This is a genomic window from Legionella clemsonensis (genome assembly GCF_002240035.1).
Classification (GTDB): domain Bacteria; phylum Pseudomonadota; class Gammaproteobacteria; order Legionellales; family Legionellaceae; genus Tatlockia; species Tatlockia clemsonensis.
The window spans coordinates 1-57,671 of the sequence record NZ_CP016397.1; the positions used below are offsets into that span (position 1 = coordinate 1).

A 57,671-nucleotide genomic window follows, 5' to 3' on the forward strand; every position below is an offset into this window, starting at 1 on the left:
AATGGAGTGAGTAATTGATCTTTAGTGAGAGTCAAATCAAACATAGCTTATCCAAAATTAAGAAGTTAAAGTGCGCATTAAATTTTTGTAATCTTCAGCAAAATCATTCTCATCCTGAACTAATTCTTTTACTTTGCGACAGGCATGAATGACAGTTGTATGATCACGCCCTCCAAAATGGTCCCCTATTTCGGGTAAACTGTGATTGGTTAATTCCTTAGCCAATGCCATTGCCATTTGACGGGGGCGAGCTATTGAGCGACTACGCCGCTTCGATAACAAATCGGCAACCTTAACCTTGTAGTATTCAGCAACGGTTTTTTGAATATTTTCTATAGTTACTAATTTATCTTGTAAAGCCAGAAGATCACGCAAAGCTTCATGTACAAAATCAACGGTAATGGATTTACCGGTGAAATGTGCGTTAGCAATCACTCGTCGCAGAGCTCCCTCTAACTCACGCACGTTTGAGCGAATCCGTTTGGCAATAAAAAACGCCACCTCATAAGGAAGTTCAATATTGGACTGCTCAGCTTTGCTCATTAAAATTGCAACACGCGTTTCAAGTTCAGGAGGTTCAACAGCTACCGTTAATCCCCAGCCAAAACGCGACTTAAGACGCTCCTCCATGCCTTCAATTTCTTTAGGATAGCGGTCACTTGTAAGAATAATTTGCTGCTGACCTTCTAGTAATGCATTGAAAGTATGAAAAAATTCTTCCTGAGAACGATCCTTACCAGCAAAAAACTGAATATCATCAATAAGTAAAGCATTTAAAGAACGATAAAATCTTTTAAACTCATTGATAGAATTGGTTTGTAATGCCTTAACCATATCAGCAACAAATCGTTCGGAATGAAGATAGAGTACTTTTGCTTCGGGATTATTTTTTAAGATGGTATTGCCAATAGCATGCATTAAATGGGTTTTACCCAAGCCCACACCACCATAGATAAACAAAGGGTTGTAAGCTTCTCCAGGACGTTCGGCAACTTGTAACGAAGCAGCTCTTGCAAGCTGATTCGAATTTCCTTCCACGAAACTGTCAAACAAAAATTTCTTGTTAAGATAACTGTTTTTATAATCAGCAGCTTTTTTGGCTATTATTTTGCTAGTTGGTTGTTCTTTAACAGGTTGCTCAACGGAGACAGGGGAAACAGCTTTCGAACCAATTTCAATACTAACCGAAGAAATAATCCCACCGCCAAATTGACTCACCAACTCCTTTATCCTGGAATAAAAATTTTTTTTAACCCAATCCACAACAAATCGATTTGGTGCAAGCAAAATTAAATTAGCATCATGAAACTCAGCCTGTAAAGGACGCAACCATGTATTAAATTGTTGAGGAGGATATTCCTCTTTTAAAAAACCCAAACATTTCTGCCAGAGATTCGCAGACACAGATACTCCTCATGATTTTATAAGGCTAAACTCAGACAATTCACTGTAAATATTGCCATTGAATCAACTCAAGCAGCAAGAAAAATCATTGTCTCAGGAAAATTCTGTAATACTTTGCTTTATCCTGTTTAACTGTCTTTTCCTCAAACAGGAAGTTAGTAGCCTACAATATTTTAGTTGAATAAGAGATTATACTAAGCCCTGTGGAAAAAAACAGAGTTATCCACAGTTAAAATAGAATTTAGTCACTTCTGTGATGATTCTATTCCATCTTAACCAGGCAAATCACTAAAAATTAAGTTTTCATGGTCATACAAAGGAACTTGTAGTAGGAATTCACGAACATTATGCTTCACTACATCTTCAAAGGAAGAACGAAGATTAAATACTTTGCGTTGACGCTCAGAGCTAGTACCTGATTTCATCATTGCTTTTAATGTGGTGAAGTAACCATGATAATTAAGACTTTCAATATAGGGTACCAACTTTTCAAGCCATTCCTCAATGTCTTCTCGCATTAATTTTGTTTTACCTTCCGTGTTCATTACCAATTCAGCATCCAAACCATAGCGAATAGCTCGCCATTTATTTTCTCGTGAAAGCCAAAAAGGAGGATAAGCAACGGACTCCAACCAACCACCATTATCTTTAAACCAATTAGCAAGCGTGTGTATAAAAGCAACTAAGGCCATGGTTTCCGACAGTGTCGCAGTACCATCACAAACGCGAATTTCCAAAGTACCAAATTGAGGACTTGGCCGTAAGTCCCACCATAAATCTTTAAGTGATTTAATTGAACCACAGGTTTTTAATGTTTTATATAACTGCTCAAAATCCTGCCAGTTACGCACATTATAGGGTTGACCCGCGGTGGGTAAAGCTTCATAAGTAGTAGGACGACAAGCAGCAAGTCCCGTATCAATTCCCTGCCAAAACGGTGAACTGGAAGATAAAGCCAGTAAGTGAGGCAAAAAATACATAAAAAAATTGTTATAACGAATACATTCCTCACCACTAGACATCCCCAGGTGGACATGTAAACCATAGACACTCATGCGGCGAGTCAGCCATTGATTTCTGTCAATTAAATCCAGATATCGAGCAGTAGGTGAAATTACCCAATCAGAATATTTGGAGAAAGGATGAGTCCCTGTAGTTGAAAATAAAACACCGGAATTTTTTGTCGCAGATTGCAACTCTGATAATGTGAGAAACAGATCTTTTTCAGCTTGCTGCGCATCATCGCATTTATCAGTATTCACTTCTATTGTACTTAAATAAAATTCTGGCTTTACTTTTTTTAAATGAGCGGTGGCTCCAAGAATTTCCTCAGCACGGGAACATAAATTATAAGTTTCTGCATCAATTAACTGGAGTTCTAGCTCGACACCCAAAGTTAATAAACCGTTACTATGGAAAGTCGTCTCACTATTTTCTATTGATGCAGAAATTGAAGTATTGGGCATCTCAATTCTCCTACGTTTTGATTATCTAGGAATTGCTTGCTGTTCCCAGCCCTAGGTATATTTTATTCCTTCCCCCTGTCAACAGATTAAACAGTTACATACAATTTAATACAGGAATACTTTTTTTTAACCAACTGGATTGAGTGAAAATGTTTTTGATACTAACTTATTTCAAAAAGTCATTTCAACTCTTAACTTTAATAACTATCACACCAAAATCAAAATGTCCCTTTGCTCTCCAATTTAAAAAATATATATTTATTATTGCGCTTGTGGGTATGTGGGCGAGAAGCTTGCGAGTATGTGCAAACTATGGCTAACTCTGGTTTTTCAGTTGTTCATAGTTTGTGCAAACGCTGGTCCCAAAGATTCATCCACATATCCACAAGCTTTACCTTGAAGCGTTTACAATAAAGTAGTTGCCAGCAAATTGTCTTTCGTTTGCTTTAACCATCCTGGATTAAACTGACTCCAGGGTGATTTTTTCTTGCTTTCGCGCCCGTTTTGACTGTGTTTGTCAGCACTGTATGGTTGTGCTGCTTTTGTCTCTTCTTTTACCTGATGCTCAGTAAACAATAGGGAATTTTTGTCCTTTACTCCATAACGTTATTTTGCCATTAAAATGTCTTTTTATATAATTTTTGTTTTGGCTTTACTCGAGTAGCGCTTATTTATTGTATTTGTAGTCATTGGTTTTCAAATCGTATAATCCAACCGTTATAAATAATCCTCATACATTCCCAACACATGATGTCATCCAAATTTTACTCATAATAATCTGTCTCCCATCGACCGGCTCCTTTCTATCTGGCGATATAAGGGTATTGGCTCTTATAGGAGACATTTTTATTTTGGAATTAGAGGAACATATCATTTTGGCCCGACACTAAATTTAACCTGACAGGCACCTCTAAAAAACCCGCAACTGTCAAATCAACTTTGAACTAGGGGTGTGACAATCCTTGGAACGAAAAGGTACTCTAAGCTTAATTCTCCATTGCCATATATTTTAATATATCCCCAAAGACACTCAAGAATGCTTATTGTGCGAATTTAGTCCATTTAAAATGTTTTATCTGGTAACTTAGCGCCGTAGATCTGTGTGATTATTCATATTGAGGTAAGATAATAGCATTCGAAACTAATTTTATCATGGCTAGTATTCTATTCGAGCGCTCCTCTGCGATTTCCTTGGAAACTTCATCTTCTACAAGAAAGGATTTGCTCACCCAAACACCAAATTCTTGATTGGTATCAACAAAGGAGCGTAGTAGTGCATTATAACGAGAAAACGCCTGCATATAGTTTGCATTGGCAGTTTTTAATTCTCCCGCTAGGATATATGCTCCAACGAATGCCAAATTATTTCCTTGGCCGGATAACGGAGAAGGGCAGTAACCTGCATCACCAATAAGCGCTATTCGACCTTTGGTCCAACTATTCATTCTTACTTGCGTAATAGCATCAAAATAAAAATCATCGCTTTCTGGCATTCGATTTAAAATATTTTGTGTTTCCCAGCCAAAATCGCGAAAAGTATCACACAGGAATTGTTTTTGCTCATGTTCATCACGAATGTCTTTCAAGATATGCTGAGAGCGGAACATAAATCCAGCTCTTGCTATTTCAGGATTATTATCGCTATTGATGGATACTAATTTATGATTCGCTTCACATTCCAGGTCTGTATGACTCAAGCCAAGATAATTTGGAATGGTAAATGTACTAAGATAGGAACCAAGATGAATTAACTGATATTCATTTTTATCAAAAATCATGCGCCTTGTAGCAGAGTGAATGCCATCGGCACCGATCACTATGTCATAATTTTCAATCTTACCATCCTTGAATTTGACTATAACCTTATCAGCATTCTGTTGCATGCTAATGATGGATTTATTGAAATAACAAGGTACATCCGCAATTGTTTTCATCAGGATTTCAACCAGATCACCACGGAGAATCTCGACTTCGTCATCTTGCCTGAACCCGAATTTCTCACCATGCTCCTCATGTAACACTTTACCCGCTGAATCTACAAAACGACCGCATTCTATTCGCGTGCGCCTATCACATATTTGATCATAAATACCCATTACTCTAGCAAGATGCGTTGCTATGCCACGGATATCAAGTGCCTGGCCACCTTTTCTAATAGAAGCGTATTTCTCAATCAAGACAGGAGAAAAACCAAATCTTTTTAGCCAATAACAAATTGCAGGACCAGCTATACCAGCACCAACGACAAGAATTTTGATATTTTTAGACATTAATAATCACCTTAAAAGATTTATTTTTTTACATAACCCACATTTAATGATAAATTGGGAAAATAAAATTTGTTTCCTAAGATGGATAGATAATACACTTGCGTCCCTTTTTATTCAGTTAATTTTTCACTCTTAACAAACGAACGTTATGAGACATTCATGCCTGTTGATTTTTTAACCGATGAGCAATATCAGTCCTATGCAAAATATCCTGAACTCTGACACAAGATCAACTTGATAAATATTTTTATTTGGATGAATAAGGATAAAGAATTAATCAAGGCATGTCGCCGTGATTACAATAAACTGGGGATATGCAATACAATTAACTACGGTTAGATTCCTTGGAACTTTTCTTGCGAACCCAATCGATGTGCCCAATCAAGTTGTCCACCACATGTGCTTATCTCGAGGTGAAGGCCCCCATACTCACTATTTTAGATGAAGACAAGGACCTCAACTTGTAGCATAAACTTGACCACAAGATTATAAAATTAGAAAAAATTCTATTCAATTTTAAATTTTAATAATAGGTCTGATTATTATCATACGATTAATCAGACTTAATGTATCTGATGGAGAATCTCACGCGAAGTGCAACAAACCCTTTCTGACTATGTAGATTACTAGTGTTACAACCACCTCTATCTGTTAATAACTATAAAAAATTAGCAAGTAACTGTCATTAATTTTAAGTTAGCAAGGCCCTGCGCTTCAAATTCATTAGCATATTGCTCTTTAATTTCTTCCATTCTTTTTATTCGCTCGATAGCATCCATTTTACTGTATTGTTCCATTCCTAATGCTTTAACCATGTCTCGTTCACTCAGTCTATGAATTAGCTCATCCCAGAAAAGTTCGTTTTCATAGGGTTGAATAATTTTCTCATTAAGGTAATCTTCAAAATCTGCTTTTTCAAAGTAATCATTGAGCTCTGGGGAAAACTCTATTTTGTCTTCTGCATCCATTTCCTTGAAATAAGACAATAGCTTTTTCTTTAAAGCTTCGTACTCATCCTGTTCATTTTCCTTTATGGTATAGGCATGAAGAACCCAGTCAGCTAGGTATAACATATCAAGCAATGCTCGATATTCTTTTTTAGTTAGATTAATTTTCATGGGGCTATCCTATTATTCGACTTACCTTGTCCATCAATTGATGTCTTGTAAATATTCTGCAAATCGCTCTGCGGGAGTTTGATAGTCTAAACATTTTAATGGCCTATTGTTTATCTCTTCAGCAATGCGCCTCACCTCTTTTTCCTTTAATACATCAATATTAACATGTCGTGGTAATTCAACACGAATAATCCCATTACCATTTTCAATTGCGCCCTTTTCATAAGGAGAGGCTGGATGACAAAAATAAATGTCAGTCTCCAAACAATCTTTAATCCATTCAAATTTTTGAAATTCCATGCCTTGATCAAAAGTAATAGACCGTATTGCTTTCTTTAAGTTCTTAATAGTAAATAATCGTTGACCGGTGAATCTTCAATATCTGCGCTATCTTAACTTTTGAATAGCCTTTCTCTAGCATTATCTGAAGAAATACACGATCCAATTCGCTCAGATGTTTATACCTTACTCCCATTTTACCGCTCCTCATGCAACTGATGATATTTTATTCATCTGTCGCACTTGGCGCGAGATTCTGCCAATTAAAAAAGCTATATAGAGCCAGTATTATCAACGCAAACCGGCCCTAGCATAACTAGCATAAAAAGTAAATTATGCGATGAGTTGATGGAAATTTCATCGCATAAGGATTAATCATACGATTGGTTTAAAAAAACTTACCTGTAAGAAATTCAGGTTTAAATCCACAATAGGTATTTTCTTGCTTATCTTTTCTTGCTTCTTTTTCTAATGGCGCATTTAAATTCAAAATACTTGGTGCGGCCAGCATTAAAAGTGCATTTGTGCTTTTAGATTTAAACGGATTATTTAAATCCATCTTTCCGCCATAACCATTAGGATAGTTGGTTGCTATCTCTTGTGCAAAATCTTGACTTATGAACCCATCTCTAGCTAATACTTCTAAAGTCTTTTTGATATTTGCAGTTTCTTGGAGAGGAGTTCGGATTGATATACTAGTGAATCCAACTGATTTTAAAGGTATTTCAGCTTCAGATAATGATTTAACTATGTCGGTTTTTTTGCCCAATGGAAAATTAAGCGTCATTGTTGTTCCGTAAATGCTAGCAGTAATATCAACCGAACCAATGCCGGATACTTGATTACCAGAATATTGAAATTTTTTTATATCGCAATGCATATTTACATCCTCGTTTTGTTAAAGAGTACGCATTTATCATATTTGATCATAAATTGATCTTTATTTCCAGTTCACGTTTGCCCTGTTTCTGTAATTCAACCCAATTATTGAGATTCATTCTTATCCTTATTCTGTGATTGTCCCTAATGTTTAGAACTAACTTAAGATGTCGCTCTCTTTTAACGGTAATTAAGGCATCTCATTTATAATTGCCATTGTCTCATCATAGCGTTGAGCATTCCTTTTCGTTCTTCAAAATCCCAGGAATACAACTCCATACCCTCTTTAAGCGTTTCTGAAATGAGTTTATGACAGTCCTTCAATAAAAATTGAAATTGTTGTAAGGAAGTCTTTTATGGCTTAAATAGAATATTTAGAAACATAGCGGTGAGATTCATTTTTTACTGATTAATCTAGATAGCTCTCTTACAAACTCCCCATCATTAAACAAAATTTCTAGAAGTACTGCGGCCTGCCACCCAGGATAACAAGGGGATAAGTTAAAGAAAATTTTGGGATAATTAGTAAGAAAGTCTTCATGAGCTTAAAATAGCGCTTCTTATTAGCAGTTATTTCACCCGTGGAACAAAGTTTATAAACATTAATTAAAATAAGTAAGCTATTCTATTTAATCACATTCCTATAATTAACCACAGTTATCTGATTACTTATAATAAGAATAAGAAAAATTTCTATTTATTTTATTTTTATTAGGCAACAGTTCTAAGTCTGTTATTCCCTAGTCTTTTCTCCCCATCACGATGCAAATTCCGAAAAAGAGAGAGTCAGACAAAAGTCAAAATTTAGCTTATTCCCCAGATATTCGATTAAGTTTTACCTTCATGACTGATTCATTAAGGAGACTTTGTGGAAAACCTTTCATTTAAGTGGGAATAAATAGAAGATTAAACAGTAATATAGCAAGTTCAGAGAAGGCTACTCAAAATTCATACCAATAGATCTAACGAACTAATAACAGAGATATAAATAACATAACCACCTGAATATTAAATATTTAATTAAAATACTCACAACTATCTGCAAACTAATAACAAACATAAAATACTAAATTTTGTTTTATAATTATTAGGCCCACCCCCTTTAAAACAAGTTGAACTTTAACTTGACTGTTTGACAGTCGGTGTAAAGTTTTCTATCATTGCCAACCTTAAAATTTTAATTAACAACAGGTTTATCATGAAACGCACATTCCAACCCAGTAATCTAAAGCGCAAACGCGATCATGGTTTTCGTCAACGTATGTCTACTCGTGGTGGTCGTTTGGTGTTAAAACGTCGTCGTGCTAAAGGACGTAAGCGTTTATCTGCTTAAGTGAATGGTTTTGATAAAACACGGCGATTACTTAAAAAAAGTGATTACGATTATGTGTTTGCTCAGGCAAAAAAAGTCGTGACCTCAGAGTTCATTTTTTTATATCGCAATAATTCTCTGGGGTACGCCAGGCTAGGATTAGCATTATCAAAAAAAATAATTCCTAAAGCACATGATCGCAATCGCTTGAAACGCTTATTGCGCGAAACATTTCGGGTAAACCCATTGCCTGCAATAGATGTGATTGTACTAGCAAGACCCGGTGTTGCAAACGTAGAAAATAAAGTTATGAATACCAAATTAGGTAAAACATGGGCCAAATTAATCGCTTTATCCGCTACTTGATTTGCTTACCTATAATACTGTACCAGTTGCTGTTGCGTCCTGTTATGAAGCCTTGTTGTCGCTATTACCCAAGTTGTTCCCAGTATGCTCTTATGGCTATTAAACACTTTGGTGTTTTTAAGGGTGTATGGTTGGCGAGTCGTCGATTATTGCGCTGCCATCCCTGGGCTGCTGGAGGTTATGACCCTATATTACCTAACAAAGAGAAACCCTGATGGATATACGACGTGTAGTTTTGTATGCCGCCTTAGCGCTGGTTGTTTACTCACTGTGGATAAATTGGCAAAAAGATTATCCTCCTCCAACTCCTGCGCAACAAACTGCTGAAGTTGCGCCTGCACCTGCTCAGAGTGATAGTTTATTGCCTACCATGAAACCTGATTCAGCGACTCAACCAGCTGCAGCTAAAGAAGATACTTCTGGTAAAACGTCATCAGAAACAATTCAGGTAAAAACAGATGTTTTAAATCTGCGTATTGATTTAACGCATGGCGATATTGTTAGAGCGCAATTATTGGATTATCCAGTAAGTATTGAGGAAAAGGATAAGCCCATAACCATCTTGCACGATCAAGCCAATCAACGTTATGTCGCCAACAGCAGCCTGTTTGTAACAAGTGGGCAAGAAGTAAAAAATATTAATTTTGATTTTTCCAGTACCCAGCAGAAATACGAGCTGACTGAAGGAGAAAATACACTGACTGTTACTCTAAATGGTAGAACAGCAGATGGTCTTAATGTAAAGAAACAATTTATTTTTACACGTGGTAGCTACCTTATTGAGGTTAACTATGTCATTGATAATCAAGGGAATACTCCTTGGCAGGGTTATCTGAACACGCAGTTACTGCGTACGTCACCTCAGGAAGATAAATCCAGTATCTTTCATATTGGTTCATACACTGGTGCTTCCTATTCGAATCCTGGACAACATCGCTATCAGAAAGTCCCTTTCTCGAATATGGTTAAATCCAATCTGGATGTAAATGCCAAAGGTGGGTGGATTGCCATGCAACAACATTATTTCCTAAGTGCATGGGTACCTAATCGTGATAGCAGTAATATGTTTTACACACGTGCAGTAAATAATGATTATACAATTGGTGCAGTCAGCCAGCCTATTAATGTTGCACCAGGCATGCAAAAGGAAATTGGTGCAAAACTTTATGTGGGACCTGAACGTACGGATGTATTAAAAGAGATTGCTCCAGGATTGGATTTAACGGTTGATTATGGCTGGCTATGGTTCCTATCCTCTCTTCTTTTTTCAGTAATGAAAGCCATCTATTCTTTAGTTGGTAATTGGGGATGGTCAATTGTTTTAGTGACTGTACTCATTAAGCTTGCTTTTTATCGATTGTCTGCCAGCAGTTATAAATCAATGGCGGGTATGCGTAAATTACAGCCCAAGCTTCAAGCATTGCGTGAGCGTTATGGCGATGACAAGGCTAAAATGAGCCAGGCAACGATGGAGCTGTATCGCCAGGAAAAAGTAAATCCTTTAGGTGGTTGCTTGCCCATTCTAATTCAAATTCCCGTTTTTATTGCGCTTTATTGGGTGTTACTGGAAAGTGTGGAATTACGACAGGCACCTTTTATCTTTTGGATAAAAGATTTGGCTGCAGCTGATCCCTACCATGTACTGCCTATCATCATGGGAGCTACCATGTTAATTCAGCAAAAATTAAATCCAGCTCCTCCTGATCCCATGCAAGCGAAGCTAATGATGTTTTTGCCTATACTCTTTACGGCTTTATTCTGGAATTTCCCGGCAGGTTTGGTGCTATACTGGATAGTAAATAATACCTTATCAATTTTGCAACAATGGTACATTACGCGTAAATATGATGATAAACCGAATAAACAAACTGTTATACCTGCCAAATAATGCACACTGATACTATTGTAGCGATCGCTACTCCACCTGGTCGTGGTGGAGTAGGGATTGCCCGTCTTTCTGGTCCTTTATCTTATAATATTGCTTTAAAATTGAGTGGTTATCGCTCATTAACTCCTCGCATAGTTAATTATTGCTCATTGAGAAGAGACAATAATGAAATTATTGATACAGGTTTACTTCTCTATTTTAAAGCGCCTCATTCTTTCACTGGTGATGACGTTGTGGAGTTTCAGGTTCATGGTTCTCCGCTAGTATTGGATAATTTACTTACCGAGTGTGTTGCGTTGGGGGCGAGACTTGCTCGTCCTGGTGAATTTTCCGAACGTGCATTTTTGAATGATAAAATCGATTTAACACAAGCAGAGGCTATCGCCGATTTAATTCAGGCTAGTTCTCAAACAGCTGCCCGTCTTGCTATTCGCTCCTTACAGGGTGATTTTTCTAAAAAGATTCATGAACTCAATGAAGAAATTATTCATTTACGTCTATTTGTCGAAGCAGCAATAGATTTTCCTGAGGAAGAGATTGATTTTCTCAGCGATGGTAAAGTGGCTAACAGCTTAACTGCTATTTTAGAAAGATTGACTGCAATTCGTGCCAATGCCTGCCAGGGAGCTATGCTGCGAGAAGGTTTGGCAATTGTTATAGCAGGTCGACCTAACGCGGGAAAATCTACACTCATTAACAGTTTAGCGGGTCGTGATGTGGCTATTGTTACTGATGTAGCAGGTACCACGCGTGATGTTATGCGTGAAAATATTTTACTCGATGATATACCGCTTCATCTTGTTGATACTGCAGGTCTTCGAGAGAGTAATGATTTAGTAGAACAGGAAGGTATCAAAAGAGCATGGCAGGAAGTCAGCCGGGCTGACTGTGTGTTGATGGTTATTGATATCGAGCAGCAGAAAGCAAGTTTGGAGCTAAGTGATGCTATACGTGCAGCCTTGCCTGAGGGTGTGCCTGTTATTCAAGTAGTTAATAAAATTGACGCGTTGAGCTTGTCACCCAAAACGGAGCAGAATGCTGTTTATTTATCCGCCAAGACGGGTGAGGGAGTTGAGTTACTTAAACAAAAAATTAAAGAAATAGTTGGTTATCAACCCAATGAAGGGCAATTTTTGGCAAGACGTCGTCATCTACAAGCACTTGATAATGCCATGGAATTACTATTGGCGGGACAAAAGCAACTTTTTAATCACAGAGCAGGTGAACTTTTAGCCGAAGATTTGCGACTTGCTCATCAAGCTTTGTGTGAGATTACTGGTGAGTTTACCTCTGATGATTTATTGGGCAGAATTTTTTCCAGTTTTTGTATTGGCAAATAAGCAATACTTATCCGATTACCTGCACTAGAAAATAAGAGGCTTGGATTCTAAAACTAACACTTGATCTCTATTCTTTTTCTTTGAATCATCCAAGGGTGTACCCTGAGAGGAGGCTGAACCAGATTCTGGATGTTCAATTACAGTCAATCCATCAGAAGCATCATTTTCTTGCTCCATTACCATTTTAACTTCATCTTCCTTTGCAAGATTTTTGGAAGAGGCAGAGTTTATTCCCTTTTCCTCAAATAAAGTGATTACATTACTACCGGAAGATAATTTCTTCTCGGAGGTAAGAATAGGCGCTGACATAGCAGGTGACGCTGCAATCGTACCAGAAGTGTTTTTAGTTGCGTGCAGATTATTTTTTGCCTGTAATAGTTCCAGCGTAACCAGGGGAGAGGTAAATGTTCGCAAGACTAAGTAGAAGGTTTTAAATATTCCTTGAAAAGCAGCATTTAACAGTAGCAAGCTGCTGCGCAAATATTGAGTAAATAAATAGGTTGGTGCCCAGTTAATTAAACTATTTTTTAAAAAATTGGCAGTTTCAGACAGAAGATTAAACATTAATTCAATAGGCCGCCTTATTAAATTAATCGTTGGCTGGAAGATAAAGCGAAGACTTAAAAAATAAATAACCTTCTGTGAGGTCGTTCCCTCATAAGGCCATCCCAAAAAATAATGCTGGAATTTAAGTGAGTTGCGCTGCTCCTTACTTGCAAGAGGCATCATCGTGTCTTGCCATGCTTTTTTTACAAAACTTGCAAACTTATTATCAATCTTTGGGGGCGCATTTTTTTTAAGAAGCTTTGCAACTTCACTGACAGGATTCTTTGTTTTTTCGATTAATTTTTTTCGAGTAATGGCTGAGTTCTCTTCAAGCAGTTCTTTGCAGGCCAATATATTGGCGACATTATGATAGCCACAGGAAACATCATCAAAAAATGATTGAGTACCGAGTGTATAATAATTTGCTGTAGTTTCTGCAAGAGAAAGATGGGTTTTGGGGAAGGGACTCAAGGCACGTAATACTCCTAAAAGAAGAGTAGCTATTCCTCCTTCTCCGGAAAAGAATCGCTTGGCATTGCTTGCTTTGGGATCAAAAATTTCAATCGTTTGCTGATCTGCACTGACATAAGTAGTCACAATGTGTTGTTCTGTTGCGCCCTGACCATCCAGTCCTAACAAGAGTTGTTTCCCTGGAAAAAGCGTACCTAAATGAGGTAATAAATAGGCAAAATTATTAGCAGCAATGGGAGTGGTAATGATTATTAAATTTATTGTGGGGTGCGTATAGTATTTAAAGGGGTTAATATACACATCCTCTCTTTCCACAGCTGTATTAAACTCTTCCTGAGTAACTGTTTTAATAGGTGTTTCTGGTGAATACTGAGCAAGCTGGTTAATAGATGATTCAAGCAGTTTCTCAGTTAACGTATAATTAAGCCTTTTATATCCAGGCATGGTTAATTCCAATGAGCACTTTATAATAATTTTAATGGTTATATATTAACTAAAGCTTAATTAGAGCCAATCCCGGTAAGAAATTACTATAAAACGCTTGTTTGCAGGGTACGAGAATGGTAAGTTTACATTTTTACCGCTCTGCTCAATTTTTTTATGGACTAATCATGGTGGAATCTGTTTACAAAAAGCAACATGGGGATTTTTTAACAGATAAATATGCTAAGCTTGCTTTATTTGCAAGAGCAAATGCTAAGCCCTCAGCAATGGTTAGTCCATCTTCTGTAGTACAACCGCTTCCTCAAACCGCAGAAGAAATACTCCGCTTAGTTCAAGAAGAAGCAATAAAACATGATTTTGGTTTTTTAGCAACCAATAAGCTACTGATTGAGCAAGAGTTCGAACAACTTTTTGCGACGCTGAAACATCGTGGTTTGTATAGTGACGAGTTTCGCTTTTATTGTTACTACTGTTGCACAATGCTAAAGCAATATTATCAAGTTTATGATCAAGAATCTAAAATTAAACAATATGAAAAATTGCTAGCAGATCTGAATGAAGTATGCCTTGAAGGAAAACTTCCTATAGCTGCAGTTAATAGGGAGGGTTTTTTTACTGCATTAGGTAAGCAAATTGCTGCGGATTTGACAGATTTAATCAATACCCCCAGAAAGTTATCAAAATTACGGGATAAGGTTGCCGTTTCTAATTTAAATCGAATTTACTGGTTTTTTTGCCGCACCACGATTAAGGATACCTTAATTCTGGCCAAAGATCTTAAATGGCTGGAAAAATTAGGAAGCATTTTAGGCAAGGAAGTCAATGTTGATGATATCGTTCACATCCTGGAAACGCCTAATGGTATTCTACGCTTCTTAAGTGTGGGGTTTTTTGCGGTGCGTTTTATTATGAATGCAGGTATGCTATTAAAACATGTTTTAGCACCAACACCTCAAGAAAAACAATTAAATTGGAAAAAGCGTTTTGCGAATGAAATTTATAAGCGACACGCCACTTTTTTAAATGACATCGTTTGGGGAACTGTTAATTGTTTGACCAATTACAATGAGGCCTTTGGTATTTCAGCACCTGTTGCCGGTTGGGTTGTTGCTGGATTTATGTTTTTTGATATCTGTCTTATTTTATGGCGTCGCCATTTAGAGGAAAAAGAGTACCTCATCAAGCGTTCTCAGTATCTAACCGAATTAGAAATGTTAACCGGTAAGCTCTCTGGGGAACTTAGCCTGGAAGAACGCAGGCAGCTCGATAAACACTACCTTGTTACTAAAGAACAATTAGATCAGCTTGAATTAAGTTGGAAGGCTAACAATGCCACCTATTTGTTTAATGCGACGGCAGCCTTCCTCTTAATGGCAGGTTTTTCCGCCTCTATGTTGTTTACGCCAGCTGTTACTGTTCTTGGATGTTACATGCTTTGTACTTTTGCAGTAGCCATGTATTTATCGGATGGTGCTTATAGAGAGTATAAAGAAAAAAGTCTTTTACTTGAGCATGCGCAACTCGTTAATCAGGGTGAAAAAGCGGCATTTAAAGCTTATCAGACGGCTCGAAATGATTTTGCGTTTACTCTGGCTAAAAATGCCATTCTGCCTGCCTTATTAATTGCTACATTCGCCGTTTGTTGGCAAGCTGCTCTTGTATTGGCGGTGGCTTATGCCGGTGTTGAGCTCTATCGTGCTTACAATAAGCATACGGAAGCCCAAAAAAATGCGATTCAAGATACTTCCATAGCGTTAGTTCCAGGCTTATAAACAAGCGAAGCTATATTTATCCACAGCATGGTTTCGCGCACGAGGTTGGTTTAACACGAATAATCAACAGACCCTGATCGTCATAAATTTGTTAACAGCTCTCCTAGAAAAATGCCTTATTGCTGCGAATACAGCGGATAATTTGCTATATATCTTGTATGGTCCATGACTATTGGCGAATTACTACATGGATTGTTTTGATGCAGTTATCATTGGTGCAGGTCCAGCCGGGGCAACGACTGCATTACTACTGGCACGTTTGGGGTGGTCTGTTGCTCTTGTCGAAAAGAAAATTTTTCCAAGACCAAAAGTCTGTGGAGAGTTTATCTCAGCCACCAGTTTTCCCTTATTAATGCATCTAGGTCTTATTGATTTTTATCAACATCAGGCAGGTCCCAGTATTAAGCGTGTTGGCTGGTTTGGTGGCGAAAAAATAGTAACTGCAATGATGCCACCTGCTGATCAAACCTTCAATCAATGGGGAAAAGCGCTGGGTCGTGAATCCCTTGATACAGCTCTTCTTAATCAAGCAAGGAAAGCTGGTGTTATCATTTGGCAACCTTGGATTGCTCGACAAATTATGGATAAAAAAAACTATTTTACCTGTTTGATTGAAACAAAGGGAAATAGAGCAGAGTTAACTGCCCGTGTTATTGTTCTCGCACAAGGATCATGGGAAAAGTCGATGATAAAAAAACCAAAGATCCCGCATAAAAATTTGGATCTGTTGGCTTTTAAAACTCACTTTCGAGAAACAACGCTGGATGAAGATTTAATGCCTCTTATTTCTTTTCCAGGTGGTTATGGAGGAATGGTGCACAGTGATAATCATCGAGTATCATTTTCCTGTTGCATTCGTCGAGATGTGCTGCAAAACATCAGAAAAAAGCATCCTGGTAAGTCAGCGGGTGAAGCTTTACTTCATCACATTTTCTTGACGTGTAATGGTGTTCAGCAAGTGTTGACCTCTGCAAGGCAAGTGAACAGTTGGCTTTCCGTAGGCCCGCTTCATCCTGGAATTAGAGCATGCCATGAGAATGGCTTATTTTATGTGGGTAATGCTGCCGGGGAAGCCCATCCTATAATTGCTGAAGGCATTAGTATGGCAATGCAGTCAGCCTGGCTGTTAGCAACCTCTTTAAAAGGGGGGCCAAAGTTAAGCAGAAGGGACTTAATCAATATTGGGCATAGCTACAGCAAAAAATGGCATAAACAATTTTCCCGCCGTATTCATGCTGCAGCCTTTTTTGCCCAGTTAACCTCTAATCCTCATAGTATGAAGCTCCTGCTACCTTTGGTTACTTATTTTCCGGAATTGCTAACGTTTGGAGCTACTTTAAGCGGAAAGAAAAAGCAGTTGCAATTATTTTGTTAAAATGAGTTGCCAACGAAAAGGCCAACGCCATTTGAGTTGATAATGAGAAATGTTTGCTTTTGCTAAAAGCACCTCCCAGTCACTCCGTGTAAAACTGCGTTTGATAGAAATTAATCCATCATGAGTGATCAGGCGATTACGAAATAGCCAGGGGCTTACTAAGGCATAAAGCCCATAGGCCAGCCAATGTCGATGTAGATCATTGATAACAACAGCCTGTTCTGCATGACAATAGCTGTGACGTAAAAAGTCTACTAACTCCTCATCATTTAAATGATGACAGAATAATGTAGCCAGAAGGATATCAAAGTTACTATTGCTAACAACTGATTTAAAATCGTTTAGGTTAAAATTCAGAGGTTGCTGTGGGTTTTTCTTTTTCCAATGTTGACACTTTGCTTCAGCTTCCGCAATGGCTTCCTCATTGATATCAATGCCAACCATCTGCATTTGTGGGAAATAATCACTTAAATGTAATAAAAATAATCCATTACCGCAGCCGATATCCAATAATGTGGCTTGTTGGGAATAAGTCTTTAGTAGTTTTTTAGTGTTACGAAAAATTCCCAAAAATTTATTGATGCGAAATAATTTTTTTAGACAATCTGCATATTCTTCCGGCGTATAAAAGCTGGGGCCTAAATCAATCAGTTCTTTTTCATTCGAGCGCATGGTCATTCTAATTAGCCTAAAATTATTTTGTGTAACATAAGCTTGGAATCAGGCTTCTGGATACATGGTATTAATGGCTGCAATGTCTTTTTCACTTAATTGTTTACGTTGACCAATTTCCACACCATCGACTAGAGGAATAATTGTTTTCTGGCCATTCTTGGAGAAAGCATAGGGGCCATAGTGCATGATGGATTGATAATCATAAGCACCGAAATCTTTACCATCAGTCAAATGCTGATCAAAATTATATTGATGTTCTTCTTCAACATTTTCCCACAATATGCGAATAAAATTTGCTCGATCCGCTCGTGATTGCTCATGCCATAGACCCAACGCATGGCCGATTTCATGAACAGTATTCATTGTAGTGCATCGTGGCGATAAATTAATTTCTTGTCGTCCCCCCTCCTTGCCAACAAAAGAAGAACAAGTTGTTCCTTCGGCAGGTACGAAAGAAATATAGTCAGCATATTGAGAGCGGTTTTTGCTCGTCAATTCAATAAATTTAACGTTAGTTTTTTCTTGCCAGTGATTAATAGCTTGCAGCACTGCAAGTTTGTTTTTAAAAGGTAAATCTTCGGCTATTTCGAAAGGTACTAGCCCTTCAGGCCAACGGATTCCCCCCATTTGAAGGGTAATTACAGCCCCTTTTCGCTTTAAGTCAGCCATACGGGCGAGAATAATGTCTCCTTCACTCACAGCAAAGCCATTGTTTTCTTCATAAATAACCGCTCTACTTCCCTGTACAGGATCATCAATCATTAGTTTCCCATAGGTTGCAGCCAGACAATTTGTAACAACAAGGCTTAAAAAAGAAAAACAAACGATGCGGTGCATATTTTACCTCCTTTGGGAGATGAAGTTTTAAAAATATTCTATCTGAATAAAAATTACTTTTAAAAGAGGGAGGAAAAAATTTTTAATTTTATAGGGTACAGCACCGGGATTTAACGCTGTATTTTAAAAAAACTAACATCAACACAAAGTATCCGGTATGATAAAAACATTAAGGGAAGAAACAGTCAGGAGCAAGGATGAAAGAACCACATTCCTATCAAGAAGCCAGAGCCTCTTTTTCCAGTTGGCAAAATCAATTGCGTGATAATATTTTGTTGGCAAACTCCAGTTTAATGCATACCTATCAAATTTATTTTTCAGCAGAGCCGGAATTCTTGCAGGATTTAAGGGATTTCTCGCAGAAGATAGCTACTGAATTAGAACCGGTGGTTATGGAAAATAATATCGATGCCAATCTACCTAAGGTTGAGCATTATAATGCGATAGGACAACGTAATGATCGTGTGATTCATCATCCATCTTATATACAGGCAGGTAATATAATCTATGGCTCAGGTTTAATGCACTATTTACTTAAACCGGGGCAAATGCGAAAAACACTCAGTCTGTTTTTATTGTCTTCCCATGCCGGGGAGGCTGGCCATAATTGTCCAATTGCTTGTTCGGCAGGGGTTATCCGCCTGCTAAATAATCATGCTAACCTTAAGCAAGCAGCCCATTATCTGGAAAAACTGACAGAGCCTTCCTTCAGCCAGAACTATACAGGAGCACAGTTTTTAACAGAAATCCAAGGTGGCTCCGATGTAGGTGCCAATATAACTACCGCTTATCAGGATGAGCATCAGCAATGGCGAATAACCGGTGAAAAATGGTTCTGCTCGAATGCTAATGCGGAGTTAATTTTATTAACAGCCCGTTATGATGCCCAAATATCGGGTACGAAAGGCTTGGGTTTATTTTTAGTTCCTAGTCGCCTTGCTGATGGTCAGTTGAATAGTTATAAGATCCGCCGTCTAAAACAAAAAATTGGTACTCGCTCCATGGCGACTGGTGAAATTGACTTTGATGGTGCCCTTGCTTATCCCATGGGAGAGTTGGCGGAAGGTATTCATCTGGTCATGGAAAATGTTTTACATCTTTCAAGAATTTTTAATGCCTTTTCCGTCCTGGGAATGGCTAGACGTGCCTATCAAATTGCTTACTATTATGCTTGCAATCGCCAAGCATTTGCGCATCCCATTATTCATTATCCGCTGGTTAAAGAAACATTGGCTCTTATTAAAGCGGAAAATATTGCCATGGTGGCAAGCATTTTTAATATGGTTTACCAGCAAGATGAACTTGACAGAAAGCCCGCTTCAGAACAGAAAAAAGAACAACAATTGCTGCTTAGAACCTTGGCAAATTTAAATAAATATTTTACTGCGAAGCGTTCTGTAGAAAACATTCATCATTGTATTGATATTTTGGCAGGAAATGGAACTATCGAAAGTTTTTCTTCTTTACCACGGTTACTGCGCGATTGCATTGTTTGCGAAAATTGGGAGGGAACCCATTTTACTCTATGGATGCAAACACTAAGAGACATGCATAAATTCAACGTTGACGAAATTTTTATTAATTATTTATGGCGATTGCTGGAAGAAGTGCCTCAGGATTTTAACTATAGGGTGTTGTTCAACAATAATATTGATAATTTAGCGAAAAAAATTAAGGCAATGAAAGCGTCTAATGCGGATGAACAAAGCCTGCAAATAAAGAAAATTATTGAGCATATGGCGAGTTTAAATGCGGCACTTACCTTAAGTATTGAATTGCAATGGGGTAATCCACCCGAAGAAAAGAAAGCGGCCTTAAGGCTGTTTATACAACTTTATTTACTTCCTAAAGAGCCTAATGAGCACTACATGGCGCTAATAGAGCAAGTGTTGGGAAAAACACCTATGGAGTAATGACCAAGGTCCTGATTCGTTTTTGCCTCAGTTCCGAGCATCAAAAAGCAGCGATAATCACCAACTCGCTTAATATAATTAACTTTTACAATTAATTTTAGGATTGGACGTTAGCCAGTGTTGCAATTTTTTTAAGGAGTTTTGCTTTCCGGTAGGGCCGCAACTGTATATTTCAACAGCACGAAATCTGCCCGGATTCGAATAATGATAAGCAAAACCCCAAGGATCATTGGGGATCTTCTTTAGATATTGCACCCAATGCTGAGGAATGGGCTCTATAACTGGTTTTTTAATTAAAGCACTTAGCCCCTGCGCACTTGAGGGATAAAATCCATTATCCAGCTTATAGAATCTCATCGCATTCTCCAGACGTAAAATATCCTTTTTTTCCTTAATAGCTTCGGGAGATTCTTTCCAGTCAAGATGAAAATAGATGGATAAACTAATTGCGACCAAAAGCACTAGGAGCATTATAATCAATATGATTTCAATTACTGTCGCTCCTTTGCTTTCTCCTATCCAATTTTTTACTTGAGATTTTTGCATTTTAAATCGACTAATTTTATGGAATTTGGATAATAATTTTTTATTTATTACCAACTAATCAATCATAGGTATAAAAATTAAAATTAATCAAGTAAGATGAGCTTTAACGTCCAAAAATAAATAGCATTATATTTAATCACTGGCAGACTAAATTTTTTATTTCATTTTATAAAGGTAATTCCAGGATAACTGCATGCTATTACGAATTTTGCTATATGTAACTTTTTCTCTCATTTTAGCCGAGAGTTATCCTTCTTTTTCACGTAGTTCAGAGGCACCCTCAGCAATACCAGACGAAGGGCTACAAGCAGAAATGAAGGGTGATTGGGAAAAAGCGATTTCGATTTATACTAAATTATTACTAGAGAAACCGCACAATCTTAATTTATGGCTAAGAGTTGCACAAATAGAGCTGCATATCAAAAATTACCCTCTTGCAATTAATGCCTATAAACACGCTATTCGAATAAAACCTAATGATCCTAAATTACATAAAGCTCTTTCTGAAGTTTATGCTGAGGCAAACCAACCCAAAGAAGCCCTTACTGAAATTAATAAGGCAGTAGAGTTAAGTCCTGACAATGTGAGTTATTTGCTTGCCAGGGCAAAAATTGCAAACTGGAATAAAGAGTCTGCGGTGGCTTTAGACAGTCAACAAAGAATTTTACAGCTAAGCAAAACCAGGAAACTCAATATTAAGACCGAAGACATTTTAATAGAGATTGCACGTTTGCACGCTCAATTGCAAAACTATCCGGAAGCTATAGAAAATTATCATCGAGCTATTTTTTTAAATCCTGATAATCCTAAATTATACCAAGAGTTAGCTCAGGTGTATGCTGCTGAAAAAGAATTTGATAAAGCCTTAAATGCCATAAATAAAGCGTTGAAGTTAGATCCAAATAACATAGAGCTTTTACAGTCGAAGGCCAGCCTGGCAAGTATACTGCAAGAGCCTCTACTCGCTATAGAAACCTATCAAAAACTACTGGAATTATCTGCTTTACTTAATAAAGCAAAAACTGTAGATAGACTTATGATTTTAAAACAAATAGCAAGTCTTCAAAACCAAGCGCGCAATTATCGCGAGGCGATAAATACTTATATACAAGCCATACAGCTCTATCCTAATGATGCCAGCCTCTATCAAGACTTATCCCAAACTTATGCTGCGGCAGAAGAACCTTATGAAGCAATGCAAGCCATTAATAAAGCTCTGGAATTAGCTCCTGATAATATCGCTTATTTACGCTCCCGAGCAACGCTTGCAATGTGGTTAAAGGATAGTAAATTGGCCATTGAAACCAACCAAAAGATTCTGGCGCTCAGCCAAGATGCTAATGAAAAAATCAATCTGTTGAAACAAATTGCCAGTATATACAATCAAGAACATCAATACCTGAAAGCGATTAGCGTTTATGAGCAAGCTATAGTATTAAACCCCAAAAATGTGACCTTATATCAAGAGTTGGCACAAACTTATGCCGCTGCCCAAGATCCTAAAAATGCCTTGTATGCGATTAATAAGGCTCTTGAAATTGAACCTAACCGCATTAGCTTTTTACAAGCCAAAGCCCAGTATGCAAACTGGCTAAAAGATAGCGAATTAGCTAAAGAAACTTATCAAAAAATTTTAATTTTATCTCCTGGCAATAAGGAAGCTATTGCAGGACTTAGGTGGTTGGATCATCAGGAAATAGCAATTCGAGGGGCTCCCCCAATGCTCAGTCCTGTGGAACAGTTCGTTGCTGAGGCCAATAATTTTGCTAGTGTAGGCAAATACCATCAGGCAGTAGATGCTATAAAAAAAGCCATTAAAATTAACCCCAATGCCCCTCGTTTATATAAAATGCTTTCGGAAATTTATGCTACCTCTGATAAACCCCAGTTGGCATTAGCAGCAATTAATCAGGCTTTAGCACTCGACCCTGTTAATCTTGATTATTTAAGCGCTAAAGGGAAGTTAGCGGCCTGGGCTGGTGATAAATTTCAAATGGAGGCGAGTTATGCAAAAATCCTGCTGCTAAAACCCCAAGATCAAGAAGCCATGTTACAATTGGCTCATGCTTTAAGGTGGCAAGGCAGAACAGATGATGCCATTTGTGCTTATCAAAAATTTCTCAAGTTATATCCTAAAATTGCTGAAGGATGGCTTCATTACGCTGAAGTATTATCATGGACAGAAAATTACCTTTGTGCCTGCAATGCACTTGCCCAGTACAGGCGCTTAAAAGGAATTACCACAGAATATTTAACCAAACAAGCTCGATTCCTGGCTTTAGCCGAACGATACAAATCTGCTCTTGCTGTTAATACACCTTTGCTCAAAAAAGATCCCGATGATTTATATTTGTTAACAACACAAGTTACGGCTTTGGTCAAAGGATTTCAAATCAAAAATGCCCTTGGCTACTTACAAAAAATTAACAAGCTATATCCTGATGAAAAACAAGTAAAAAGTTTAAACAATCTCATTTTGACGCCATTAAGAACTAATGTGAATCTAGGTTCAGAATATATTTCCGCATCGGATACTACTAAAATCTTAAGCATCCCTTTAACTGCTCAATACTTTCTGACCCCAACTACCAGCTTATTATTTCGTGGGCTTTATGAACGAGCTACTGCTGCGATTGGAAGCGGTTTAGAAACTTATAATGGTAACCACTCCATTTTTGATGAGAGCGCCATGATAGGTTTTGCTACTCAGGTCCAGTCATTATTTAATCTATCTGCCCTCGCTGGTGGTGTGAAAGTTCAAAATGAAAATAATCATGGGATTTATGAAATTAATTTTAATCCTAACGTGGGGGAGACAGCTAAATTTACTTTTACAAACTTACGTAATTTATACAGACCCTATCTTGTACCTCAATCCCCTAGATCCATCTCTTTACAAATTATGGAAGCTCGCAATAGCGCCTATTTGGAGTGGCAACCATTTATTCAAAAATATTTAAATATACTGGTTTCTCATTCTGAGCTAAGTGATACCAACAGTTATTGGCACTATAATATCTGGCCAAAAGCTAGAATTTTTGGTTCTGAACACTGGAAAGTCACTGTGGGTCTTAATGCTGATATTTGGCAATACAAAAAGCGATTGGGGAATGGCTATTATGATCCGCTTAATTTTAATGGCTATGAGGGAACCATTGAAGCTTATTATGTTCAATCAGAGAATGTTGGTTATAGTCTATCAAGCGGATTCGGCATGCAAAAAGATGAGACTTTCCCCCATTACTACTATGAAGAAGATTTAGCATTCCAGGCATTTTGGGGGCTTTATACAGACTGGCAACTCCGGTTTAAAGGTGGCTATACACTTAGAAAAAATCCCACCGGTAACTATCATGCATGGTCTACTGGTTTAATTCTCACGCGACGTTTTTAGCTCTAAATAAATTTGTTCCTTATGGACAGTTCAGCGCAAAAACTTAAAAAATCAAACTACACTATAATAAATTAAAAGAATGATAGGGATATTAGCTTCCATGCGAATATTAATTACCGGCGCTGCTGGCTTCATAGGCTCCCATCTTGTGGAACATCATTTAAACAAAGGTGATACCGTATGTGGTATTGATGATTTAAGCACCGGACTGGAGAGTAATATTAAAAAATTTGTTTCTAATTCCAGTTTTTATTTTATCAAAGACAATATTATTACTTGGCCAGACATTGAAAAATTTGCTTCCTGGGCCGATAGAATTTATCACATGGCTGCTATAGTCGGTGTCTATAAAGTTATTCAAGAACCTGAAAAGGTTTTATCAGTAAATATCGCAGGTTGCGAAAATTTATTAAAAGCAGTCTCTAAGACCAATTGGAAAGCGCAGGTTTTACTGGCTTCAAGTGCTGAAGTTTATGGCCCTAATAATAAGTTGCCCCTTGCAGAAGAGGATAACATTATTATTGAAACTGCTGCTAAAAACCGTTGGAACTATGCAATTAGTAAATTAGCTAACGAAGCAATGGGATTGGCTTATTATCAACAATTTCATATTCCAGTCGTAATCGCTCGTTTATTTAATACCATTGGCCCAAGACAAACAGGTCGTTATGGCATGGTAGTTCCAAATTTAGTAAATCAGGCACTATCGAATCAACCAATTACCGTATTTGGTTCAGGTGAACAAACTCGTTCATTTTGTGACGTACGTGATACTGTGGTCATGTTGGATTTACTTATGAACAGTAAAAAAGCATTTGGTAAAATTATTAATGTAGGTAATAACCGAGAAATTAGCATCAACAAGCTAGCTGAATTAGTAAAAAGTATCGTAAACCCTAGGGGGGACATTCAGCATGTTTCTTACTTAAAGGCTTATGGAAAAAATTATATTGATATTCAAAGAAGAAAGCCGGACCTAAATCGATTATTTCAGTATATTGACTTTAAACACAACTATTCTTTGGAAGAAACTATACATCTTTTGGCTGCTCTTAATAAAAAGGTAGGAGATCATGTGGAAAACTCAAAATAAGCTATCGTAGTTTAGTATGGAGTATCATGAAAATGAAAGTTACGAAAACTTTTGCGGTAATAGGCTTAGGATATGTCGGACTTGAGTTAGCGGTCCGCCTGGCGGAAAGCAAGGAAACTTATGGCTATGATATTTCTACACATAGAATTAAAGAGTTACAGCAAAACGAGGATATAAATTATCTTATTTCTTCTGAAAGATTAAAAAATAGCAACCTTAAATTAACCAGTGACATCAATTTAATAAAAGCAGCTAATTTCTACATAGTAGCTGTTTCTACTCCTGCTTATTTTTATGAGCTTCCTAATTTGGAGCCTTTGATTAATGCAACAAGAAGTTTAGGAGCAGTTCTTAAAAAAGGAGATATTGTCGTTTTCGAATCTACTGTTTATCCTGGCACAACAGAAGAGGTTTGCATTCCTATTTTGGAGGAAGTAAGCCGTCTTCGCTGTGGTCAGGATTTTAATGTGGGTTATTCACCTGAAAGAATAAGTCCTGGAGATAAAAAGCATCATTTACAGAATATTCCTAAAGTTATTTCCGCTCAAAATGACCATACTCTTCAAGAAATTAAAGCCGCTTATCAGTTAATTTGCGACACAGTTTATACTGTATCAAATATAAAAACAGCAGAAGCAGTAAAGGTGCTAGAAAACACACAAAGAGACATTAATATTGCCTTTATGAATGAATTCGCACAGATTATGCATGCACTGGGCTTAGATACTGAGGAAATTATCGAGGGAGCAAAAACAAAATGGAGTTTCATACCGTTTAAGCCGGGATTAGTGGGCGGGCACTGTATTGCTATTGACCCGCAATATTTAGCATTTAAAGCGAAAAGACATGGCGTTGAGCCTAAAATCATATTAGCTGCCCGACAAGTTAATGATGGGATGACTCAGTTTATTATTCATGAAATGAATAAAGTACTTATTAAAAAAAATATCAGTTTTGAAAAAATAAAAATTGGCTTATTTGGTGTTACTTATAAAGAAAATGTCCCGGATATTCGCAACAGTCTTGCTTTTAAACTCATTAAAGAACTTAAAGAGTACGGCTTTAATTATATCGCTCACGATCCTTGGGCGAATAAAAAAATGGTTAAAGAAAAATATCAACTGGATTTAATTGAATTTGAGGACATGCAAGATATATCTGTTGCCATTCTCATTGTGCAGCATGATTTTTATCGTGATAAAGGCTTACAGCAATTTGTTAATAAGTTTAAGTCAACAGGTTTGATAATGGATATACCCAATTTATTTGTTAAAGAAGAAAAAAATTTTGATAATGTAATTTATTGGAATTTATAAAATAATGGCTACTTTATCTTATTTTCTAATAGGTCCTACCATATTCACTAGTATGATTGGGTTGATTTATGGGCGAGACAAAACGATTCCAACTCCAGCAGAAAATTGGCGTGAGGCTGTGGTGGATGCTATTATTCCAGCCTACAATGCTGAGGCAGAAATAGATTTATGTATTGCCTCACTGGCACGCCAAACCTTACAACCTCGCAAAATTTTTATTATCGATGATGGCAGTACAGACAATACTAAACTATTTGCTGAAGATATCTGTAAAAGATTAAATTTAACAAATGTTAGCATCATTAGAAGGGAAAAAAGTATTGGAAAAACACCAAGTATCGAAAAGGGAGCTTATGAAAGTGATGCTGATGTGGAGTTTATTTTAGATAGTGACACTATTCTGGTTTCCGAAAATTATCTCGAACGGCTGGTCGAGGAGCTTTATAAAGGGATTGGTATCGCTTCCGCTTGTGGAATCATTTATCCATTAAAAGAAAAAGATCGCAGCAAATTACTTGCTGATGAAAACGTAGGAAATGCCTTAAAAGAGCATTTTAAATGTTACCCTCAAGCTGGTTATTATAAAAGAAATACGGATCTACAACGTTTAGCACGATTTATTACTAATCTTTATCGAGATGTTATGTATAAATTTTTGCAAAACTTTATCTATCGAGCTGAAATGATTTTCTTTGGTACTATCATCAATCCGGTGGGTTGTGCTGTTGCTTATAGAAGAAAATATATAAAAGATATTTTCGTAAGCGCAAGAGAAACTTTAGGTAATGATTTAACGACTTCAGAGGATATCTACATTGGATTTGCATTTGCTAACGAAGGCTATCGAAACATCCAATTACTCGATGTGTCCGCCTGCACCTTAGAACCTTATATTCAGCGTCTACCCTTTCAAGTTTTTTTATGGTCATCAGCCTTTCTTCAAAGTGTCTATTATTTTAATTATTTGGTTTCTACCCCTTTTAAAATTATTAATAAAATAATCTATAAAATTCGCAATAGAAAAAATGAAAAAATATTTAAGGCCAGAAGGAAGATTAAAGAGCAGTATCGACAAAGCTTTGGTGTGGATATTACCAGAAAATTTGGTCGCCCTATTGGCTGGTTTGTTTTCACGAATACCATTGAAAAAATTTTATTTCCCACTATTTTTTTATTATTTATTATTTTTGGTTGGTGGGAAGCTTTTTTATTAACTTTTATCTTTGAGTCGTTAATCTCTAGTTTGCTTGTAGCAATAAGCACAAAAGGGGAACGAATCAAAATGTTTTTTAAAAGTCTTCTTACGTCCCCGTTGCGATATTTTCTTTTGCTTTACGATCTTGTGGTTATCTTTAAATTTATTATGGATTTATGGATTACCAAACATAGAGCCTGGCGCAAATGAGCTGAAAAGCTAACTTTCACCTAGGTTAGCTAACATTTTCTTCTTCTTTCCCATAAGCAAGCACCCTCTTATCCATTACTGCATGCCATAAAGGAGGAATTAACGCTAAAAGAATCATTCCCAGATAGCCTGAAGGTAATTGAGGGCTTTCTTCATGATGCTTGAGAAGTTGATAAGGTCGAGCACCATGTGCATGATGGTCTGAATGTCTTTGTAAATGAAAAAGCAAGGCATTACTCAACCAATGATTGGCATTCCATGAGTGTCGGTAGGAGACACGTTCATAATGTCCATTCGCTAATTTTTTACGCTCAAGGCCATAATGTTCGATGTAATTGACAATTTCCAGAACGACGAAAGCAACAATTGCCTGTCCGAGGAAAAAAAGCAGTGCTGTCCATCCACCAAAGAGAAAACAGAGAAGAGCAATGACAGCAGGTGCCCCGATAATCCAGAAGAATTGATTGTGATGACTAAAAATAGCCTGTTCCTGTTGTATTAAACGCTTGTTTTCCAAATGAAGCGCCGATTTAAATGAACCAATAATTGTACGCGGTAAAAAGCGATAAAGACTTTCTCCAAAACGCGCAGAGGAAGGGTCTTCAGGGGTGGCTACTGTTACATGGTGACCTCTTACATGCTCAATAAAGAAATGACCGTAACAGACCATTATTAATAAAATTTTGCTCATTAACTGCTGAAAGTGATTATTCTTATGCATTAATTCATGAGCAAGATTAATACCGCCACCACCGGTGATTAAACCTACGGATAAGGTAAAGCCAAGCCACTCATACCAAAGCAATGAATAATGGCTGACAAGAATAATACTTACCAACAATAAGATTAGTTGCAAAGGCACATAAAATAAGATGACGTTAGTAAAAAAGTGGTCTTGCCGTAAATAATCTTCTTCGGCAGCAGTCGGATTAGCGGAGTCTGTTATGAGATAATCAATGAGAGGAATAATGGCGAATAGAATAGCAAGGGTTAAAAAGTTATAGAGTCCCCCTGCCCAGAAACCTAAGAGTGGCAGCGGTACAAACAAATAAAGCAGTAAAAAACGTAACTTCTTTAGCCAAGACATAACGTCCTCACCTCTATAAATACTATAGTTGGTTTTTCTAGATAGTGCGGAAAAATGAATAAACGCAACTCATAAATCAACATTCCTTATTATGTTGGATTATCGTAAAAAAAGAAATTTAGAGTTTAGCAAATGGGTACAAAGATCGTGAGAATAAAATTGGGGCATCCGGCTTTAAATAAATTATCAATCTTTGTGTTGCAACTCCAAAGCTCGCTTATAGAGCTCATTTTTATTCCCCTTGGTGAGTAAGGCGGCCAATTTAACGGCCTGCTTTAAGGGTAATTCCTTTAGCAAAATAGTTAGGGTTTCTTCTTCTTGCAGCTGGGAAATTTCCTGTAATTTGGGTGGCAGTAACAGAACAAATTCCCCTTTGCAATGGCTGTCATCTTCTTGTAGCCAACGTTTAACGGTGGTGGCTGGGCCCTGCACAAAACGCTCAAAGGTCTTAGTTAATTCCTTTGCCAAAACAAAGTCATAATCGGGTCCATAAACCTCTATAATATCGTCAATACAGTCGCGAATACGGTGTGTGGCCTCATAAAAAATCAGCGTATGTTCACTTGTTGAGAGTGTTGCCAGTTTCTTTTTTCTGGCTGCGGCCTTGGCGGGCAAAAAACCCACAAAGGTAAAACTGTCGCAGGGAATTCCTGCAGCACTTAATGCAGTTATCAAGGCACAGGGACCAGGAATAGGAACTACTGCGATCTGTTTCTCGCGGGCCAGCTTGACCAGAGGAAAACCTGGATCACTGATCAAAGGTGTTCCCGCATCGCTAATTAAAGCAAGGGATTTACCTTGTTCCAGCGCTGCAATCATTTGCTGACTTTTTTCTGCCTCATTATGCGCATGTAAGGATACCAATGGTTTTTGGATTCCTAAAGCAGTAAGCAACTGCAAGGAATGTCGAGTATCTTCAGCCAGAATGCTGTCAACTGACTTTAAGGTAGAGAGTGCTCTTAAACTAATATCATCACGATTACCAATAGGGGTGGCAACGATATAAAGAGTGCCGGGAGTAGTTGCTGAACTTTTTACCATAGTTTATTCTATTGCGTTCCTGCGTTTAGGACTATCTTTCATGTTAGCAAAGTCACTATTAAAAATAATCTTATTGTTTGCTACAGCCCTATTGCTTTCACAATGTACAAAGGTGGCTGAAAATCAGGCACGGGCGCTTCGTGTAAATCAACGGGCTGTCACGCCTTACACCATGCCTGCATCGGCTTATCTTGCTTTGGCAAAAAATCAAGTCGGGGAGGAGCAACAAAATTTATTACTCATGGCCGCCGGTCGTCAAATTTATGACGGTCAGTGGCAAGAAGGCCTTTATATTTTAGCCCAAACCAGTGATTATCTGCCACCCGTACTGACGGCGGAAAAAAATATTCTTCTTGCGAAAACTGACATGCTACGGCAGCAACCCAAGTCCGCTATTACCAAACTTTCTGCGGTGCGTGACGTTAACAGCTTAGCTAATTTTTATCAAGTGCAATATCACGATATTTTAGCTGCTGCTTATGAGTCGGTAGGCAATGCAACGGAAGCAGTTACTGAACGTATTAAATTAGAACGCTTATTACCTGATGAAACTGCTCGAGCAGACAATAGTCGCATTTTATGGTTAACATTAACTAAAATGCCCTTGGCTGAACTCAATACACTGGCCATTGAAGCCAGGGAGGGCTCAGACATGCAGGGGTGGATGAAATTAGCCCTGATAGCAAGACAAAGTGCGGCTAATAGCAATAATCTTTTAGAGCAAGTTGAAGACTGGCAAACGCAATATTTGTCTCATCCAGCCAATAGTATTCTACCTTCTTCTCTTTCTGCCATTAAACCCTACTTGAATCGGACGCCTCGGCGGATGGCTTTATTACTTCCTTTAAGCGGTCCTTTGGCAGGTCCTGGTAGTGCTATTCGCGATGGATTCATGGCGGCTGCCAATGATGCCAGTAATAATGCGGATATTCGTCTTTACGATACAGCAAAAGGTGATGTCTCTTCCCTCTATCTGCAAGCACTGGATGATGGTGCTGATTATGTGGTTGGACCTTTAAGTAAAGCTGATGTTGCGCGCGTAGCGGCAATGGAGCATCCTGTGCCAACTTTATTGTTAAATGACATGGAAACCCACTTAAACACAAACGCTTACCGTTTTGGTTTATCACCCAGCAATGAAGCAAAACAAGTTGCTATTGAAGCAAATAAAAATGGTCATAGGAGAGCACTCATTATTTATCCAGCGGGTAGCTGGGGAGATGAAATCAGTAATGCTTTTGCGATGCAATGGCGTAGTATGGGAGGTACTATTGCTGATAAGTTCAGTTATGCGAATAACAGTGATTTAAATGCAGCGATTCGAGGTCTTCTGCAAGTCACAGAGAGTCAGAATCGAGAAAAGCAAATTAAGCAATTATTGGGACCAAGAATCCAGGTAACGCCCAGTCGTCGCCAGGATTTTGATATGATATTTTTACTGGCTTATCCTTCGAAGGCGCGCCAAATAATGCCCCTGCTCAAGTATTATTTTGCTGGTAATGTCCCCGTCTATGCTACATCAACGGTATATAGTGGCAGTACCCATGCGATGAAAGATAAAGATTTGGATGGCATTATTTTTTGTGATATGCCCTGGGTATTTAAGCATCAGATGGGAAGCAGAAATTGGCCTGAACAGCTTAACAGTTATAACCGCCTTTATGCCTTGGGCATGGATAGTTTTGCGTTAGCGAGTCAACTCAACCAGCTACTGCTTTTTCCTGCAATGGGCATCCATGATAAAAGCGGTGTGCTCTATTTAAATCGTTCTCAGCAAGTGGCTCGTGTTCCAGCCTGGGGACAATTTAAAGGTGGGGTTGCAGTAGCCATGACGGCGAATTCTTAATTAAACTGCATTTAACCTCGCCCTTTTAGGAAAAAAAATGTCAACAAGAAAGAGAGGATTGGCAATTGAACAACAGGCCCAGGTTTACCTAGAAGCGCAGGGATTAAAGCCTGTGATTAGCAATTATCAATGTCGTTTAGGTGAAATTGATTTAATTATGCGTGAGGGTAATTATCTGGTGTTTATTGAAGTACGAGCACGCGCTTCTGCGGCATTTGGCGGAGCTGCTGCCAGTGTTACTTACAGGAAGCAACAAAAAATTATCAAGACAGCCTCTCATTATTTACTGAGGACTAAATTAACTGATAAACAGCCCATACGCTTTGATGTCTTAAGTTTTGAAGGTGAAACACCACAAATCAATTGGATTAAGAATGCTTTTGGACTTGATTTTTAAGGCTAACAATGATGACACAGATGGAAGAAAGAGTTAGACAGCTGTTCGGTAACAGTATAGAAGCACAGATTGCGGTTGCTGATGTTCTATCAATGTTAATTGCTAAAGCAGGCTCCAAGTTGGTAAATTGTTTACTCAATGATGGCAAAATTCTTTTATGTGGTAATGGCGGATCTGCTGCCAATTGCCTTCATTTCTCTGCAGCAATGATTAACCATTATGAGGTGGAACGTCCTTCCTTGCCTGTTATTGCCCTAACGACAGATATTTCCTGTTTGACTTCTGTAGCGACTGATAGCCACTATGATCAGGTTTTTGCACGTCAAATTCATGCATTAGGACAAGAAGGTGATATATTGCTCGTTTTATCAACCAGCGGTAATACCGATAATATTCTTCAGGCTGTCAATGCGGCTAATGATCGAGGAATGGATACTATCGCTCTTAGCGGTAGAGATGGGGGCTTGCTTGCCAATCATTTAGGCCCTGAAGATATTGAGCTTCGCGTTCAAGCCGATAGTGCTGCTCGCATCCGTGAGATGCACTTATTCATTTTGCATTGTTTTTGCGATTTAATTGATCAGTCTTTGTTTGGTCAAATGTTGGGGTAATCATGAAAATTCGTGTCATCCTTTTTTTGCTAATTAGTGCATTATTAACAAGTTGTGTTGCTGTTGTTGTGGCAGGAGCGGCTGCTGGTCTTGTGGTTTATGACAGGCGTAGTCTCTCAACGATTGAAAGCGACGCTCGTATTTTCCATATTATTCATAAAGAAATAGTGACTGACCCTCGTTTTCAGGATGCTCGTATTATTGTGAGCAGTTTTAATCAGGTTGTTTTACTGGTTGGACAGGCCCCCACTGCTTCTTTACGGGTTATGGCTGAAAAAATTGCGCGAACTACACCTAACGTGCGTCGAGTTTATAATGAAGTGACTGTTGATTACCCCATTCCGCTGTCGCAGCGCACTGAAGATACGTGGATAACAAGCCAAGCAAGAAGCCTAATGTTGACTAAAAAGGGGTTGGAGTCAGGCTCCATCCGTATTGTGACTGAGAATGGTGTTGTTTACTTAATGGGTATTGCAACACACGAGCAGGCTGATTTAGCGGTCAGCGTTGCCCGTCAAATTAATGGTGTAAGAAAAGTAGTCAAGGTATTTCAATATATTGTTTAACTGACCTAAGGCAATATGAAAAAGCAAGGGAAGGTTTTTTTCGTTTTGTTATTGAGTAATCTGTTATCGGGATGTCTCTCCAATGTATGGACAGGTGCTATGCTCGTTTATGATAGACATAATGTCTATAAAAAAGTAAGCGACTATACCCTTTCTGCTAACGTGCACCATGAATTGTTCGGACCAGACAGGCTACTTGAGCAAAAAGGATGTGCTATTGATGTTGCTGTGTTCAATGGCGATATCTTGTTGGCAGGCCACGTACCCACTTTAGAGTTACGAGAGGCCGCCATCGCTCGCGTTAGCAAGGTAACAGGCTACCGGCGGTTATTTAATCAGATAGACATCGCTAATGTGGGGAGAGGTTCGGTACAAGACAGTTGGATTACGGCTAAAATACGCAGCAGAATTTTTGCAGATTCTTCCATTGATCCTAATGCATTTAAAGTCGTTACTTCAGATCGCATAGTTTATTTGATGGGTGATGTAACTCCAGAGCAGGCGGAGCGGGTAATTACTATTGCCCGGACTACTCGAGGTGTAGTGCGAGTAGTAAAATTATTGAAGTATTATCACTTATCCGATAATGCTTCAATGAAACAGTAAGCTCAGTTATTCCACAAATGAACCAAAAGCTCGCTATAATTAGATTAATGGGTGTTTAGCTGAGTTAGTTGTCCATGACAAGTCCGAAACCGCCTCGTTCAACAAAGCCTGTGTTACAAAAAAGAAAAGCAATTAGAAACTTAAAAGAGATTGCTGTCACTACCAGTAAGACTAATCAGCTTTTTCGACCGAATCAAACTTCACATCCTGGTTCTTCTAAAGGAATGGCTCCTCCAAAAGGAGAATTTCAATATGAGAATTTAAAATCCAATATTGGAAAAACAGTGAATAATTATTTTTTTTATGCAATGGGTGCTTATATCTATTTTACTTCTAAACCTAGGAACAAAGAAAATCAGGGAGCAAGTAAGGTTGAAAAACGCTCTTTATTTACCCAGAAGAAACAAGAAACCGGCTGGAAATTACATTTATCAGTGGACCCCACTCAAATTTCTCTCGCTTGGACACTCATTTATCCCATCCTAATGGAAAAAGCTATTTCTGCAAAAATACTCAGACATGAGATTTTAATGAAAAAATCCACCGAAGAAGTATCGAACAAACAAATTACTGTCTATGAGTTTAAAAATAAACATATCAATAGTGAAGAGTGGAGTTCTATTTTACAACAAATTGAAGATAAACTGCGACAACATGGTATAAGTCCGAGTAATCTACCGCCTGCGGATAAACAAATACCCAACAGTGCCTATTTTTCTTACCGCAATGATACCGATCACACCGGTAAATATATTTCAGGCAGTGGCGCAAAAAACTATGTGTCTCTATATAGCAGGGAAGACCCGCAGTTAGTTCCTTATAATCTGATAAAAGCTCAAGACCCCTTTGAGAAAGTTTCGCTGAAACCTTATTTAGAGGATGAAATCAGCAGTGCACCACAACCTTAAAGAGTGGCCCTGGCTCACAAATGTGTTATGAAATTCGCAATACAATTTGAGCCACTTACTGGCCTGTGAATCCTCAAGTAATAAATTCGACTTAGCTATATTCTTGTAAAAGAATACCGTATTATCGATTTATTCACCAACGTCTCTTATAGAATCAATAAGTTAAGAAAATTATGATTGTTATTTTCCTTCATGGTTGGAGTGTCACCCATACCAATACTTATGGCGAGCTGCCTCAATGGCTTGAAAATCAGAGCAAAGACGGAACGCTGAATATTCAAGTGGGTAATATCTATCTGGGGCACTATATTAGCTTTGACGATACAGTAACCGTTGACGATATAGCACGTGCATTTGACCATGCAGTGCGTGATGGAATTGCTGATAAACTGCGAGATGGGGAGCGTTTTGCTTGTATCACTCACTCGGCCGGTGGCCCCGTGGTTCGTAAATGGATGGATTTATACTTTAAGAATAATCTTGCAAAATGCCCACTGAGTCATCTCATTATGCTGGCTCCCGCCAATCACGGTTCTGCGCTTGCTCAGCTTGGTAAATCCCGGCTAGGCCGTATAAAAAGTTTTTTTGAAGGTATTGAACCGGGACAGCATGTCCTGGATTGGCTTGAGCTTGGCAGTGATATGAGCTGGGAACTTAATGAAAGTTGGCTTGATTACGATTGCATTGCTAATGGCATCTACTCCTTTGTACTTACAGGCCAGAAAATTGACCGGCAACTTTATGATGCTATTAATTCCTACACAGGAGAAGCCGGATCTGATGGCGTTATACGTGTAGCTGCTGCAAATATGAATTACAGTCTATTAAAGTTACATCAGGAGGGGAATAACGGTGAAAACCTTGTTGTCGCGCAAATGACTCGGACACAACCCATGGCATTTGGGGTTCTTCCTGGGTGCTCGCATTCTGGCAAAAGAATGGGAATTATCCGCAGTGTGACCAGGGCCAATGCAGCCACTCACCCTACTGCTATATGGGTCTTGCGATGCCTCCAGGTAAAAAATCGTGACTCCTATAACAGCTTGGTAAAAGAGCTGCATAAGCTTACAAAAGAAACTCAAAAAAATGAGCGTATAGAACTTGTAAACACCCTTATCTATCAGCGCGAGTATATCACCAATCGCTACTCGATGATTATATTTCGACTTATTGATGATCGGGGCAATCATCTGAATGATTATGACCTTTATTTAACTGCTGGCCCCAACTATAGCGAACATGCGCTTCCCATGGGTTTCTTTGGAGATCGGCAGCGAAACCAATATAATCGAGGAAAACTGACTTATTACCTTGACTACGATATTATGGAAGCTGGAATTAATACGCCAAAAATGCAAGGTAATCTCGGGTTTCGTATTAGGGCACGTCCTGAGGCAAGTGACCAATCCCTTGCTTATTACAGCTTACTGGATTTTCGTTCCTCACTCGCTGATATTAACAAAATTCTTCACCCAAACGAAACTGTAATGGTTGAAATCATGCTTCAGAGACGAGTCGATAAAACCGTCTCTCGTATCACTAACAACCTTATTCCGGCAAAAATCAGTTCGAAACCGAGTGGCATAAAGGTAGATTGACACCTACTTTTTGCAGGTGATTTTTTTACAATATTTTTCAAAGTTTACAACCAATACTATTAATCTTTTCGATTCGAAAGCCTGGGTAAGGCTATATATATATTATGGTGACCATTCATTGTCATCGTGACGAACGGTTTAGTGATTAGAGCTTAAAGCATTTAATATAAAAATACTGCTTAGAATGGGTATATTTTTAACCACCGGTCCAAAAGGTTCGAGCCATAAATAGGGTAATGCAACACTGATTATTAACGTGTAGATACTAATTACCGCTATCTGGATAAGGCAGTTAAGTTTAACCTTATAATTTAATAATAAGCCAATCCCCAGTAGGGTATTTATTAAGGAGGCCCCATAAAGAAACAAAGGCTGCCAAACTGTGGAAATACCAATTGTTGCCAGCAATTGGTAGGAGGCTTGTTTTGAAAAAAAAAAGCTACTGGTAAGCGCACTCATTATCCACATAAAGGCTAAACTTAGTCTTAATAAAGGCCGCAGGTAGCTTAATTTTGCATGCCAGCAATCTTGCTCAAAAGCGGGTGTTTTATGAAGTCCTTGTGCAAAATTATGCGGAATAACCTGTGCTTCCTCTTGAAAGCGAATGGCTTCTTGTTGAGTGGTTGTATTGCCTTGCGTCAGCATCGCGATGGCTGCGGTATTGACTGTTGAGTAGGGTATGTAATCTCCTAATAAGGCCACCAATTTAATTAATCCTATCGGAATTTTTATAAGGGCAGCTGGCTTTAATCCCAACCAGTTGCGCAGTTTTAAAATAATTTCTTTTAGCCTCACTTTTTTGGCGGACACAGCAGCCAAAGTTAACTGACCAGGGTTATTTATCAAAATCAAATTCTTAATTGCCTGAACTAAATCGCTAATATGGATTGGCTGAAATTCTTGCCTACCTCCGTCGGGAAGTGGAACAACCCCGGGAAGGGCTGCAAGGCTTCGAATAAGTGAAATACCACCACGAGTACCTGGTCCATAAATAAACGAGGGTCTTAGGATGACGAAAGGAACAGTTAAGGATTGCAGAAATTTTTCTGTGGCTAACTTACTGTCAGCATAGACATTGTTATAGCGATCAATTCCTAATGCTGAAAGGTGAATGATTTTTTTTAGTGATGCTTTTTCTGCGGCTGCAAATAAAGTTTTGGGGGTTTCATAGTGAACTTTCCACACCAATTTTTTATTATAATGATAAAAAATGCCCACACAGTTTATCAAAACATCAACGCCGTCTAATCGCTCTTGCCAATAGGAATTTGAGGTATCTTTGAGAAAATCACAGTGAAAGATTTTAGCCCGGGGAAATTTTTGTTTAGCCGCATGCTTGTTTCTAACGGCACAGTGAACCTCATGACCTGCCTCTATCAGTGCATTGGTGACCCAAGTGCCCACAAAACCTGTGGCTCCCAAAATTAATATTTTCATCAACAATCCTTATTGAAGCAATTCAATTAGCAATACGACACCGGCTTGATGAGTAATTTTTGAAGTGAAGACCTTAAGTCGTGGTCTGAGCAAAACACTCAGACCACTGCGTGCTGCTTCCAACCCAGGAAGTGGCTAACCTGGAGGATTACATTACTTTATCAATGGATGCGCCCTTTATCCAGTCGTTTACGCATTTTTCTTAATTTAAAGGCACGAATAACGCCTGTTGCGGTATTTTCACTCTCTTCACCTTGCGGTGTATGTCCGTTAAGTTGGGCTGGATGCGATCTGCAGTGTTTTCGGTAGGGGTGATGATTTTTATTGTGTTTGTGGTGAAGACCATCGCCGTAGCGATTGAGCATTTTTTCCCGCATACTAGCAGCGGTGCGTTGTTGCTTTTCAGACATAATGACCTTCCTTAAGTACAAGATTAAAACAAGGATAAAAAAAGCCCTATGATCAAAATATACACAATGGCGGGTTAATATTCCAGCATTCGAGCAGGGAGTTAAGAGGAGTGAAAAGGGAAAGGTTTAATGAATAATTTTTAGTGATTTCAGCATCTCGTACATTCGCAGCCTTAATACGAATATGATAAAATTCCCACTATTAAATTAAAAAAGAATTTTTCCAAAAGAAAAGAATTATTGTTTTTCTTTTCCTTGAAAAATTTAATGATTAGAATCATTTAGTTGGGTAAAAAAATGAATTATGTCGTAGCTGCTTTTTACAAATTTACTCCTTTTCCTGATTATGAGTCCATGAAGGAGTCTCTGTTGGCTTTAATGAAAGAAAAAGAAATTAAAGGAACTATTATACTGGCTGCGGAAGGTATCAATGGAACAATTTGTGGCGAATCAGATAATCTATCGTTTTTTATCAATTTTCTTCAACAATACGAGGGTTTGAGTGATTTAACCTTTAAAATTAGCTACAGCGATTACAATCCTTTTGAGAAATCTAAAGTAAAATTGCGTAAGGAAATTGTAACCTTGGGAGTCCCTGATATTGATCCGAATACCATTTATGGTACGCATATAGACCCTCAGGAATGGAACCAATTAATTTCTGATCCTGAAGTTTTGGTGATTGATACCAGAAATGATTATGAAGTCAAGCTGGGAACATTTAAGGGAGCCATTAATCCTGAAACAGAAAATTTTCGTGATTTCCCAGACTATGTGGAGAAAAATTTAAGTCAGCATAAAGATAAAAAAATTGCCATGTTTTGTACAGGTGGTATCCGCTGTGAAAAATCAACCGCTTATCTAAAAAAAATAGGGTTTAATCAGGTTTTCCAACTCAATGGGGGTATTTTAAATTACCTGGAAAAAATTCCTCAAAACGAATCGCTATGGGAAGGTACTTGTTTTGTATTTGATAACCGCGTTGCAGTAGATGCTAATCTGGAGGGATTGGAAGTCGGCACTATTGATGTAGAATGGAAAAATAACAACAGAAAAAGCAAGCATTCCAGCTCTGGAGATTAGTCCTAACTACAATATTCTCTACTTACCGCGTTTTATACGCGGTATCCATAGCGGCTTAAAGTCGGCAAATTCATTACACACTCCAGTTAGTAGGGAATTTTTATCCTAGGGTTTTCTACTAAAGAAGTAGATTTTAAAATCATAACCTCTTTAGATTTCGCACAGGCATCACGACCTAGTAGGCCTCCAGTGTTATCACCAAAACTGTATAAGTTCCCCTCTTTATCCAGACAAAGTGCATGATTTCTTCCAGATGAAATCTCGGTAATAATTTTGTCCGGAAAACTATTGAGAAGTGAGGGGGTTTTTTTGAATTTAACCTCTTCAGAAAATGCTAATTGATTGAATACATTAGAACCAAAACCATAGATTTGACCCGTGGCTGTCACACAAAGAGAGTGATTTTTTCCTGCAGCGATTTTATCGATTACCAAACCTTGTATTGGCATGACAGGAGTTGGTGTGTATAGTTTCACTTCCCTGAGTACACCTAATTTTCCACCATAATTGCTACCACAGCTGTAAACCTGTCCTTCTTTGGTTAAAAATAATGTATGGTCTGAGCTGCTAGCTATAGTTTTAACATTTATATTTAACAGTGTATTGATACACTGTGGGATAAAATGCCTAGGGCTATCACTATCTAAACCTAACTGTCCATCCTTATTAGCACCAAAGGCATAAACTTCTTTCTCAGCAGTAAGACAAAATGATTGACAGTCCCCGGTAAAAACGTTGGTAATTATCTTATCTTCTAACGTGGAAATAAGTGTAAACGCGTCACAACGTTGAATATGATCACCTAATCCTAATTGTCCTAATGTGTTGTCTCCCCAGCTATATACTCTTCCTTTATTGCTAAGTGCAAGTGCATGATTAGCACCTAAAGCAATCTGTACAATTTTTTCGTCCTTCGTTAACGCCGGAGTGAAATTTAAGCGTTGGAGTTGTGTTTGAGGGGCTGTCATATATAGACCGACTGTTGTCAAAAAAAATGTACGACAATTGCGGTTTGCGATCATTCTTATTTGTCGCATTGAAAAATCATTCTTTGGGGGTAATTTTAAAGCTTGCGGCCTTGAAATTAATGCATGATTTGCATCACATGGAAAAGGATTACTTCCCCAGGCATACCAGCCAAATTTAGGGGAAAAGTAAAAATTGGTTTCCGTTCCAGCAACGATCTGTGCCGGCATGAGCTGACGGTATAGGGTGAAGCGGCGCTCTGAATAATAGGTTGTTGCATAGGTGCTAAGCGATTTAATGCGAGTCTGCGATTGGAAATTCTTTAAAATCAGGGCTTCAAAAAAATTGACAGCATTAGAGTAGTCCAGATAATTACTGGCTAAATAAAAAATTAGATCGATAGGTAGTTTGTGAAAAATAAATTCACTGTTGTTGACAGTGTCGGTCATGTAAACCCCTTTATTATTGTGGCAAGGTTGGGAAAAAATTAACAGGATTTATAAAAACTTCGACAGGCAATTTATTTAACTCTCTCTTTTCAAAACATTTTTTTCCTTTGCCCTTGAGTTTTCATGCGCCCTGCTTAATCCATATATTGCTCTACTTTGTCAAAAAAAAGGCAATTATAACATGAAAATAGTTTGCTTTTTAATAAAGGATAATTTAGACAGGATAAAACGCCATCTAATTTTTTAAACGCAAAATTACTTCATCTTTGTCCCTCGCCGTACTTTATATATGTATTCAAGATTGTTTATCAAAAGTAGGTGTTAGGTCTGCGCATAAAGCGCGGAACCTAGACATTTTAGGATGTAGTTAATAATTAATACAAAAGTCCGTCTTTTATCTGCTGTCCTGAAGCTTAGGATTTAGGCTTAAAACCCACTCGGTAACTACTACTTGTTTCCGATGGTTCGGTTTTGGGTGAAATGAAAAATGCGCTTTTAAAATTGGTTGCTACCTTAGAACCTGTCTTTCGTTGCAACTCATCAAGCGTCTCCCCCACCTTATTAATACTCATTTTCTCCGTTTCGAGTTTAGTAATGGCTGCATTCAGGAGCTTTTTATGATCTAGAGTAACACCCATCTGATTGCGATACTGTTTTAAATGTTTAATAACATCCTGCACTAAAGCATCACGATTGATAGATTTTTCCTGCAATTTATGATTGGCAATGGATAGATAACTATAGCTATTGAGTTGCGCTTCCGTTTTTTGCGCGTCCCACTGCGGAATAGCCTCAACGATAGTGCCAACAGACTTGGAACCATGCAAGATGTCTTCTCTAACAAGAATATTATGCTCCTCAAATTCTCGACGGATATAGAGAGAGTCTTTTAAGCTCACTTCCAGGTTTTCCTGTGGTGAAACTAGAAGGAGCTCATCATAGTTTATTAGGCCTTTTTTGAGGGTTTCTTGGTCGGCAGGCGACATTTTTTTATAGTCATCAACATTAATTACGGCAGTTTTAGTAAGAGTATTCTTGACGACAAAGGCTTTTTTCTTGTCGGAAAAGAATTTTTTTACAACCTCCATATCAGGCCTGGCTGAAGGAGGTTCATCCACCGTCATTTTTTTCAGCATATCCAGTACTTCTTTACGTAGAGTAGGGTCTTTGATGGCTTTATTATTAATAAACTCAGGGCTATTTTCATCAACAAGCACAAGATAGGGTTGATTCGTATCATTACGTAAATATTGGACGGTAGTCAATCCCAAATTGTCTGCCATAAGTATACCTGCCGTATAGACATCGAAAGCTTTGGTGTATTCAAGATCAGCTGGTTTAACATAATCACTTTCATAGTGATACTTGGCAGCATATAAGTCTTTTCTCATTTCTAAAGGTGCATATAAAGGAGATCCTCCTAAACCTATTGTGTCAGGTGATTCCTTAGTTTCTTTTGAGCGTGGACGAAAACCCTGCTTTCCCTCTGGGAGAGCGGTTGCCGTCCCGTAATCGATAATCGTTGCTCTTTTATTGGCAGCATCATAGAGAATATTTTCAGGTTTTAAATCGAAGTGAATTATATTCTTATTATGAAGGCAAAGAATGGCGTCACTAATCGCTTCTAATTTTTCAATCGTAGCTAAGTCTGAGCGAGATTCTTTAGGAAGCTTTGATAACGGGACACCCGGCGCAAGCTTCATGACTATCACATTGGCCCCACTACCGTATTTTTTAATATTTTTAATCGACTGAAACGTCGCCTTTCCGCCGGCTTCATCAACTTGTTTAAGCGTTTTGTATTCCTTTTTTTGTAGGTGTGGTGCGCGGTCTTTCGCCATGTATTTTACAGCCCAAAAAGTACCCTCTTCATCTTGAGCAATTTTAACTTTGCCAAAAGCACCAGAGCCTAAGTCTTTGTCGTATTGTTCGCCCAGATACACGGTTAAAACTTTTAATTTTTTTTGATGCTCTGCAATTAATGTATCGTAGGTTGTTTCAATTCCTTGGGATTGGAGATAGGTTTTACGTAATTTAGGGTTAGTTATTGCCAACAATTTTTCGAGTTGATTTATGGTTTGCCGCTCTGCTTGAATTTGTGGCTCCAGTTCAGCAAAATGTTTGCTTAATTTCTCTCTGGCCAATTCACCCAATTCTTCGACCGTATATTGTTGTAGTAAATCGGCTGCTTCTGAACTTTCCGTATTGGGATAAACTATAGAAATCAGCTGGTGCTTGGATTTAAGCAACTCAGTATTAAGGCGGTTAATCTCTTCTTCTTTTTTCTCCAGGAATTCCGGTGGCTTTTCCTCAATTTCGCGTAAATCATTTAGATTTGCTTTCAATTTTTTTCTCGTTTTCTCCAGCTCTTTTTGTACAGATTTCTCAGTTTCGTCGTAATCTTCATCAAAATTTTTTGTGGCAAGTTTTGTTTCGAGACTAAGAATATATTGCTCTTGTCTTGGGATAGCTTCTAACAGTTCATTTTTTCTCTCTTCATCATTGTCTTCTAAGAGACTATTGAGGTCTTCTTCAAGATTTTCAATTGAGCGAAGAATTCTATCAATTTCATTGAGATGAACATCTTTCAAATTGAGCTCATCTTGTAAATTTGAAACCAGAAATTTTTTTTCCTCCAAAAGGTCTTTTACACGCTTATATTCTGATTGATCACGTAGGTTTTTTCCTTTCTCTGCTATATCTCGGATTTTTGTTGTTCTCTCTGGGGGATTTAAAAAACCATTCTCATCCAAGTGTGACAACTTTATTTTATGGGGGATATAGGGTTTTTTTGCAGATTTGATTTTAAATTCTAGTGGCTTTGGCATGAATATCTCGCGAGCAAAACAAAACTTCATTTAAGTATAGTTAACTTAAAAATTTATGCGGTGGGTAATGGAGTGTTAGTGACAATGAGTTATCACGCGATATTGCCTATTGCAACCCCTAGATGAGGGGGGCGTCCAAAAATTGAAAAACTTCAATAATGCCTCCGTCGCCAAGACACAAGCAAGTCCAAAACCGCAACTGATTTAAGTTGCGGTTAAATAATAAGGAGAAAACATGGAAAATAATAAGGAAAATAACAACGAGCGAGTTTTCGCTTATACCTCTGCAAAAGTTATCGAACATGATGATTTGGATAGGGTATCTGGTGGAGGTGGTTCAAGTTATTTAACGACTAAAGCCACAGTTGCACCAACCGGCTCCAGTCCCAGAGATATTGATGGTAGGGGGGATGTCACTTTTGATTGGTAATAGCCAAGCTTCTTAATATTACACTAGATGAAAGCAGAAAATCTTGATTTCGAGTGCTGAAGCTAAGTATCACGCGTGTATGAATAGCGGCATACAGAAAACAAGGTTTTCAGTCAGATAAAGAGCGACAGATTTAAAAATAGCAAAGTCCAAGTTATAAACAGCTTATGGATACAAGGAGAAATAAATGGAAATTCAAGAGCGCGTTTTTGCTTATACCTCAGCGAAAACAATAGAACATGATGATTTAGATAAAGTATCAGGCGGCTCAGCACAGCGTACAGCGCAACGAACATTTTTAATAACAGGCGGTGGTGGCCCTATTTCGGATGTGCAACTTGACTTCAATCAAGATCATTAATGAAGTGAGCAAGGCTCTTTTATTTAAAGAGCCTTAAAGGACTAATCTATTACTCAATGAGGAAAAATGAAAGTATTAATTCCTACAGAGCCCGATGATTGCCATGCCATACTAGTAAAAATAGCCCTGGAGAAGCTGGGGCATCAGGTGCGATTACTTTTTACGGCAGATCAACCAACAAAACAAAGAAATTCAGTATTTATCACTGCTGAAAATTACCAGTGGAAAAATGCCGACAATTATCATCTTATTATGGATAATGATTATGATGTGGTATGGTGGCGACGTGCTAGAAAACCGTATTTGCCTAAAAAACTAATTCATCCCCAGGATTATAAATTTGCAGCTCGAGAGAATGCTTTATTCTTTGAGTCAATTACTTGCAACATGGCACCCACTGCGTGGTGGATTAATACAAAAGAAGCTTCCACTCGAGCCAATTCCAAGTTATTGCAGTTAAAGCTTGCAGCAGCATGTGGAATGAATATTCCCATTACATTATGCTCAAATAGCCCTCAGGATATACGACAATTTCTTTTAAAGTATGACGCTGAGGGTGTCATTTATAAACCACTTTGCTCCAATTTTTGGTTTGAAGACGAGCAAGTCAGAATTTCTTATACAACCAAGGTAAAGTTCTTGAATCTACCTAGCAATAAATTATTGCAATTAGTCCCAGGAATTTTTCAAAAGGAAGTCAAGAAAAAATACGAATTAAGAATTACTTGTTTTGGGGACTACCTTGTTGCTGCCAAACTGAATTCTCAAGTGCATCCAGATGGACAAGTCGATTGGCGAGCTATCCCTGAAGGTGCTCTGGCAGTTGAGCCCTACAAGTTATCTGCAGAGTTTGAGGAAAAAATACGTTTATTTATGCGAAAGCTTGGTATTGTTTTTGGAGCGTTTGATTTTATTGTCACGCCAGAGGACGAATACATTTTTCTGGAAGTTAACGAGCAAGGACAGTTTCTGTGGATAGAGGAGGCTAATCCAGAATTCAGAATGTTAGATATTTTTATTAACTTTCTTCTTAATAAATCACCAGAATTTATATGGGATTTTAAAAATTCCCAGCATACTATTGAGCGTTATCGAAGCCAAATGGCGGGCTTGATTGCGCAAAACAGGAATCGCCATGTTGATTTAAATTGTGCCGAAGCGTACAACGAGTAAGGATAAAATCATGATAAAAATGTTACTAGTTACTGTAAGCCTGACATTACCGTTTAATTTAATTGCTGGCAATGTCATTGATTTATATGGAGACGAGTCTGATAAAGGACAACAACTCATAAAAAAATATACTAAAAGCATTGGCGATTTAGCAGATTCCTTTGAAAAGGCACTTAAAAATAACAGTAGTCCATCTATTGAGAAAGTGACTGAACGAAAAAATAACCTGATTGAAAAAATTAAAAAGGAAGGTGATTATTTATACGTGGATTTTAGCACCGTTTATTATCCACTGAATGAAAACAAATATACCACTCTTGAGGTTATTAGAAAGGATCAGCCAGAAAGACTTCGCTTTGCTAATCCCCCAGTGCCGCCAGGACCTTTTAAGCCGAAAGATGATGTAGTCAATGAAATGATTGACTTTGAAACCAAGTCAACCACGATCGCTCTACATAGTCCGCCCAGCAATGCTCCCTGCCCTGTTTATCATTGCATTGCCGATTTTCAACATCCTGAATTGAAGCCTTATTTAGCCAAATTTAATGCTGGTGCTGTCAAACAACGGCAATTAATTATTGAGACCTTAGATTATGATCCTGACCCGCAACGTCGGGCTGCCGCTGCATTTTTAGTAGGCCATTTTTCAAACCCGCAAGAGATTCTATCGTTATTAACACCGCATGTGCATGATAAAGATAGTGGTGTTCGCAATGATGTGATACGAGTTATTGCTGCTACGATAGCTGAGGCAAAAATAACCGCCATTAACCCAAAACCATTTTTGGAGTTATTGGATTCTCCGGCTGTAACGGATAGAAATAAAGCATTAGCTGTATTACTGACTGCCTCAAAATCTGAAAATTTAAAACAACTGATTAAGCAACAGGGAGGAAAGAATCTTTTAGCCCTTTTAAAATTAAAACAACTTAATAATCATGATATTGCTTATCGTATTTTGAAAGAGATAAGTGGTAAAAGTTATGGTGAAACGGATTTTGCGGCTTGGAAAAATTGGTTAGAAACGAAAGCGGGCTAATTCGGTTAATTTGTTATTCAGGAAGAAAAGTAATAAAACGCTGGCCAATAAAATGGAATTGATTGCCAGCAAAACGAGGAAATATTATGGAAAAAAGTAAAGAGCGAGTCCTGGCTTATGGGTTGGCAACAGAAATTGCTGAGCAAGACATGCAAAGCGTTTCTGGAGGGAGTAGCAACCTAACCCATTACAGCACGAAATATTACACCAGTAAAAAGGCAGGGGGTGATGTAGAGTTTGACGACGACTGGGATTAATCACGCGATGGATGGTTTGATTCTGAGCTTCCCCCTCAGAATTAAACCACGGATAAAATAGCAAGAGACAGAAATGAACGTTTTAATAGTAACAGAACCAGAAGATTTACATGCCCAACTTGTAAAATTGGCACTTCATGACAGAGATCACGCTTGCACCTTATGGTATATCGCGGATATGCCAACAAAGCAAATGAATAGTATTTATTGCTCAAATGAGCGTTACACTTGGCTATCCAAAAGCAGCCTCAATGAAGTTGAAATCGCCGCTGATAAATTTGATATTGTATGGTGGCGAAGAGTGAAGAGGCCCTTTGTGCCCTTCAACGTCCATAAGAATGATTTTGATTTTATAAAAAAAGAAAATAACTACTTTTGCGGGGCCATCCCTCTTTCTATTGTTAAAGGCCCCTGGTGGATAAATCCCTATGAGTCGATTAACTATGCGAGCTCTAAACCCTATCAGTTGAAACTGGCATCGGCTTCAGGGTTTAAAATACCGTCCACTTTAATATCAAATTCCCCCGAACATATAAAAGCGTTCATTGCAGCAAATAAAAAAAATGAGGTGATTTACAAAAGTTTTTGCTCCCACCACTGGTATGAAAATGAGCGATTAAAGTTATCGTATACCCAAAGTGTTACTTTAGAACAACTTCCTTCCGATCCGGTCTTGCAGATGACTCCGGGAATGTTTCAGGAGAAATTAAAAAAGAAATATGAGCTAAGAGTAACTGCTTTTGGTGATTATCTGGTGGCTGTAAAAATTAATTCCCAAGGGCATCCGAAGGGATTAGCGGACTGGCGAGTTATTCCGCCACTTGAGCTAAAGATTGAGCCTTATTCCTTGTCCTCCGAAGTGAGCAACATGATTCGTATCTTTATGAAAAATCTTGGAATTGTTTTTGGTTGTTTTGATTTTGTAGTGACTCCGGAGGATGAGATTTATTTTTTGGAGGTTAATCAGCAAGGTCAATTTTTGTGGATAGAAGAGCTTTTGCCTGAAATGAAAATGTTAAATACATTTGTAAGTTTTCTTTTGCAAAAAAAACGCTCATTTAACGGGGATAATGCCGTTGAAGTATTTTCTTTAAAAGATTATGAATCCAGGGCATTTCAAATTATTGAGCAAAATAGAATTCATCATATTTGTCTTAATGCCATTAAAAAGCCGGAGCTGGCAATATAACTATGCCTGAGACGCTGCCGCTAAATTAATGGATTTTTGTCGGCGCTGCTCATTCCTCTTTAAGACGGATAAGCAATTGAGTTTCTGTATGAAAGAAGAAGTTTTTTTTCGCCCCGAAGTGCTTCAGCATAAAAAAGAAAAGATATATGGGTCAATCTATATTAATACGCCGCCAGGTTATACGTTTCTAACCATAGGTTTTTCTTTGTTTATTTTTTTAATTATTTTATTTCTAATTTTTGCTGAATTTTCGGAAAAATTTATTGTTTCTGGATATGTAAACTCAACCAAGGCATTTGTGCGTGTCTATCCTAAAATGAATGGGATTATTGCTGAAAGCTACATTCATCAAGGTGAAAGAATAGCCAAGAATAGTAATTTATTTCTTATTGATACGTCTTTTAAAAGCAACGAACAGAATATGGCTGCCCAATTGGAAAAAAGACGTAAACTCATTGAAAAAGAAATTGCACAAAAAAGCAAAAATCTTGCTGCCATGAGACAGTTATTACAGAAAAACTATTTATCGCAGGCTGAATATAACCAAAAACAAGAAGAACTGTACGAGCTTAAAAATAAAGAAAGCCTTCTTGAAATGGATAGAATTAATTATCAGCAGAGCCGCTCCTTTATAATCCATGCTCCTATAGAAGGTATTATTTCCAGTGTGCTTTACAAAGAGGGACAATACATTACTAGCTCCAAGTTACTATTAACTATTATTCCTACTGATGCTGAATTAATAGCAGAATTATTTATTCCCGCCAGAAAAGCCGGTTTTCTTGATACCAATAGTAAAGTTTTAATTCGCTATGATGCTTACCCTTATCAACGTTTTGGAACTTATTCAGCAACGATTAAAGAGATTAGTCAAAACATCATGACAGATGAGGAGGAGGAAAAACCCATTCGTATAGGAGAGCCTTATTATAAGGTTATTGCCAGTCTGGAAAGACAACATGTCATGGTGTATGGGAAAGAGAAGAAAATTCAGCATGGTATGACCATATCAGCCGTAGTTGTAGGCTCAAAAAGAAAGTTATGGCAATGGATTTTAGATCCTTTGTACAGTTATTATGGGAAATTATTTACATGAGTTACGCGGCAACCCTTCAATTTAAAAAAGGCAGTCAATTACCAGTTATTCTCCAGGATGAAGTGGCTGAGTGTGGACATGCCTGTGTGGCAATGATTAGCAATTTTTGGGGGCATGAACTTGATTTACGTGCTGTCAGACGTATAAGCAGACCTTCGCAGCGTGGTGTAACGCTACTTACTCTGAAAGAGATGTTTGAAAATTTAGGCTTTATGACCAGGCCACTGCGGGTATCTTTGGAAGAGTTGCACCAGGTCAAAACACCCGCGGTCATTCATTGGAATATGAATCATTTTGTCGTTCTGAAAAAAGTAAACAAACATTCTATCATAATTCATGACCCAGCAATTGGACTTAAGCACTGCAGCATGGAGGAGGCAGGTAAAGCATTTACCGGTATTGTGCTTGAAGTTGAAAAATCAGACAATTTTCAAAAAATTAGAGACCGTAGTAAACTAAGTTTATATGATTTGGTGCAAAATGTTTATGGAATTAACCAATCGCTCCTATTATTAATTTTACTTTCTCTTTCGATTGAAGTTTTACACTTATTAAATCCACTGTTTATCCAATATGTTACTGATGATGTCATCGGTTCTAGTGATATTAATAATCTCTACATTATTGCGTCTGCATTCATTCTTTTAATTTTAATTCAGGTTTTTACTGAATATATTCGTGGTCATTTAATAATTTATTTAACAAACAATCTGACGGAAAAATTTTCTGCAAATGTCGTCAATCATATTTTAAAATTGCCACTTGATTTTTTTGAAAAAAGACATAAAGGCGATATTCAGTCAAAGTTTCATTCGATTGATCAAATTCAAAGGAAAGTCAGTACGGATTTCGTCAATGCTGTGCTTGACGGATTGATGTTAATTATTAATCTGCTAGTGATATTGCTTTATAGCTATCTATTAACTTCAGTGGTTCTATTCTCGCTGTCTCTTTGCTTGATTATTCGCTATTTGTTTTATTATTCTTTACGCAAAGAAACAGAGGCCTCTATTGTACAACATGCAAAATCAGCTTCTGTATTTCTGGAGACGCTGCAAGCAATTATTCCAATAAAATCATTTGCAAAAGAGCGAGTACGATTTCATACCTGGCGCAATAGCTATGTCAATTCACTGAATGCAGATATAAAAATAGCTAAAATTCATGTAATTTATCATTGTGTAAATCAGTTATTGTTTCACTTGGAGCCGATTCTTGTTATTTGCGTAGGCTCTTCATTGGTTTTGCATAATCAATTTTCCGCAGGAATGTTAATAGCCTTTCTTGCCTATCGTCAATCATTCGTAAATAAAGCTACTTCATTGATGCAAAATTTAATTGATTACAAATTAATTTCCATCCAGTTAAATCGATTAAGTGATATTTTATTTCAGGAGTATGAAGAAGTCCGCTCAGGCTCGGGAAATGCAGAGCAAATGAAAGGTGCCTTATGTTTAAAAAAGGTTAATTTTAAGTATGATGCCCATGGTAAAACTATTTTGCAGGATATTAATATTAATATAAAAGCAGGAGAAAAGGTAGCTATAATCGGACCTTCCGGGTGTGGTAAATCAACGTTATTGAAGGTGATGATGGGGCTATTGCACAAAACCAGCGGTGAGATTTATGTCGATGGGATACCTCTTGATGATTTTGGATTAAAAAATTACCGTGAGTTAACGGCTTCAGTAATGCAAGATGACTCACTGCTCACAGGCTCTATTCTTGATAACATTTCTTTTTTTAGTGAAGAAATGCATCTTGAAGACATTTATGCTGCTGCAAAGTTAGCCTGCATCCACGAGGAGATTTTAAAATTACCCATGGGTTATGAGACCCTGGTGGGTGATATGGGGTCTACTTTATCTGGAGGCCAGAAGCAACGTATTTTATTAGCCAGAGCCTTGTATAAAAAGCCAAAAATATTGTTCATGGATGAAGCAACCAGCCATTTGGATGTAACGAATGAAAAAAATATTAATTATACTTTACGGACATTGGAAATTACCCAAATTGTCATTGCTCATCGAATTGAAACAATTCAAATGGCAGACAGAATTATTGATCTTAACCAGATTAATGTGTTGCCGGAGTAATTAAATATTATTTAACTTGTTTTAAGCATGCTTCCTCGATATTTTAGGCCTTGGCCCAGGATTATTTTCAATATTTAGCCAAGGCCTCGGCCTTATATATTAGTGTTAGTAAAGCGCTAAAGTCATGAACTCAAACCAATCACTTATCAAGAATAACTCAAGTATTGATTTGGCACCGGCTGTAATTGATCAAATATTTCTACAACTTTGTTACCTTTTTCAACCGTGCTTACTACGCGTTCTTCATTCGATTGTTGAGATGAGGTTTCCATTATAAAATCCCTTCCCTGATGCTCCATGCTAGTACAAAGCCAGACTTTATTAGAAAAAACAAAATTTAGTGAATAATCCTCGACTGCTGAGTAAATCCGAATTTCTACGTGTTCCGGATCTATAGTGGCAGGCTCAAAATTGACGCTTACAGAAACAATTCCGTCTTCTAAATTTTCGCCCGTGACCACAAATTCTTGTGCTTCACCTGCAGTTAAGTTATGGTCTTTCAATACTGAAAAAATGGGGGTTGGCAAATTTCGTAAGAGTTGTCGTTCCAGGGTAGATAAATTGGGGGTGAATAATCTCATAGGTGTACTCCAAAAGGGGTTAACGAACTTCAATTATATAAATTTTGTACAATTTGAACAAAATATAATTTGGAATGCTGTTATGCTTATTGGGAATACCTGTAATAATAGAGAGCAATTAATGGCGTTATCTTGCGCAGATTACCGTTATCCTGAGCAAGTAAGGATCCCAGCAGATAAACTCCCGCTCTTTACTTACAATTCTTCGCTTTGCTCAGGATAACGCCTTATTGTTATAATTTTAGATTAGTATGATTTTATCCTGCTGCCGTTGCTTATCCAAGTTGATTACTTTATAATCCGCGCGTTGAAAGATGGGTGAATTTTGTGAAAGATAAGCGTGGCGTCAGTGGTGTTAAGCGTTTATTGGTAGCACAGCTAGCTATTTGTATAGTGATAGCTCTGATTTTGCTACTGATTTGGGGAAGTAGGGAAGCGCTGTCAGCACTCCTTGGAGGATTTGTTGTTATAATTCCTACAGCACTTTTTGCAAGAAAACTTTTTCGCTACCAGGGAGCCCGAGCTGCAAGACAAATTGTCAAAAGTTTCTATGTTGGTGAAGCTTTAAAAATTGTTGCGACCATTGTCTTATTTACTTTCGTATTTATGTCATTCAAAATAGCCCCTCTTGCGTTTTTCTTAACCTACATTGTGGTGTTAATGAGCCATTGGTTCGCACCCTTGTTTTTTGTTAACAAACTAAAATAGGCCGAAAAGTGACTGAAATGATATCAAGCACAGACTATATCAAACATCACCTAACCTACCTAACCTTTGACGTCAAAACTATGAGTTTGGGCACAGGTGGGTTTTGGACATTAAATCTGGATACTCTCTTTTTCTCTGTCGTTACGGGTATTATCGTTTTGGCGCTTTTGTATTTCGGTGCTCGCAGGGTCACTACCGGAATTCCTGGGAAATTACAGAATTTCGCGGAGATTATGCTGGAATTTGCCGATAATCAGGTAAAAGATTGCTTCCATGGTAAGAATAAATTAATAGGCCCTCTGGCATTAACTATTTTCGTTTGGGTTTTTCTCATGAACTTCATGGATATTGTGCCTGTTGATGTTTTACCGTTAGCAGCACAGTCTTTAGGAATTCATTATCTCAAAGTAGTGCCAACGAACGATTTAAATTTAACATTCGCGTTATCGCTATCTGTTTTTATTTTAATTCTTTTTTACAGTATCAAGATTAAGGGTATAAAAGGGTTCACTAAAGAATTAGCACTACAGCCTTTTAATCATTGGGCCTTTATTCCTTTTAATTTACTATTAGAGCTAGTGGGCTTGATTGCAAAGCCAATCTCACTGGCACTTCGTTTGTTTGGAAATCTTTATGCTGGCGAATTAATTTTTATTCTGATAGCCTTGCTAACCTTAAATGCAACAGTATCCTCAGTAGCAACTACTGCGACCTTAGGAGCTGCGCAATTTTTACTGGCGCTGGCATGGTCTATATTTCATATTTTGGTTATCACGTTGCAAGCGTTTATTTTTATGGTGTTGACTATTGTTTATCTTAGTCTGGCTCATGAAGATCATTAATTTTAATTTAAACATTGTCCATTAAGGGGATTTATATGCAAGCTGCAAATTTAATAGCACAAGTTCAAGGTATGACTGTTATCGCAGTCGCACTGTTGATTGGTTTGGGTGCTTTAGGTACCGCAATCGGTTTCGGTTTGTTAGGTGGAAAGTTTCTTGAAGGTTCTGCTCGTCAGCCAGAAATGGTTCCTATGCTGCAAGTAAAAATGTTTATTGTTGCTGGTCTTCTTGATGCGGTAACCATGATCGGTGTAGGTATTGCATTGTTCTTTACGTTTGCTAACCCTTTCCTAAGTAACTTAGGTTCTTGATAACACCTAATGGGGCGGGCAACGCCCCCCGAATGTTACAGGAGAAATGACCTTGGATATTAATCTAACATTAATTGTACAAATGCTTGTCTTTGCTGTATTTGTCTGGTTTACCATGAAATTTGTTTGGCCGCCTTTGGCTAAGGCAATGGAAGAACGCCAAGACAAGATTGCTGATGGTTTGGCATCTGCAGAACGTGGACGTAAAGAATTAGAACTGGCTCAGCATCGTGTGAAGGATGAACTGAAACAAGCTAAAGCACAGGCTTCTGATATTATCGAAAAAGCCACTCGTCGTGCAGCACAGATGATTGAAGAAGCAAAAGAAGACGCGAAGCTGGAAGCACAAAAGCAAGCTAAAATTGCTCATGAGCAGTTACAGCAAGAATTTAATCGTGCTCGTGATAACCTGCGTAAAGAGGTTGCTCAACTAGCCGTGGCCGGTGCGCAAAAGATTCTTATGCGTGAAATCGATGAGAAGGCAAACAGTGAACTACTGGATAGTCTAATTAAAGAGATTTGATATGGCAGATACAATAACCATTGCCAGACCTTATGCAAAAGCTCTATTTGAATACGCTCTGGCTGTTAACAAGCTTAGTAAATGGTCTGAAATTTTACAGGTTTTGGCTGTGTCAGTAATGAATGAGGCTGCAATTCAATTTATAACCAATCCTGAGACCACAGAAGAGCAACACCAAGAATTGTTAATGACGCCTTTTGTCAACTCCACAAATAATGAGCTAAAGGCTATTGAAAACCTGGTTTCTTTATTGGCGAGTAATAAGCGGCTTCTACTTCTTCCTGATATAAAGGTATTGTTTGAGGCGCTACGTGCCGAACAGGAAAAAACACTTATTGTTAAGGTTCGCAGTTTTTATGAACTGTCTGAAGCACAAAAAGAGCAACTTAAACAATCATTACGCCAGCGTTTAAAGCGTGAGGTGACGCTTGAAGTAAATATTGACAAATCATTGCTGGGCGGCGCGGTTATTCAGGCTGGTGATTTGGTAATTGATGGTTCGGTGCAAGAGCAGTTAAAAAGACTGGGTGCCCGATTGGCCGCATAATAGAGAGGATAGATTTCATGTCAGAACAAATAGCATTAAACCCATCTGAAATCAGTGAATTAATCAGAAGTAAAATTGAACAATTTAACGTTGTTTCTGAAGCCAAAAATGAAGGAACAATTGTCAGTCTTAAAGATGGTATCGTTCGTCTTCATGGTTTAGCGGATGCCATGCAAGGAGAGATGATCGAGTTTCCCGGCGGTATCTATGGCTTGGCATTAAACCTGGAGCGAGATTCCGTTGGTGCTGTAATTCTGGGTGATTACTCTGAGTTGTCTGAAGGGGACAAAGGTAAATGTACAGGTCGTATTCTTGAAGTTCCTGTTGGTAAAAGCCTTTTAGGTCGCGTTGTTGATGCCCTGGGTAACCCAATTGATGGCAAAGGCCCTATTAATGCCGAAAAAATGTCGCCTATCGAAAAAGTAGCCCCAGGTGTTATTTCTCGTCAATCAGTAGACCAGCCTGTACAAACTGGGTTAAAGGCAATTGATGCAATGACACCAGTGGGTCGTGGTCAGCGGGAGTTAATTATTGGTGATCGTCAAACCGGTAAATCAGCAATTGCTATTGACGCTATTATTAACCAAAAAGGTACTGGCGTTAAATGTATCTATGTGGCAGTAGGTCAGAAAGCGTCTTCTGTTGCTGCAATTGTGCGCAAACTTGAAGAACATGGCGCAATGGAGCATACCATTGTGGTGGTGGCTGGTGCCTCTGATTCAGCGGCGCTGCAATTTATTGCTCCCTATTCAGGCTGCGCAATGGGCGAATACTTCATGGAACGCGGTGAAGATGCTCTTATTGTTTATGATGATTTGACCAAACAAGCTTGGGCTTATCGTCAGATTTCATTGCTATTGCGTCGCCCACCAGGACGTGAAGCTTACCCTGGAGACATTTTCTATTTACATTCTCGTTTATTGGAGCGTGCAGCAAGAATTAATGCACAAGAGGTTGAGAAATTAACAAATGGCGAGGTGACTGGTAAAACCGGTTCACTCACTGCCTTGCCAATTATTGAAACGCAGGCAGGTGACGTTTCTGCGTTCGTACCAACAAACGTAATCTCCATTACCGATGGTCAGATTTTCCTTGATGTTGACTTGTTCAACTCAGGTGTTCGTCCTGCGATTAACTCTGGCTTATCCGTTTCACGTGTGGGTGGCGCTGCACAAACTAAGATTATGAAGAAGCTGGGCGGTGGTACTCGTCTTGCACTGGCACAGTATCGTGAATTGGAAGCTTTTTCTCAGTTTGCCTCAGATCTTGATGATGCAACACGCAAACAGTTGGAGCGAGGACAACGTATTACTGAGTTGATGAAACAAAAGCAATATTCCCCGCTGTCTGTGGCTGAAATGGCTGTTTCACTTTTTGTCGTAGAAAAAGGTTTCCTGGATGACATTCCCGTTTCAGAAGTCACTGCGTTTGAAGCCGCCTTGCATGGCTATATGCGAGCTTCTCATGCAGCCTTGTTGAAAAAAATTAATGAAACAGGTGCTTATGATAATGACATCGAAGCTCAGTTAAAGAGCGCGGTAGAAGAGTTTAAGCGCACTGGTAGTTGGTAACAAGCCGCCGACTTAATGGCGGCCAAGCGATTATAGTGATTGCTGTTTAGTAATCTGTCTTAATTAAAGGCGAAGCAAGATATGGCTGGAGCGAAAGAGATCCGTTCAAAAATTGCGAGTATAAAAAACACGCAAAAAATAACTCGAGCAATGGAAATGGTTGCCGCAAGCAAAATGCGTAAAACGCAAGACAGAATGCGTGCATCCAAACCTTATGCAACAAAAATTTATGATGTGGTTAAACATATAGCTCGAGCTACCTCTGAATACCATCATCCCTTCATGATCCAACGAGATGCTAAAAGGGTGGGTATGATTGTTGTAACTTCCGACCGTGGATTGTGCGGTGGCTTGAATGCCAATTTATTGCGAGAAACAATTCGTATAATGCGTCAATGGCAACATGAAGGGAAAGAAGTTGATCTGTGCGTTATTGGTCGCAAAGGGCAGGCTTTTTTTAGACGTGTTGGAGGTCATGTAACCGCTGCTGTTGATCAGCTCGGCGACAAACCGGGTATTAAGGATTTAATTGGTGTTGTAAAGGTAATGATAGATGCATTTTACGACGGTACGATTGATGCCTTGCATATTGTGTACAATGAATTTATTAACACAATGACTCAACGACCAACGGTCAAGCAATTATTACCGCTGCCAATTTCTGATGACGATAAGAAAGATCTTGGCCATCATTGGGATTATATCTATGAGCCTGATGCCAAAGAGCTGCTGGATGGATTATTGGAGCGATACATAGAACTGCAAACCTATCAGGGCGTTGTGGAGAATATTGCATGCGAGCAAGCTGCAAAAATGATTGCAATGAAAAGTGCTACTGATAATGCAGGTGAATTAATTAAAGAATTTCAATTGGCTTATAACAAAGCCCGACAAGCTGCTATTACACAAGAGTTGGCAGAAATTGTCGGTGGTGCAGCCGCTTTATAAGAGGGTATATTATGAGTAGTCTAGGAACAGTAGTTGAAGTTATTGGTGCGGTTGTAG

55 protein-coding genes (1 of these 55 running past the window's edge) are annotated in these 57,671 nt (G+C 38.2%); 36 read left to right on the forward strand and 19 right to left on the reverse strand.

The window, feature by feature from the left end; genetic code table 11:
- Positions 1 to 57: 57 nt before the first annotated feature.
- The 8 genes from dnaA to clem_RS00040 all read right to left on the reverse strand — a co-directional run bounded on the left by dnaA (position 58) and on the right by clem_RS00040 (position 7,417).
- Complete coding sequence (dnaA, locus tag clem_RS00010) at positions 58 to 1,404, reverse strand: chromosomal replication initiator protein DnaA (RefSeq protein ID WP_094089726.1); 1,347 nt, start codon at positions 1,402 to 1,404, stop codon at positions 58 to 60.
- Positions 1,405 to 1,676: 272 nt separating this feature from the next.
- Positions 1,677 to 2,870 carry a carboxylate-amine ligase gene (locus clem_RS00015; RefSeq protein WP_094089727.1) on the reverse strand — a complete coding sequence of 398 codons (1,194 nt, stop codon included), beginning with the start codon at positions 2,868 to 2,870 and terminating at the stop codon, positions 1,677 to 1,679.
- Positions 2,871 to 3,275: 405 nt separating this feature from the next.
- Positions 3,276 to 3,446, reverse strand: coding sequence for a hypothetical protein (locus clem_RS14655; protein WP_157698119.1), 171 nt, complete (start codon positions 3,444 to 3,446; stop codon positions 3,276 to 3,278).
- A gap of 530 nt (positions 3,447 to 3,976) precedes the next feature.
- Complete coding sequence (locus clem_RS00020; RefSeq protein WP_094089728.1) at positions 3,977 to 5,140, reverse strand: tetracycline destructase; 1,164 nt, start codon at positions 5,138 to 5,140, stop codon at positions 3,977 to 3,979.
- Positions 5,141 to 5,808: 668 nt separating this feature from the next.
- The gene (locus clem_RS00025; protein WP_094089729.1) at positions 5,809 to 6,258 is read right to left on the reverse strand and encodes a hypothetical protein; all 450 of its coding nucleotides are present in this window, start codon (positions 6,256 to 6,258) and stop codon (positions 5,809 to 5,811) included.
- Between the two features lie 33 nt (positions 6,259 to 6,291).
- Positions 6,292 to 6,606, reverse strand: a complete 315-nt coding sequence (locus clem_RS00030) for an IS30 family transposase (protein WP_269766830.1) — start codon at positions 6,604 to 6,606, stop codon at positions 6,292 to 6,294.
- On the reverse strand, positions 6,602 to 6,748 hold the full coding sequence (locus tag clem_RS15360) for a helix-turn-helix domain-containing protein (RefSeq protein WP_094089731.1): 147 nt from the start codon (positions 6,746 to 6,748) through the stop codon (positions 6,602 to 6,604). Before clem_RS15360 ends, clem_RS00030 begins: the two co-directional genes overlap by 5 nt.
- A 177-nt stretch (positions 6,749 to 6,925) precedes the next feature.
- A complete protein-coding gene (locus clem_RS00040; protein WP_094089732.1) occupies positions 6,926 to 7,417 on the reverse strand; it encodes a hypothetical protein in 492 nt (163 codons plus the stop codon).
- A 1,197-nt stretch (positions 7,418 to 8,614) separates the two neighbouring features.
- Here clem_RS00040 and rpmH point away from each other — a divergent pair.
- From rpmH to mnmE, 5 genes are read left to right on the forward strand one after another with little or no spacing between them, the layout of a single operon-like run.
- Positions 8,615 to 8,749: a 50S ribosomal protein L34 gene (rpmH, locus tag clem_RS00045; RefSeq protein WP_028372496.1), complete on the forward strand. Its 135-nt coding sequence runs from the start codon at positions 8,615 to 8,617 to the stop codon at positions 8,747 to 8,749.
- The gene (rnpA, locus tag clem_RS00050) at positions 8,750 to 9,094 is read left to right on the forward strand and encodes a ribonuclease P protein component (RefSeq protein WP_094089733.1); all 345 of its coding nucleotides are present in this window, start codon (positions 8,750 to 8,752) and stop codon (positions 9,092 to 9,094) included.
- 44 nt (positions 9,095 to 9,138) lie between these two features.
- A complete protein-coding gene (gene yidD / locus clem_RS00055) occupies positions 9,139 to 9,309 on the forward strand; it encodes a membrane protein insertion efficiency factor YidD (protein WP_456298572.1) in 171 nt (56 codons plus the stop codon).
- A complete protein-coding gene (yidC, locus tag clem_RS00060; RefSeq protein WP_094089735.1) occupies positions 9,309 to 10,982 on the forward strand; it encodes a membrane protein insertase YidC in 1,674 nt (557 codons plus the stop codon). Before yidD ends, yidC begins: the two co-directional genes overlap by 1 nt.
- Positions 10,982 to 12,322, forward strand: a complete 1,341-nt coding sequence (gene mnmE, locus clem_RS00065; protein ID WP_094089736.1) for a tRNA uridine-5-carboxymethylaminomethyl(34) synthesis GTPase MnmE — start codon at positions 10,982 to 10,984, stop codon at positions 12,320 to 12,322. The genes yidC and mnmE overlap by 1 nt, the downstream gene beginning before the upstream one ends.
- Positions 12,323 to 12,346: 24 nt before the next feature.
- Here mnmE and clem_RS00070 read toward each other — a convergent pair whose 3' ends face one another.
- The gene (locus clem_RS00070) at positions 12,347 to 13,783 is read right to left on the reverse strand and encodes a hypothetical protein (protein ID WP_094089737.1); all 1,437 of its coding nucleotides are present in this window, start codon (positions 13,781 to 13,783) and stop codon (positions 12,347 to 12,349) included.
- Positions 13,784 to 13,899: 116 nt separating this feature from the next.
- Between clem_RS00070 and clem_RS00075 the strand changes: the two genes are divergently transcribed.
- Positions 13,900 to 15,555 carry a hypothetical protein gene (locus tag clem_RS00075; RefSeq protein ID WP_094089738.1) on the forward strand — a complete coding sequence of 552 codons (1,656 nt, stop codon included), beginning with the start codon at positions 13,900 to 13,902 and terminating at the stop codon, positions 15,553 to 15,555.
- A gap of 187 nt (positions 15,556 to 15,742) precedes the next feature.
- Positions 15,743 to 16,930, forward strand: coding sequence for an NAD(P)/FAD-dependent oxidoreductase (locus tag clem_RS00080; RefSeq protein ID WP_094089739.1), 1,188 nt, complete (start codon positions 15,743 to 15,745; stop codon positions 16,928 to 16,930).
- Here clem_RS00080 and clem_RS00085 read toward each other — a convergent pair.
- Positions 16,919 to 17,602, reverse strand: a complete 684-nt coding sequence (locus tag clem_RS00085; protein WP_232505514.1) for a methyltransferase — start codon at positions 17,600 to 17,602, stop codon at positions 16,919 to 16,921. The two genes, clem_RS00080 and clem_RS00085, sit on opposite strands and share 12 nt — an antisense overlap.
- Positions 17,603 to 17,650: 48 nt before the next feature.
- Complete coding sequence (gene legP / locus clem_RS00090; RefSeq protein ID WP_094089741.1) at positions 17,651 to 18,442, reverse strand: Dot/Icm T4SS effector Zinc-dependent metalloprotease LegP; 792 nt, start codon at positions 18,440 to 18,442, stop codon at positions 17,651 to 17,653.
- A gap of 197 nt (positions 18,443 to 18,639) precedes the next feature.
- Between legP and clem_RS00095 the strand changes: the two genes are divergently transcribed.
- Positions 18,640 to 20,355, forward strand: coding sequence for an acyl-CoA dehydrogenase family protein (locus clem_RS00095; protein ID WP_094089742.1), 1,716 nt, complete (start codon positions 18,640 to 18,642; stop codon positions 20,353 to 20,355).
- A 78-nt stretch (positions 20,356 to 20,433) separates the two neighbouring features.
- Here clem_RS00095 and gspG read toward each other — a convergent pair whose 3' ends face one another.
- The gene (gspG, locus tag clem_RS00100; RefSeq protein ID WP_094092221.1) at positions 20,434 to 20,901 is read right to left on the reverse strand and encodes a type II secretion system major pseudopilin GspG; all 468 of its coding nucleotides are present in this window, start codon (positions 20,899 to 20,901) and stop codon (positions 20,434 to 20,436) included.
- Between the two features lie 193 nt (positions 20,902 to 21,094).
- Here gspG and clem_RS00105 point away from each other — a divergent pair, with 193 nt between their 5' ends.
- From clem_RS00105 to clem_RS00120, 4 genes are all read left to right on the forward strand, one after another.
- Entirely contained in the window at positions 21,095 to 24,295 is a 3,201-nt protein-coding gene (locus clem_RS00105) for a tetratricopeptide repeat protein (protein WP_094089743.1), read from the forward strand.
- 148 nt (positions 24,296 to 24,443) lie between these two features.
- The gene (locus clem_RS00110; protein WP_232505515.1) at positions 24,444 to 25,388 is read left to right on the forward strand and encodes an NAD-dependent epimerase/dehydratase family protein; all 945 of its coding nucleotides are present in this window, start codon (positions 24,444 to 24,446) and stop codon (positions 25,386 to 25,388) included.
- Positions 25,389 to 25,414: 26 nt separating this feature from the next.
- Positions 25,415 to 26,704 carry a nucleotide sugar dehydrogenase gene (locus clem_RS00115; RefSeq protein WP_094089745.1) on the forward strand — a complete coding sequence of 430 codons (1,290 nt, stop codon included), beginning with the start codon at positions 25,415 to 25,417 and terminating at the stop codon, positions 26,702 to 26,704.
- 4 nt (positions 26,705 to 26,708) lie between these two features.
- Entirely contained in the window at positions 26,709 to 28,109 is a 1,401-nt protein-coding gene (locus tag clem_RS00120) for a glycosyltransferase family 2 protein (protein ID WP_094089746.1), read from the forward strand.
- Between the two features lie 25 nt (positions 28,110 to 28,134).
- On the opposite strand, the gene clem_RS00125 is transcribed toward clem_RS00120, so the two are convergent.
- Both clem_RS00125 and rsmI read right to left on the reverse strand, forming a co-directional pair.
- Positions 28,135 to 29,196, reverse strand: a complete 1,062-nt coding sequence (locus tag clem_RS00125; protein WP_094089747.1) for an alkane 1-monooxygenase — start codon at positions 29,194 to 29,196, stop codon at positions 28,135 to 28,137.
- A 186-nt stretch (positions 29,197 to 29,382) separates the two neighbouring features.
- The gene (gene rsmI / locus clem_RS00130; RefSeq protein WP_094089748.1) at positions 29,383 to 30,237 is read right to left on the reverse strand and encodes a 16S rRNA (cytidine(1402)-2'-O)-methyltransferase; all 855 of its coding nucleotides are present in this window, start codon (positions 30,235 to 30,237) and stop codon (positions 29,383 to 29,385) included.
- Between the two features lie 40 nt (positions 30,238 to 30,277).
- On the opposite strand from rsmI, the gene clem_RS00135 reads away from it, so the two are divergent.
- The 7 genes from clem_RS00135 to plaB all read left to right on the forward strand — a co-directional run bounded on the left by clem_RS00135 (position 30,278) and on the right by plaB (position 36,769).
- On the forward strand, positions 30,278 to 32,083 hold the full coding sequence (locus clem_RS00135) for a penicillin-binding protein activator (protein ID WP_094089749.1): 1,806 nt from the start codon (positions 30,278 to 30,280) through the stop codon (positions 32,081 to 32,083).
- A 37-nt stretch (positions 32,084 to 32,120) separates the two neighbouring features.
- Positions 32,121 to 32,480 carry a YraN family protein gene (locus clem_RS00140; protein WP_094089750.1) on the forward strand — a complete coding sequence of 120 codons (360 nt, stop codon included), beginning with the start codon at positions 32,121 to 32,123 and terminating at the stop codon, positions 32,478 to 32,480.
- A gap of 11 nt (positions 32,481 to 32,491) precedes the next feature.
- Positions 32,492 to 33,091 carry a D-sedoheptulose-7-phosphate isomerase gene (locus tag clem_RS00145; protein ID WP_094089751.1) on the forward strand — a complete coding sequence of 200 codons (600 nt, stop codon included), beginning with the start codon at positions 32,492 to 32,494 and terminating at the stop codon, positions 33,089 to 33,091.
- Positions 33,092 to 33,093: 2 nt separating this feature from the next.
- On the forward strand, positions 33,094 to 33,657 hold the full coding sequence (locus clem_RS00150; protein ID WP_094089752.1) for a BON domain-containing protein: 564 nt from the start codon (positions 33,094 to 33,096) through the stop codon (positions 33,655 to 33,657).
- Between the two features lie 15 nt (positions 33,658 to 33,672).
- Complete coding sequence (locus clem_RS00155; RefSeq protein WP_094089753.1) at positions 33,673 to 34,263, forward strand: BON domain-containing protein; 591 nt, start codon at positions 33,673 to 33,675, stop codon at positions 34,261 to 34,263.
- A 74-nt stretch (positions 34,264 to 34,337) separates the two neighbouring features.
- Positions 34,338 to 35,171, forward strand: coding sequence for a hypothetical protein (locus clem_RS00160; protein ID WP_094089754.1), 834 nt, complete (start codon positions 34,338 to 34,340; stop codon positions 35,169 to 35,171).
- Positions 35,172 to 35,344: 173 nt separating this feature from the next.
- The gene (gene plaB, locus clem_RS00165) at positions 35,345 to 36,769 is read left to right on the forward strand and encodes a phospholipase PlaB (RefSeq protein ID WP_094089755.1); all 1,425 of its coding nucleotides are present in this window, start codon (positions 35,345 to 35,347) and stop codon (positions 36,767 to 36,769) included.
- Positions 36,770 to 36,907: 138 nt separating this feature from the next.
- On the opposite strand, the gene clem_RS00170 is transcribed toward plaB, so the two are convergent.
- Entirely contained in the window at positions 36,908 to 38,206 is a 1,299-nt protein-coding gene (locus tag clem_RS00170; RefSeq protein ID WP_094089756.1) for an SDR family oxidoreductase, read from the reverse strand.
- 161 nt (positions 38,207 to 38,367) lie between these two features.
- Positions 38,368 to 38,616 carry a hypothetical protein gene (locus tag clem_RS00175; RefSeq protein ID WP_094089757.1) on the reverse strand — a complete coding sequence of 83 codons (249 nt, stop codon included), beginning with the start codon at positions 38,614 to 38,616 and terminating at the stop codon, positions 38,368 to 38,370.
- 297 nt (positions 38,617 to 38,913) lie between these two features.
- On the opposite strand from clem_RS00175, the gene trhO reads away from it, so the two are divergent.
- The gene (gene trhO, locus clem_RS00180) at positions 38,914 to 39,699 is read left to right on the forward strand and encodes an oxygen-dependent tRNA uridine(34) hydroxylase TrhO (RefSeq protein ID WP_094089758.1); all 786 of its coding nucleotides are present in this window, start codon (positions 38,914 to 38,916) and stop codon (positions 39,697 to 39,699) included.
- 86 nt (positions 39,700 to 39,785) lie between these two features.
- Here trhO and clem_RS00185 read toward each other — a convergent pair whose 3' ends face one another.
- Complete coding sequence (locus tag clem_RS00185) at positions 39,786 to 41,114, reverse strand: RCC1 domain-containing protein (protein WP_094089759.1); 1,329 nt, start codon at positions 41,112 to 41,114, stop codon at positions 39,786 to 39,788.
- A gap of 413 nt (positions 41,115 to 41,527) precedes the next feature.
- The gene (locus clem_RS00190; RefSeq protein ID WP_157698121.1) at positions 41,528 to 43,942 is read right to left on the reverse strand and encodes a protein kinase domain-containing protein; all 2,415 of its coding nucleotides are present in this window, start codon (positions 43,940 to 43,942) and stop codon (positions 41,528 to 41,530) included.
- Between the two features lie 235 nt (positions 43,943 to 44,177).
- Between clem_RS00190 and clem_RS00195 the strand changes: the two genes are divergently transcribed.
- The 8 genes from clem_RS00195 to clem_RS00220 all read left to right on the forward strand — a co-directional run bounded on the left by clem_RS00195 (position 44,178) and on the right by clem_RS00220 (position 51,583).
- Positions 44,178 to 44,372, forward strand: coding sequence for a hypothetical protein (locus clem_RS00195; protein WP_094089761.1), 195 nt, complete (start codon positions 44,178 to 44,180; stop codon positions 44,370 to 44,372).
- A gap of 187 nt (positions 44,373 to 44,559) precedes the next feature.
- On the forward strand, positions 44,560 to 44,733 hold the full coding sequence (locus tag clem_RS14660) for a hypothetical protein (protein WP_157698122.1): 174 nt from the start codon (positions 44,560 to 44,562) through the stop codon (positions 44,731 to 44,733).
- A 66-nt stretch (positions 44,734 to 44,799) separates the two neighbouring features.
- Positions 44,800 to 45,906, forward strand: a complete 1,107-nt coding sequence (locus clem_RS00200; protein ID WP_094089762.1) for a hypothetical protein — start codon at positions 44,800 to 44,802, stop codon at positions 45,904 to 45,906.
- Positions 45,907 to 45,916: 10 nt separating this feature from the next.
- On the forward strand, positions 45,917 to 46,945 hold the full coding sequence (locus clem_RS00205) for a HEAT repeat domain-containing protein (RefSeq protein ID WP_094089763.1): 1,029 nt from the start codon (positions 45,917 to 45,919) through the stop codon (positions 46,943 to 46,945).
- A gap of 86 nt (positions 46,946 to 47,031) precedes the next feature.
- Positions 47,032 to 47,202 (forward strand): hypothetical protein, encoded by a 171-nt coding sequence (locus tag clem_RS14665; protein WP_157698123.1) that lies wholly within the window; start codon positions 47,032 to 47,034, stop codon positions 47,200 to 47,202.
- A gap of 73 nt (positions 47,203 to 47,275) precedes the next feature.
- Complete coding sequence (locus tag clem_RS00210) at positions 47,276 to 48,391, forward strand: hypothetical protein (protein WP_094089764.1); 1,116 nt, start codon at positions 47,276 to 47,278, stop codon at positions 48,389 to 48,391.
- An 88-nt stretch (positions 48,392 to 48,479) separates the two neighbouring features.
- Positions 48,480 to 49,487, forward strand: coding sequence for an HlyD family secretion protein (locus clem_RS00215; protein ID WP_157698124.1), 1,008 nt, complete (start codon positions 48,480 to 48,482; stop codon positions 49,485 to 49,487).
- On the forward strand, positions 49,484 to 51,583 hold the full coding sequence (locus clem_RS00220; RefSeq protein WP_198333147.1) for a peptidase domain-containing ABC transporter: 2,100 nt from the start codon (positions 49,484 to 49,486) through the stop codon (positions 51,581 to 51,583). Before clem_RS00215 ends, clem_RS00220 begins: the two co-directional genes overlap by 4 nt.
- Positions 51,584 to 51,729: 146 nt before the next feature.
- Here clem_RS00220 and clem_RS00225 read toward each other — a convergent pair whose 3' ends face one another.
- Entirely contained in the window at positions 51,730 to 52,164 is a 435-nt protein-coding gene (locus clem_RS00225; RefSeq protein ID WP_094089767.1) for a hypothetical protein, read from the reverse strand.
- Between the two features lie 327 nt (positions 52,165 to 52,491).
- Between clem_RS00225 and clem_RS00230 the strand changes: the two genes are divergently transcribed.
- The 8 genes from clem_RS00230 to atpD all read left to right on the forward strand — a co-directional run.
- On the forward strand, positions 52,492 to 52,872 hold the full coding sequence (locus tag clem_RS00230) for an ATP synthase subunit I (protein WP_232505516.1): 381 nt from the start codon (positions 52,492 to 52,494) through the stop codon (positions 52,870 to 52,872).
- A gap of 17 nt (positions 52,873 to 52,889) precedes the next feature.
- Positions 52,890 to 53,714: a F0F1 ATP synthase subunit A gene (gene atpB / locus clem_RS00235; protein ID WP_094089768.1), complete on the forward strand. Its 825-nt coding sequence runs from the start codon at positions 52,890 to 52,892 to the stop codon at positions 53,712 to 53,714.
- A 35-nt stretch (positions 53,715 to 53,749) separates the two neighbouring features.
- Positions 53,750 to 54,025, forward strand: coding sequence for a F0F1 ATP synthase subunit C (gene atpE, locus clem_RS00240; protein ID WP_028385819.1), 276 nt, complete (start codon positions 53,750 to 53,752; stop codon positions 54,023 to 54,025).
- 52 nt (positions 54,026 to 54,077) lie between these two features.
- Positions 54,078 to 54,548, forward strand: a complete 471-nt coding sequence (locus tag clem_RS00245; RefSeq protein ID WP_094092222.1) for a F0F1 ATP synthase subunit B — start codon at positions 54,078 to 54,080, stop codon at positions 54,546 to 54,548.
- Between the two features lies 1 nt (position 54,549).
- Positions 54,550 to 55,095, forward strand: coding sequence for a F0F1 ATP synthase subunit delta (locus clem_RS00250; protein WP_094089769.1), 546 nt, complete (start codon positions 54,550 to 54,552; stop codon positions 55,093 to 55,095).
- A 17-nt stretch (positions 55,096 to 55,112) separates the two neighbouring features.
- Complete coding sequence (gene atpA, locus clem_RS00255; RefSeq protein WP_094089770.1) at positions 55,113 to 56,666, forward strand: F0F1 ATP synthase subunit alpha; 1,554 nt, start codon at positions 55,113 to 55,115, stop codon at positions 56,664 to 56,666.
- An 81-nt stretch (positions 56,667 to 56,747) separates the two neighbouring features.
- Positions 56,748 to 57,614 carry a F0F1 ATP synthase subunit gamma gene (gene atpG, locus clem_RS00260; protein ID WP_094089771.1) on the forward strand — a complete coding sequence of 289 codons (867 nt, stop codon included), beginning with the start codon at positions 56,748 to 56,750 and terminating at the stop codon, positions 57,612 to 57,614.
- Positions 57,615 to 57,625: 11 nt separating this feature from the next.
- A protein-coding gene (gene atpD / locus clem_RS00265; RefSeq protein ID WP_094089772.1) for a F0F1 ATP synthase subunit beta crosses the window boundary here: on the forward strand, positions 57,626 to 57,671 show its 5' portion. 1,334 nt of this gene lie beyond the right edge of the window; 46 of the gene's 1,380 nt are visible here — the first part of the coding sequence; it begins with the start codon at positions 57,626 to 57,628; its stop codon lies off the right edge, out of view.

Coding starts and splice junctions, on each gene's coding strand:
- clem_RS00150 (WP_094089752.1), top strand. CDS start 33,094: ATGAAAATTCGTGTCATCCTTTTTTTGCTAATTAGTGCATTATTAACA.
- gspG (WP_094092221.1), bottom strand. CDS start 20,901: ATGCAAAAATCTCAAGTAAAAAATTGGATAGGAGAAAGCAAAGGAGCG.
- clem_RS00215 (WP_157698124.1), top strand. CDS start 48,480: ATGAAAGAAGAAGTTTTTTTTCGCCCCGAAGTGCTTCAGCATAAAAAA.
- clem_RS00170 (WP_094089756.1), bottom strand. CDS start 38,206: ATGAAAATATTAATTTTGGGAGCCACAGGTTTTGTGGGCACTTGGGTC.
- clem_RS00190 (WP_157698121.1), bottom strand. CDS start 43,942: ATGCCAAAGCCACTAGAATTTAAAATCAAATCTGCAAAAAAACCCTAT.
- clem_RS00115 (WP_094089745.1), top strand. CDS start 25,415: ATGAAAATGAAAGTTACGAAAACTTTTGCGGTAATAGGCTTAGGATAT.
- clem_RS00160 (WP_094089754.1), top strand. CDS start 34,338: ATGACAAGTCCGAAACCGCCTCGTTCAACAAAGCCTGTGTTACAAAAA.
- clem_RS00200 (WP_094089762.1), top strand. CDS start 44,800: ATGAAAGTATTAATTCCTACAGAGCCCGATGATTGCCATGCCATACTA.
- clem_RS00015 (WP_094089727.1), bottom strand. CDS start 2,870: ATGCCCAATACTTCAATTTCTGCATCAATAGAAAATAGTGAGACGACT.
- atpE (WP_028385819.1), top strand. CDS start 53,750: ATGCAAGCTGCAAATTTAATAGCACAAGTTCAAGGTATGACTGTTATC.
- clem_RS00145 (WP_094089751.1), top strand. CDS start 32,492: ATGACACAGATGGAAGAAAGAGTTAGACAGCTGTTCGGTAACAGTATA.
- atpB (WP_094089768.1), top strand. CDS start 52,890: ATGATATCAAGCACAGACTATATCAAACATCACCTAACCTACCTAACC.
- clem_RS00025 (WP_094089729.1), bottom strand. CDS start 6,258: ATGAAAATTAATCTAACTAAAAAAGAATATCGAGCATTGCTTGATATG.
- clem_RS00210 (WP_094089764.1), top strand. CDS start 47,276: ATGAACGTTTTAATAGTAACAGAACCAGAAGATTTACATGCCCAACTT.
- yidD (WP_456298572.1), top strand. CDS start 9,139: ATGAAGCCTTGTTGTCGCTATTACCCAAGTTGTTCCCAGTATGCTCTT.
- clem_RS00175 (WP_094089757.1), bottom strand. CDS start 38,616: ATGTCTGAAAAGCAACAACGCACCGCTGCTAGTATGCGGGAAAAAATG.
- clem_RS00185 (WP_094089759.1), bottom strand. CDS start 41,114: ATGACCGACACTGTCAACAACAGTGAATTTATTTTTCACAAACTACCT.
- clem_RS14665 (WP_157698123.1), top strand. CDS start 47,032: ATGGAAAAAAGTAAAGAGCGAGTCCTGGCTTATGGGTTGGCAACAGAA.
- clem_RS00250 (WP_094089769.1), top strand. CDS start 54,550: ATGGCAGATACAATAACCATTGCCAGACCTTATGCAAAAGCTCTATTT.
- clem_RS00085 (WP_232505514.1), bottom strand. CDS start 17,602: ATGCGCTCGAATGAAAAAGAACTGATTGATTTAGGCCCCAGCTTTTAT.
- legP (WP_094089741.1), bottom strand. CDS start 18,442: ATGCACCGCATCGTTTGTTTTTCTTTTTTAAGCCTTGTTGTTACAAAT.
- yidC (WP_094089735.1), top strand. CDS start 9,309: ATGGATATACGACGTGTAGTTTTGTATGCCGCCTTAGCGCTGGTTGTT.
- rpmH (WP_028372496.1), top strand. CDS start 8,615: ATGAAACGCACATTCCAACCCAGTAATCTAAAGCGCAAACGCGATCAT.
- clem_RS00155 (WP_094089753.1), top strand. CDS start 33,673: ATGAAAAAGCAAGGGAAGGTTTTTTTCGTTTTGTTATTGAGTAATCTG.
- atpA (WP_094089770.1), top strand. CDS start 55,113: ATGTCAGAACAAATAGCATTAAACCCATCTGAAATCAGTGAATTAATC.
- clem_RS00135 (WP_094089749.1), top strand. CDS start 30,278: ATGTTAGCAAAGTCACTATTAAAAATAATCTTATTGTTTGCTACAGCC.
- clem_RS00080 (WP_094089739.1), top strand. CDS start 15,743: ATGGATTGTTTTGATGCAGTTATCATTGGTGCAGGTCCAGCCGGGGCA.
- plaB (WP_094089755.1), top strand. CDS start 35,345: ATGATTGTTATTTTCCTTCATGGTTGGAGTGTCACCCATACCAATACT.
- rsmI (WP_094089748.1), bottom strand. CDS start 30,237: ATGGTAAAAAGTTCAGCAACTACTCCCGGCACTCTTTATATCGTTGCC.
- clem_RS00225 (WP_094089767.1), bottom strand. CDS start 52,164: ATGAGATTATTCACCCCCAATTTATCTACCCTGGAACGACAACTCTTA.
- clem_RS00120 (WP_094089746.1), top strand. CDS start 26,709: ATGGCTACTTTATCTTATTTTCTAATAGGTCCTACCATATTCACTAGT.
- clem_RS00220 (WP_198333147.1), top strand. CDS start 49,484: ATGAGTTACGCGGCAACCCTTCAATTTAAAAAAGGCAGTCAATTACCA.
- clem_RS00195 (WP_094089761.1), top strand. CDS start 44,178: ATGGAAAATAATAAGGAAAATAACAACGAGCGAGTTTTCGCTTATACC.
- clem_RS00140 (WP_094089750.1), top strand. CDS start 32,121: ATGTCAACAAGAAAGAGAGGATTGGCAATTGAACAACAGGCCCAGGTT.
- clem_RS00105 (WP_094089743.1), top strand. CDS start 21,095: ATGCTATTACGAATTTTGCTATATGTAACTTTTTCTCTCATTTTAGCC.
- clem_RS14660 (WP_157698122.1), top strand. CDS start 44,560: ATGGAAATTCAAGAGCGCGTTTTTGCTTATACCTCAGCGAAAACAATA.
- clem_RS00075 (WP_094089738.1), top strand. CDS start 13,900: ATGGTAAGTTTACATTTTTACCGCTCTGCTCAATTTTTTTATGGACTA.
- mnmE (WP_094089736.1), top strand. CDS start 10,982: ATGCACACTGATACTATTGTAGCGATCGCTACTCCACCTGGTCGTGGT.
- clem_RS00070 (WP_094089737.1), bottom strand. CDS start 13,783: ATGCCTGGATATAAAAGGCTTAATTATACGTTAACTGAGAAACTGCTT.
- trhO (WP_094089758.1), top strand. CDS start 38,914: ATGAATTATGTCGTAGCTGCTTTTTACAAATTTACTCCTTTTCCTGAT.
- clem_RS00095 (WP_094089742.1), top strand. CDS start 18,640: ATGAAAGAACCACATTCCTATCAAGAAGCCAGAGCCTCTTTTTCCAGT.
- clem_RS00040 (WP_094089732.1), bottom strand. CDS start 7,417: ATGCATTGCGATATAAAAAAATTTCAATATTCTGGTAATCAAGTATCC.
- clem_RS15360 (WP_094089731.1), bottom strand. CDS start 6,748: ATGAGGAGCGGTAAAATGGGAGTAAGGTATAAACATCTGAGCGAATTG.
- atpG (WP_094089771.1), top strand. CDS start 56,748: ATGGCTGGAGCGAAAGAGATCCGTTCAAAAATTGCGAGTATAAAAAAC.
- clem_RS00205 (WP_094089763.1), top strand. CDS start 45,917: ATGATAAAAATGTTACTAGTTACTGTAAGCCTGACATTACCGTTTAAT.
- clem_RS00125 (WP_094089747.1), bottom strand. CDS start 29,196: ATGTCTTGGCTAAAGAAGTTACGTTTTTTACTGCTTTATTTGTTTGTA.
- clem_RS00020 (WP_094089728.1), bottom strand. CDS start 5,140: ATGTCTAAAAATATCAAAATTCTTGTCGTTGGTGCTGGTATAGCTGGT.